We start from the raw sequence: 54,783 nt of genomic DNA on the forward strand, positions 1-54,783 counted from the left end.
CACATCACCGCGATGGAGCGTATCGCGGCCATTGGCCCAGGCCAGTTCCCAGGAGGCAAGTGTCCGCGACTTGATGCCGGAACTGTCTTGCAGCCCTTCTGCGGCCTTGCCGGCAAGGGCTGCACCGATCACCCGGTGTCCCTCGCCCTCCCAGGCAAGACGTGCGGCAGCAAGCAGCGTCGATTTGCCGGCGCCGGCAAGGCCTACAATAGCGGCAATGCCACCATCACCGGTGACATGACGGACAGCATCGACCTGCTCTGCATCGAGCCGGAACGGAGTTTTGGGATCGCCGCTCTCGATGCTCTCCACGCGTTCGATCGCCACCGTCACATTCCGCTCGGAAACACCGAAGCCGCGACGCTCCGACAAAACCCGCGCCGACTGCGCCATGTCGTATTCGATGCGCAGCATCTCCCGCGTCGTAAACACCGCGGGCTCCGACACCTTTCCTGTCTCTGCCTCGATCTCCTTCGGCTTCAGTATGACCAATTGGTCCGACGCCATCAGCCTGGCGCGGATGTTGGCAAAATCGGTGGGATCGTCGACGTAACGGTGCAGCGCCCTGGCGATATCCCTCTCGTCGAAGGTAGAGCGTTCATTGCCGAGCTGCTTCAGCAAAAGCTCCGGCTCTGAAAGCAGCCGATCGGCCATCTCCTGGCGGCGGGCGAGATCGGCCGGCGCGAAGTGGAGCTCCCTGCCCTTCCTCGCCAGCGCCGCCTTCTCCGGCCCGAGATGTTTTTGCGCGATCCCGTCGAGGCCCTGTTCGGCATAGGAGCGACCGTCGAGGCGGATGTCATGTCCGGCCAGCGCCAGATGCCGGTTGGCCGTTTCCGCCCAGGCGATCTTCCACGCTTTCATCGTTTCCTTGTCGCCCGCCCAGACTTTGTAGACGATCTTGCCGTTCGGGCGGTCCGGCGTGACGACACGCAGCGGCTTGCCACCCTCACCAAGCACTGGAACCTTCTTTGCCCCGAACCCCTCCTCCGTCGCCGGCCGGAGCGTCGTCATCAGGTGGATGTGCGGGTTGCCGTCCTTGTCGTGATAGACCCAGTCGGCGATCATTCCTTTCGAGGTGAGATTGTCGCGGACGAATTCGCGCACCAGCGTGATATTCTCGGCCCGCGTCAGCTCCTCCGGCAGCGCGATGATCAGTTCGCGGGCGAGCTGCGCATCTGCCCGCGTCTCGAAGGCGTCAACGGCATTCCAAAACACTTCGCTGGCCTTGCTGACGGACTGACCTGATATCGCCGACCGCAGCCAATCCGGGATCTCATCCGGCAGCGCCAGTTCCTCATACATCAGTTCGCCCGCCCCACCGCGATAGCTGAACGACGTTCCCGCCTGCTCGTCCATCATCCGGGCGCGGTGGCGATAGGCGGCAGCCGAGACGATGCTGCGTCCCGATCCCCTGCTGATCACCTGCGCTCTGACGAACATGATCGCCACTGGCGTCTCCAGACTGGCCCAAGCACGTCGCGACAGCGACGTATATTGCGCCCTCAAACAGATCGGACCGAAGGGCCGATGCCGCTTTTCTGGTTGCACGGTAGCGCATTTTACTGTTTTATTCTAGTTAGTATAATCGCACCTTCGACATCAAAGCAGAAAAGGAACCAGGAATGGCGACAAAATCATCGATTTCCGATCTCGACGCCCAGATCGAAAAGCTGCGCGAACGCAAACGATTGTTGATAGTTAAATCGGCCGAGCGGTTTGCCCGCGCCGCGACCAGAACCGGGCTGGCGGAGATGGAGATCGCCGACGAGGAGGTCGATCGGATCATCGAGGAAATCGCCGCGCGATTTCGGAAGGGGGAAAGGAAAGGCGCCGCTGGCCCCACTCCTCAAACGCGTCGACCAGCAGATAGCGGCGCTGGAGCGCAGGGGCAGGTTCCAAATGACGGCTGAGCGCAAGCGCGACACGCGCGAAAAGATCCTGCTCGGCGGGATCGTCGTCAAAGCCGGGCTATCGAAGGCGGATCGGGCGTTCCTGCTCGGCGGCCTCATAGAAATGGCAAGGCTCGTCCCAGGCTCCATCGAGCATCGGCGGCTGCGCGATATCGGCGAAGAGGCTTTCAAGGCCCCCTCGCTGAGGAACGGTTCATCGCATCTCGAGGAGAAAGTAAGATGGGCCTAAGAGGGAAACCGCATCCGAGCCTGTTACTCGTTTTGGTACCGATCGCCGTCACCACGATCACAATCTACATTGTTGGCTGGCGATGGCCGGGACTCGCCGCCGGCATGTCCGGGAAGATAGAACACTGGTTCCTGCGGGCAGCACCTGTACCGCCTCTACTGTTCGGACCTCTTGCCGGACTTCTGACCGTGTGGGTCTTGCCGCTGCATCGGCGAAGGCCGGTCGCCATGGCAAGTCTTTTGTGTTTTCTCAGCGTTGCCGCCTTCTATGCGCTGCGCGAATTCGGCCGGCTTGCACCTACTGTGCAGGCCCGGGTCGTTCCGTGGGATCGAGCGCTGTCCTATCTTGATATGGCCGCAGTCATTGCTGCCGTCGCCGGCTTCATGGCAGTGGCGGTGTCCGCCCGCATCTCCGTCGTCGTGCCAGATGAAATCAAGCGTGCCCGGCGTGGAATATTTGGAGATGCCGATTGGCTGCCGATGGCGGCAGCAGGAAAGCTGTTCCCGCCGGATGGGGAAATCGTGGTCGGCGAGCGTTATCGGGTCGACAAGGAAATCATCCATGCGCTTCCCTTCGATGTAAACGATCGCAGCACATGGGGACAGGGCGGGAAGGCGCCATTGCTCACCTACAGACAGGACTTCGATTCCACCCATATGCTGTTTTTCGCGGGATCGGGCGGATACAAAACGACCAGCAACGTCGTGCCGACGGCGCTCAGATATACCGGACCCATGATCTGCCTCGATCCTTCCACTGAGGTCGCGCCCATGGTCGTCGAGCACCGCACCAATGCGCTCGGGCGCGAGGTCATGGTGCTCGATCCGACGAACCCGATCATGGGCTTCAACGTGCTCGACGGGATCGAAGCATCCAAGCAAAAGGAAGAGGACATCGTCGGCATTGCCCATATGCTGCTGTCGGAAAGCCTTCGCTTCGAAAGCTCGACGGGATCCTACTTCCAGAACCAGGCGCACAACCTCCTGACCGGTCTGCTCGCCCATGTGATGCTCTCGCCCGAATATGAGGGCCGGCGAAGCTTGCGCAGTCTCCGCCAGATCGTTTCCGAACCGGAGCCCTCGGTGCTCGCTATGCTGCGCGACATTCAGGAGCATTCCGGTTCGGCCTTCATCCGCGAAACGCTCGGCGTCTTCACCAACATGACCGAGCAGACGTTTTCGGGCGTCTATTCCACAGCATCGAAGGATACCCAGTGGCTGTCGCTCGACAGCTATGCCGCGCTCGTCTGCGGCAATGCCTTCAAATCGAGTGATATCGTTTCGGGCAAGAAGGACGTCTTCCTCAACATCTCCGCATCGATCTTGCGCTCCTATCCGGGCATCGCTCGTGTGATCATCGGCTCGCTCATCAACGCCATGGTGCAGGCCGACGGCGCCTTCCAGCGCCGGGCGCTGTTCATGCTCGATGAGGTCGATCTGCTCGGCTACATGAGGGTGCTCGAGGAGGCGCGCGACCGCGGCCGCAAGTACGGCATCTCGATGATGTTGATGTACCAGTCGGTCGGGCAGTTGGAGCGGCATTTCGGGAAGGATGGCGCGACGTCATGGATCGATGGCTGCGCTTTCGCCTCTTACGCAGCGATCAAGGCGCTCGACACGGCGCGCAACCTCTCTGCGCAATGTGGCGAGATGACGGTGGAGGTGAAGGGCAGTTCCCGCAACATCGGCTGGGACACGAAGAACAATGCATCCAGGAGATCCGAGAACGTCAACTTCCAGCGCCGGCCGCTGATCATGCCGCACGAGATCACCCAGTCGATGAGGAAGGACGAGCAGATCATCATCGTCCAGGGGCATAGTCCGATCCGCTGCGGCCGGGCGATCTACTTCCGGCGAAAGGAGATGGATCAGGCAGCGAAGGTCAATCGTTTCGTCAAACCGGTGCTATGATCGTGGTTTTATCAGCGGCCCACCTCGTCCTCGCCGGCATAGGCGTCGACGGCGTTTTCGAGTTCGGCAAAAAGCTCATCGGGCATCGTTTCGATAGTGCCGACGGTGCGTCGGTCTGCCTGCCTGATCAGTTGCTGATAATCTTCGATATTGAGGAGAACCAGCCGGGGTTTGTTCCGCTGGGTGATCGTCACCGGATGACGCAGCGCCTCGGCGATGATGTCGCCGGATTTACGTGAGAGGTCACTGGTTGAATACGTCCCGCTTGGCTTCGGCATTGGGCTTCCTTGCTATCGCTGGAATTTAGAGCATTTACAACATTACTGCGATTGTTGTGAAACTTCGCAGCCGTCCTTCCTCGGCTCACTTGAGGGCCATCGGCAACTGAGAGGCAACCTCGTCTGTCGCCTCTCAGTATGTGAGATGGTGCTGCTACCACCATGACCAAACGACGCGCCCCGCATAGACCGGGATGCGAGTTGCCAACGTGATATCCTTGATGATCGGCGCCAGCGAGCCGAGTTCGTCCGCAATCAGCGCAACGAGCTCAGGATAGTTGATATCGACGCCAGTGTCGTCGGCAGCCCAAGCGCTCATCCAATCGCCGCCGTTGACGCGGAATTCATGCGTGTCGTAATCAATTTCGAGTTCGTCCAGCAGATTGATAGTGAAGCGCCCGAAAATCTCGATCTCGCCCTCCAGCTGATATTCGGCGAATTCATCCTCCCCGATGAGAACACTTCGTTCCAATTCCATGATGACGCTGATCCGATCGATTGCCGCGTCGAGCCCCTCAACCAGGCGATCGTGAAGCTCTCGCGAAAAATCGCTGTCGCAGCCGAAGCGGTTTGCCAGGACGACGAGCCGGAAGCCGGCAAACTTGGTGTAGAGTATAAGGTTCTGATCGGTTGTCATAATGTGATCTCCTTCGTTGATGACGGAGATCGGCCACTCTCTTGCAAAGAGGGGTCAAGGACCGCGGAACGCGGCTCGCAAGCGGGGGAACCGATTTTTCCAGAGCGCAGTGAAACGCAGCAGCGGAAAAATTGGGGGAGACGCGCCGTCCTTGACGCCGGATTTGCTGGAGTAAAATTGGACGTCAGAGAGAGAAGAGACCCGCGGACCCGAAGGGGACGCGACCGTTTCCGGCGTGAGCCGGCAGGAGGTGTCGAGGATAGAACCGCCGCCCTGCGGCTGGGCAATTCGCTCACGTCATTCCGCGAGAGGGGGCGTGACCGGAGGCGGAGACGGTGTTCGGGCTCCGTGAGCGGAGCGAATAGCACCCGGCCGCCGATTGGCCGGCTCGCCCAAATCCATGATCTTCGGCTTCAACGATCATCACAAAAATGAATCGGTGTGGGCCGACCGATTCATAAGTGTCGTTAGACGCAAAAGCTGGAAGAGGCGACTCTCCGTCATGCTCACTCAACCCTATCAGCTCTACATCGAACGCAGGGACGCGACGAAAAACATGGCGCGCTTCTACGCGCTCGCAATCGAACCGACGTTGTTCGGCACACCATGCCTGACGCGGCGATGGGGACGCATCGGAACGATCGGACAAGCCATGGTGCATCACTTCGACAGAGAGGAGGATGCAGTCCGTATGTTCCTCGAACTTCTCCGATCAAAACGGGCGCGCGGCTATAGGCCGAACACAAATGTCGGACGGGAACCCATGGTCCGGGCTGTCCGCGGAAGTCTTCCTGGTCCTTGCCGGTAATTATCGGCGTGAAGCGCAGCTTCGGGTCGACGCGCCGGTCGATCCGGCGTACCGGCCCAGGCGAGGAGGCAAACGCCGCCTCAGAAGGGTGGCGCGGCGTCGATGGCGCCCTCCTGCTCGGCGATCGCTACCCTCAGTTCGGCCCGAGCGATCTCCAGCTCCGCTTCGATCTGGCGGCGCTCAGCCGGATCGGCGTTCCTGAGCTCGGCCCGCAGTTCCTCAACCTGAATTTCGAGTGCAATCGTCATCGTCGTCGTCTCCTGAAATGTGAAAGATGACGCCCGGGGTCGTGAGGATCGGGCCGGGTCAAGGATCGCGTCAGCGACCGGCGGAGCCGGCGAGCGGAGGAACCGATTTTCTGACGGTGCCCTTCAGGGCGCCGGCTGAAAATTGGAGGGGCCGCGAAGTCCTTGAGGCGGCACGAGCCTCACGGCAGACTTCAAGTATCTGAGCAGACAGGGTCCTTGGTCTCGTGTGGCACGACAGGAGGATTGAAGGCGGGCTCGATGCCCGCTTTCAATCCCGCTATTGCGCGCAAAACCTGAGATACGGCGAAGCCGGCCCCGATTGCTCGAGGCCGCTCGCTTTGTTCTTCAGTTCGGGCTGTTCCAGAGGATCACCTTCTTGCTAGGATCGCCGCCGGGTGCCGGTGCGAGATTGCCGAAGATCACACCGATCTCGGGAGCCTCAAGCTTCACTGAGAGGTATTCCTCGCCGGTCTGCCGCGCGATGCGGTTCCAGGCGGCGCCGATCTCGAAGCCCGTCTTGCGGTGAATGACGCGGTAGTCGGGCGCTTCTTCGCTTGCCTTGCTGGCATTTGGGACGATGGCGATCGGGGCGTTGACCCGGATCGTGGCGAAGACGCCTTCGAGGATGCCGTCGGTCTTCTGCGTGAGCGTTGCGATCGTGGTGGCCATGGTTGTTGTCTCCTTCGGTTGCTCGGGACCATTCCCGATGGCGCACGAAGAGACGGCCGACCTGCTGCGGTCAGCTCGCCTGAAAATTTTGCAAAATTCTATTTTCCACCAGGATAAACGAACCGAAATCGAATTTGCAAAAATTTCGGGCGAGTCTTACCCCTTCAGGGGTTGGCCGCCAAAGCAGGCGGTCGTCTATACGAGCGATATAAAACGGGAATGGTTCGGGGCAATCGAAGGAGACAACAAACCATGGCCTCCCGGTCCAAGCACTGGGGGATATTGGCCGCACACTCCACGGACGCTTCGCCCGCATGTCGATCAACATAATACCCTCGCCCGCTCCCGGCTGCGGCAGGCTGTGAGCACCTCGATAACATTTCTGCTGATCGGCGAGGTCGCCGCGGCACCGCATTGCCGTCTGCAGACCGTGCTCCAATCCCGGGTGAAGCTGTTCACGCGGGCGTCGAATGAGTGATCTTCCCCAAACGTGCCCGCTCCCAAGCACCTGAGCCGCCGATGGGTCGCCAGGTACATCGCCATTGGCAAACACGCAACCGGAACGATGTGAGCCGGCTTCATCCGCGGAGCCAAGCTCGGTGAGATCACAAGGCAACAGGATCGGAGCAAGTCACAAACGGAATGCCATAAAGCGCGACATTTTGATCGTCCGAAACCAAATACGCTCCCTCCGCCACGGCTTGCGCCATGAGCAGATGATCGAAAGGATCGCGGTGATGAAGTGGAAGAGCAGCGAGAGCGATAAGATGCGCGTCCGAGATATCCAGCCGGTCGAAACCTTGATCCGGCAAAATCGCAACAATCTCTTCGATATCGGCATCAAGTTTGCCGATGCGCAGCTTCACAGTGATTTCCCAAAGGGAGACAGCACTGACGAGGACATCATTCTCGGGATCGCCAATAAGGCGACGCGCATGGTTCCCTAGCTTCTCGTCGTCGTTCAGCCACCACAGCAAGGCATGTGTATCGAGCAGCAGCCTCACGTCCCGTCTTCCATGGACTTCAGAACATCCGCCGGCAGACCATCGAAGTCATCGGCAACTTTGATCTTTCCGCGCAACGCGCCTGGTTTCCGCATGACGACGCCGGCTGACGGCGGGCCGATTTCGGCGACAACCTTGTGATGCGACGTCAGGACGAACCGCTGGCCGTCTTCGACCTGCTTGAGGAAAGACGTCAGGTTGCCGCGAAATTCCCGCACGCCGACACGGCGGGGAGATGGTATCTGCTGCCGAGATTGGGTCATGGCGAAGCTCCGTTTCAGCGGCAAATGTGTACACAATTTTTGCGAAATGCAAGCATCTCCTTCAGCCGTATGGACAGATGGCGCTTACGCGCCATCTCCCGCCGCTTGCCAAAACGGAGATGCCAAGTCGGCGGGTCTTGTCGGCAAGATTGCCGGTAATGCCGGAGCCGGGGAAGATGACGACGCCAGCCGGCATGACCGAGAGCATGTCGTCATTGCGGCGGAACGGTGCGGCCTTGGCGTGCTTCGTCCATTCGGCTTGAAGGCGATCTGTATCACCTTGCGCGCTTCTGCCCAGCAGGCAGCGATACGTTCGGCGCCCTTCGGCGAGCCGCCGTGCAGCAGCACCATGTCGGGATATTTGGCGAGGGCTTGATCGAGTTTCGCCCAGATTCGTTCGTGATCATTGTAGTCGATGCCGCCGCCGAAGGCGATCTTGGTGCCTGCCGGGATCAGCACTTCGGTCTCGGCGCGCCGGCGGGCGGATGGAAAGTCTCTGGAGTCGATCATCGCCGCGGTCATGTTGGCGTGGCTGACCTTGGAGCCCGTCCGCGGCCGCCATGCCGAGCCGCATTGGCTTCGAAGTGGTCGCCCGCATAGGCGCGCATGAACTCGAAGGCATTGCGGCGCTCAAGCAGCGTGATGCCTTCGGCAACGAGGCGCTCCAACTCGACACTCTTGACCTCCGAGCCGTCCTGCTCGCGCTGACCGTTGCGTTGGCTATCCTCATTACGCTGAAGCTCCCGCTGGATGCGCTCGCCGGCGCGGTGGAAGAGATTGACCGTCGACCACAGGAGGTCTTCGAGATCGGGCTCCAGGCGGGTATCGCCGAGCATTTCGAATAGAGCATCGAACATGGCGGTCAGCGCCGACTGGACGACCGGCTCCTCCGGCAGCGGACGCGGGTCCGGTTCATCCTGGAAGGGGCGATGGCCGTAGATCTGCATCTCGTAGATGAAACGGTCGGTTGGGGACGAGGCGGGGCGGGGCTCGAAGGCGTCGTCGATGGGAAGACATAGGTTCAGATGGTCTCCGTCGGATTTGGGCCGCGCCTCTCGCGGCCTGACGGCGATTGGGCGCGGTAGCTCAATCCCTCGATACGTAGGCGCTGGGGATCCTGCCGCTAGTGCTTGCCCCGGAGTTCGGCGACTTCAACGAGGATCTGCGCCGGCTCAGTCCGGAACGGCTCATCGCTAATCTCAGGGCGCAGCTCGTTCTGAAACGCTCTGGCCTTTCTGCCCGCATGATCGAGCCGGACGGGGAAGGTGAGGGCGTGAGGGCCTACAGGATGGCAGGTCTCTGCCGGTCGCCGCACGGGTAGGCGCCCGCCCGCGGGCCTGCCGAGAGGCGACCCTTACCATGCGGCGGGCGGGCCTTCAGCGGGTCGCTCAGGTTTCTTCCCCTGGCTTGGGCCGCGTGCGGCCCGCCATTCCTGGCACAGCAAGAAACCTCCCTTCCGCCGCCCGGCGCTTCGCCGCGGCGTCAGGCGCCGCGGTTCCGGCCCGTCTGCCGCGTGGACAGGGTGCCGGCCGGCCGCATCGGCGTCAGCTGCGATGTAGAGACGCCGGCAGCCATCGGGCAGTCGGAAGGCGGCAAGGTGATCGGCGGTTCAGTGCCGGCCGGCTCGAAGGGCTGGGTAGCACGCGATTAGAACTCACTTCATGCTGGCGCAGCCTCTACATTTTGACCGGCTGACTTCTAATCAACGCACCGTTGACTTCTAATTATCAAAAGAAGATACGTGCATTCCAGCCTCCAAAAATTAAAATTAACGATCATTCCTGCCTTGGCGTTGAAATCGGCCCCAGCGGCCGTAACATTTACATACTAACTATTTTGCGCTAGTAAAGTCCGCGAAGCTCATGCTACGCCTTCCTTTTACGGCTCGATCAGCCTTTGGCCAGGCAAGGGAGGAACGACGTGCGACAGTTTTTGATCGGCAACCAGGCGTTCGACGACAGTTCTCCAGAGTTTCTGCCGCAGCTCGAACGCGCTTACGAACAGAAGCTCAGGCCACTTTGCCCGTGTCGGCAACCGCCGGTGCCGATGTATATCGCCCGGATGGATGGCCAATTCCTGATCAAACGGATGCCGCTTTCAGGACGAGATCACGATCCCGGCTGCCCATCCTATGAACCGCCATATGAGCTGTCGGGTCTTGGTCCATTGATCGGCAATGCCATCCAGATCGACGCAGCGACGGGCGCGGCTGTGCTGAAACTCGATTTCTCGCTGTCGAAACGAGGGAACCGATCGGCTTCGGCCTCATCTTCGGAGCCGTCGGAAACGGTGCGAAACGATCCGAAAAAGCTGTCGCTCAAGGCCATGCTCCATTATCTCTGGGAGACAGGGGAACTGACTGAATGGACGGCGCTGTGGGCTGGGAGACGCGGCTGGGGTCGCGTCCGCAGCAGCCTGCTGAACGCAGCGCGACAGATGATTGTCCGCGGCGGTCCGCTTAGCGACATCCTGTTCGTGCCGGAAGTGTTTCATCAGGAGGACAAGGAAGGGATCTCCGCCAGGCGCGCAGCGATGTTGGCCGGAGCCCAGTTAACCGGTCCCGGTCCGCGGAAACTGATGATGACCGTCGGAGAGGTAAAGGAATTTTCCTCAGCGCGCGATGGCCAGAAGATGCTGGTGCGCCACCTGCCTTTCCCCTTCATGCTCGATGAGGGTGCGTGGAAACGGTTGAATGCCCGATATGAAACCGAACTGGAACTGTGGCGATCCAACGAGGGGTTTCATCTCATCGGCATCGCCACGTTCGGCATTTCGGGAGCGGGGATAGCTTCGGTCGAGGAAGTGGCGCTGATGGTGGTCAACGAGAACTGGATCCCGTTCGAAACCATCCATGAACAGCGTCTCCTGGAGCGGCTCTCAAGCCTGAAGCGAAGAAGCGTGAAAGGACTCCGGTTCGATCTTTCGCGCGACCAGCCGATTGCCTCCGTGACCTTACCGGAGGCAAAGCCAGCGCCGATCGCCATGTTCATCGTTCCGACGAAGGCCGACGAAGACTATGACGTTGCACTGAATGAGATGATCGCCGCGAGAGCCGAGATGACGCCGTGGATCTGGCGTGTGGCCGACGGCGAAATGCCGCGGCTGCCATGATCCACACCAGCCTCCTTGGTCAGCGACGTAGGCGCCCTAAAAGGAAGCCATCGCCCGGGCGATCTCGAATGCGTGAAGCTATATCCCGGTCAAATCGGCCCAGAGAACTCTCTGCCATTTCTGCATAGCTGCACTGCACAAAAAATGTTTTACCAAGCGGTCAAAATATGAGCATATTGCCTCAAGTTGATGCAGTCGATGGTTTTCCTCCCAGTGCCATCGTATCAGCTGTTCCCCTCTGGAGGTTATTGACCTTCACACCTTAAAGGGCCCTGGTTTTCCAGCGGCCCTATTTTTCTGCATAGTTGGTGAGGCGGCCCCTTTGCATTGCACGATCACATCGGAAGCGGAGCGCTTGCCGTTGGCGGTAACCCACGCTTCAAGTTGGCGGGTCGAGCTCGTTCGCCGCGCGCTCCTATGGCACCCGGAAATCGGAGATGGAAAGCGGAGGATATTTCAGGTATTGCAGTTATGAGCGACTTGCCCTATATACATGGTCAGAGGTGTTCGCCATGACCAGCCATGTTCTTCAATTTACCGAATTGTCGGATCGCGACCGCAAGGCCGTCGCGCCGATCCCAAAGCTGGCGGAGGGCGACCACCTGGAACTGCGGATTCGCCGCGAAGGTGGACAGCTTCAAACCCTTTCTCTTCCAGCCTCGGCTTTCGCACCTGTCGAAGCACTCCTCGATCATCTGTTGCGCGGCAAGCGTGTTGCCGTGCTCACGGAAGATCAGGAATTGAGCCCGACCGACGCCTCCACCATCCTCGGCATCTCACGTCCTCTCGTGGTGCTGCGCATGGATCGCGGCGATCTGCCCTTCCGCTATGTCGGCAAGCACCGCCGAGCCAAGTTGAAGGATGTTCTTGCGCTCAAGGCCAAGCTCGATGCTCGCCAGAAAAGCCTCGACGCGCTGGCCGAGGACACAGAGGATCTGATCGTCAATCATGGCCTCTAAGCCGCCCGTCGCGGTCTACGATGCCTGCGTCCTCTACCCTTTCCATTTACGCAATGTCTTGGTCCAGTGTGCTTTCGACGGTCTCGTCGACGCACGCTGGACCGACGACATCCACGCCGAGTGGATTCGCAATCTGGCCATCGGCTCACCCGAGATACCCTTCTCCCGTCTGGAAGCGACCCGTGATCGGATCAAGGAAGTTTTGCCCGATGCCGATGTCGGTAACCACCAAATCCTCATCCCCAACCTCTCGCTACCGGTCCCGATGATCGTCATGTTTTAGCTGCAGCCATCGCCGGAAAAGCTTCCGTGATTGTCACGTGGAATCTCAAGGATTTCCCTGTCACGGAGCTTCGGCCTCATGGGGTGACCTGCGTATCGCCGGACAATTTCCTCGTGGGCCTCCATCCACCTTTTAGAGCGCATTGATCGACAGCATCAGGCGCGCCCGGTTGAATTTACGCAAGACGGTGCCGGCGGTTCACGAATTCATTGATGCACTGGACCATCAGGGGCTCCGCGCGTTTTCAGTGGTCCTGCGTGAGAAGGCCGCACAATTGGACTGACGGTCGAAACCGACAGAATTGTTAGAGGCCCGGACGCAACCCGTTAAGCTCGATCCGACGAAGAGCGGCCGAGGTCAGTCGCGGCGTCTCGATAGTAGATCTCGCTCACCCGAAACCGGCCGTCGATCCGCTTGCATTGGACGATGATGTCGATCGCGATCGTCAGCATCTCGCGGATGTCGTGCCGTTCGAGGTCCCCACCACCCTCCGACTCCTTGACCAGCAAAGTCAGCTGCTCAAAGGCGAGGCGGGCGGAGTCGGCATGGACCGTGGTGATGGAGCCAGGATGGCCGGAGTTGACATTGCGGATGTAGTAGAATGCCGTCCCGTCACGCAGCTCCTGCAGCAGGATACGGTCGGGCCGCATGCGCAGGCAGGATTCGAGCAGGTCCTTCGCGCCGACCTTGGCGAGACCCTGCCCGCCCTTGGAGTAAAAGAGCCGAACATGGTTGGGCTGCGGGACCACCAGTTCCGGTGTGTCCTCGATGGAAATGATCCGCTCATTTTGCGGGATGTGGCGGATCAGCGCTTTCGACAGCGTCGTCTTTCCCGACCCCGTGGCGCCGGAGATGATGATGTTCTTCCTTGCGAACACCGCCTCCCGCAGAAACGCCTTGTAGGCGCCGATCCGATAGTATTCCAACAGCCTTTGGTCCAATCGTCTCCCGTCGCTTTCGACAGGCGCGACATCGGCGAACAATCCTCCATGATCGAGATCCTCGAGGGTCAGCGACACAGAGGACGGCTTGCGGATGGTGATGCTGACGGTTCCCTTCGTCGTTGCCGGCGGGATGACGATCTGGATCCGCTCATCGTCCGGCAGGGTCGCCGACAGGATCGGCCGCGTCTCGTCGATCGACTGATTGGAGAAGCTCGCGACCGTGCGGGCGAGACGCATCAACCTGTCGAATGAGAGTTCGGGCATCTCATAGGTCTGCCATCCCTCCCTCCCCTCCGTGACGACCTGTCCCGGCCGGTTGACGATGACCTCGTAGAGGGTCTTGTCACGCAGAAAGCGTGATAGCGGCGAAAGCAGTTCGCGCACGACGCCGGAGTCGGCAGCTTCAGTCATTGCCGAACCTATTTCGTCACGAGCTTCGAGGAGGGGCTGAAATCCCCAAGCGCAGCACGGTCGTAGATGCGGTTGCGGGGCTCGGTCACACGAAGCCGGTAGACGGTGGAGAAATCGAGGTCGCGTGCGACGAAGATCGAAACCAGCTCGCCCTGATGTTTCATGAGCGTCGGCGGAATGTTGATCGATTGCTCGACGGCGATCGCCGCCGCCTGCTGACCGGCGCTGGTGGTGTTTTGCGCGTCGACATCGCTGTCCTGCAGCCGGCTGCTGGCATAAGAGCTGGCGTCGCCGACGATCGACAGGAGCATCGCGCTGCCAAAACGCTCCCACCAATGGGTGTCCACATAACCATCGATGCCGGCCCGGCCAAGCGCGTCGGTTGCGGGCGAAGCCAAAGTGATGATCACGCCTTTCGGCGTCTTCGCCCGGTTCCAGAGAACGAACAGGCGCTTTTGTCCACGCCGAATACCGCCGCGATATTCACCGACAATCTGCGTGCCTTTTTCCATCAGCACAACGCGGCCGTTATCTGAAAGAACGTCCCGGTTGATGACGCAGCTCGTGAACCCTGGCTGATCGGAGGAGAGCGCGGTCTCGAGAACGCAAGGAATGGATGTCCCCATTGCGACGATGAAATCACGATTGCCCAACGTGCCGGCACGCGATCCCTGCAATTGCGTCGGTGTCAGCAAGCGGTCGAAGCGCTGGTCATCGTTTTCGCCCTGCGAGGCGAAGCCGCCGGGATTGGCGCCGAGCGGCACGTAATTCGAGGCCTGATCCGACGCCTCGCCCTGATCCTGCCGCCGCGTTGCCGGCGATTTCTCGCCGCCATAGGCGATGACCGGCGCACGGCGGGCAGCATCGAGCAGCTTGTCGCCGTCGGTCGGCGCCTGCTCGGCGGCGACAGGCGTCGGGAGCTGGACCTGCGGCGGTGTCGCCACCGGCTGTGGCTCCTTCGCCGGTTCGAAATCCGATGTCTGCCGGATGACAACGCGCTCCGGCTGGGCACCGTCTGACGGCTTGTCCTGCCCTCGCATCGACCAGAGAGCGAACGCGACAAAGACGACGATCGCCAAGGCGACAGCGCCGCGTTTGAGGATCGGGTTATTGTCGAGCCGGCCGCCGGCCGACGTCTCGGCGCGCTCGCCCGGAATCTGGGTAATCTCTTCCTCGGCCATAACGCCTCCTATTGCGCCGCGCCGGGCGGCACTTTGACGACGCGCTCGACCGATGGTGACGTCGTGTTAGTCTCGGGATTGGTGCCGACGCGATCGTAGGCTTCGTTGAAGACGCAAAGCACGTCGCCGCCACGGCGCAGTATGAACTTGCGGCTGATCGCGTGAACGAGGACGAGATTGCCGTCGACTGACTTCGGAACCAGGCTTTCGCTGCCGTCGGAGTTTTCCATATAGATCGCCGGCATTTCCTGGTTGCCGGCAAAGGCGAAGGTCGTGACCTTGCCGTTGTCATAGACCGCTTGCGGTTCGAGCGCCTGGGACCCTTGCGCCGAATAACGCCAGTTGCGCGGTCCATAGGCTTCGTGAAGGGCAAGCACGCGATCGGCCTCGCCGGCTTGTGCCGCCTGCGCGCGCGCAGATGCTTCCAGCCGGCGCCGCTCCGCTTCATCAGCGGGATAGCGATATTTCACATAGAAATAGGTGTTCTGACCGGCTTCAACACTGCCGTCACGGACGGTGAGTTCCATCTGATAGCTGCGGGTCGAGCCGTCCCGTCGTGTCGTCACGACCGAGATATTCGTCACCGGCTGATTTTCGCGAGGCTTCAGGAACAGGATGTTGCCGGCCGGCGCCACCTCCCAGGCGACGCTGTTGCCGAGGGCGACATGAGCGATTTCCTCGTCGGCGGCGAATTCGATCTGCACGGAAGACCGGAGCGTGCCGACGACTTTTGTGATGTTATAGGGCTGGTAGTCGACGAAACGGATGCGGCTGTCCTGCGTGGCGCCGCGTGGCGTCTCGAGGGCGAGCGCCGCCGAAGAGAAACCGGTAACCAGAATGAGCGGGAGAAGGAAACGCGGTTTCAATTGATCGCCTCCGGATCGGCGCGATATTCGCTGACGACGAAGCCGATCGGGTTGATCAGCCGGTCGGTCGAGGACATCGGGGCATTGGCATAGGAAAAGGTCAGGGTCGCAACCCAGTGCGTCGTGCGCACCTCGTCACCGCGGGTCACCGTCCTCATATAGCGGACGGATGCCACATTGGCGTTGATCAGCGAGATGGAGACAATGTTGATCCGCGACGTGGCACTGCGGCCATAAATGTTCTGCGGGGAGTCTGGATTGCTGCCGCGGTAGACTGCGGCAAATCGAGTCTGCTCCGGCTGCGCCGATAGCAACGCCGCGGTGCGAAAATTCTCCTCGCCCTCGCTCCAGACGTAACCTTCGCGGGCACGGACATATTTGGCCGCGAAATATTTGGTGACGGCCTCGTCGTAGGTGCCGGCGGTCGATGTCAGCGCCGAAACCACATCGACGATGCCGGTGGAATTATCGACCCGCACGACGAAGGGCTCGACGGTTTTCAAAGGCGTGAGGCCGGCAACGGCAAAGACGGAAACGGCAGCAAGCGTACCGGCGCAAGCAGCGATGAACCAAGCGATGCGGGCGGAGCGCTCGACCTGGATCACCCGGTCCTGATCGAATCGGCGGGCCTTGTCGAAGTAACTTTTGAGGTTATCCGTGGTCACCATGTCACTCGCCCTCGCATGGACGGTAGGAGCTCGCGACATCGAAATGCGCGAAAGCGGCCGGTGTGGCTGAAGATGGTTCCGGCACATAGGCGGCGGCGTGACTGGTCGGCTCAGCGGGAACGGCCCGGGTCGCCGGCTGCTCGCCTCCACTGTCCTGCCATTGCCACATGGCGCGGTTCAGCGGCCGGCGGGAATAACCATCACATTTCGGTAGCGGGTGGGAAATCGAACCGCAGCCTACGAGACCGGCGGTCAGCAAAAACGACAAAACGATACGAAGCATCGAAAAAACCTGTTCAATTGTCTGAAGCGTTGGTGACCGTCATTCGGTCCGGCCTGGCGTCAGGCGGCGGCCGACGGAACGCGCGCCGCGGCCGACCGCTCTGACTGTGTGGGATGTCGCCCAGGCGAGCGTGCTTTCGTGCGCATCGCGGGCGGCGCCGTAGCCGTAGGTGAGCGACGCCCCGCCCGCCGCAAGAGCCGAAGCAATGCCGGGCAGTTGGTAGAAGACGTAGAGTGCGGCGACGCAAATGGCGCAGAGCGCGATCGGCCGCATCAGCACGTCGCTATAACCTTCGATCGCCGTAAACGTCGTATCGATGCAGGTGATCAGCAGCGAGCCGATGGCAACGACCAGGACCTGAAGGATGACGAAATTGACGAGCTGGCCGATCCAGGATTCGGTGAACCGGCGGGTCGACTGGAACATGGCGAGCGCGATGAAGATCGGACCTATTGCCAGCACGATGGCAAGCGTCAGCCGGGCATAGAGCGAAACTATATAACCGATCGCCGCGACAAGAAAGCTTCCGCCGATAACCAGTAGGCCGCCCACGCCGGTGACGATATCGATAGGCCAGGAGCCCCGCGACCATATCTCTTTGGCGCATTTCTGGCCCTTATCGAGCAGGCTGTCGAAGGTCGACGCGCTCGGCGCCGTGCCCGAATTCAGCGCCTGCGAGATTTCGCGCGGCAGCGCATCGAAGAAGATATTGGTGACGTAGGTCTGATAGTCGCCGGCGTTCCTCACCAGCATGACGATGATGGCGAGCTTCATCGCCCGGAAGGCGAATTCGAGGATCGGTTCCTGCACGGAGCCGCGCAGGACGAGATAGCCGTAGAGCACGACATAGAGGGTGAGTGCCGCCGTCAGCGGGCCGCTGACCCAGTTGGCGATATTCGAGGTGCCGGAGGAAATGAAGTTTTCCAGCGGTGTCTTGAACTGTCCGTCGACGAAGCTGAAGACCTGATACATCGTCAGCCTCCCAACGATTTGCCCATCCGCTCCAGCCGCAGCTTGCCGTCGGCTGCCTCGGCGTTGCGGCAATTGGGCGTATCGCGGAGTTCTCCGGGATTGTTACGGCATTCGCCGATAATCCTAGCGAGCAGACCATCGTCCGCCATGAGCTCATCGACGGTGTAAATCTTATCCGCCTGTGGGGAGCAGGCCGCCAGTAAAAGCATGGCCGCGCTAGAAAGAAGCCACTTCATTTCAGCGCCGCTCCCATCGTGTCCATTCGCTTGCGCCAGTCCTCAGCCTTGCGTTGGTCATCGACCTGCACCTGAGCCTGCTGGACCATCTGCAGGCCCTGCATGCGCAGGACGTCGGCTTGCAAGAAGGCGGTCTCGGCCTGGAGGCGGGCCTGCAGATCGGCGATGTCCTTGGCGTCGGCAGCACCGGAGATTTTCTGGCGAAGCTCATCGATGCCGCCGATGCGCTTGGTCGCCGCATCGTAGATCTGCCGGCCGAGGCTCATCTGCCCGGCGTTCTGGTTCTGGATGCGCGACAGTTCCTGCGCATAGAAATCGTCGGCATCGGTGCGGTAGGTGGAATTGTCTTGAACGAATTTGGAAGCGGAACTACCGAAGACGCCGCTGCCGGAACCTTTGAACAGCCCCTCGATCGCGTTGAAGTCCTGCGGAAGCGCCTTGCGGATCGACGGATCGTTCAGCAGGTTGGCGACGTCGGCCATGTTGGTGATCTTGTTCAGCGAGCCGTAGAGCTGCTGGGCTTGTTGGAGCTGCTGGTTCAAGGCGTCGAGCTGGGACTTCAGCTGCGCGATGCTCTCGATTTGCTTGGCGATCGATGTCTGATCGATGACGGGGATGCCCTGCGCCGATGCTAGCATCGCCGACGCCAAAAGAGCGGCCGATACAAACAATGGCCGCATCGTTCCTGTTCGGATCATGCTGTCTTCCTCCTCTGATGAAACACGGCAAGCCAGTCCTCCCGTCCCTCGCCGATCTCCAAACGGATAGCATCGGCAAGCTCGACATTGGCGGTCCGGCCGGAGAGGATGGCAAGTTCGTCGTCGAAGCCGTTGAGGTTCAGCTCGGCGACAACGCTGTTGTGCCCCTGCTTGACGATGAACCGGCGGCTCTCGACGGAGAGTTCGCGCGAGACGAGCTCGAATTCGCGCTCCGTCAGCTTGAAGCCGTCGACATAGTCGGCGCGGTCGCCGCGCGGGTTCGGAAGAAAGATCTGTGTCGGGCACTGCTCGATGATCGTGTGGGCGATCGGCGAGACGATGGCATCGCGCGGGCTCTGGGTCGCAAACAGCATGAGACCGTTCTGCTTGCGGATCGTCTTGAGTTTGTTCTGGGCGAGATCACGAAAGCCTTCGTCCTGCAGCGCCTTCCAGAACTCGTCGATGACAATGATGATGCGACGCCCGTCGATCAGCTGCTCGATCCGATAGAACAGGTAGGCCATCAACGGCGTGCGGATCTCCTCATTGTCGAGGAAATCGGTCATGTCGTAGCCGATGAACCTGGCGCCGATGCCGATATCGTCAGCCTCGTTGTCGAATACCCAGCCGAGCGGGCCGCCCTTTTCCCATCGTCGGAGACGTGCGGCAATGCCCTCGGGATCGGTGTTGTTGAGGAAGGTGCGCAGGGCGCCGATGGAGCGACGCTCCACCGGCAGGTCCGCCACCCCGTCGACCGCCGAGGTGATGTCGCGCAACTCGGTGATCGACAATTCGCCAGATCCGGATCGGACCAGCTTGGCGATCCAACCGGTGAGGAATACTTTGTTTTCCGCAGTGAATTCCAGTGCTTTCACCGGCGCGCAGCCGGTGGCGACACCATTCTTCAGCGGCAGATAGGTGCCGCCGGCCGCCCGCACGAAGAGATCGGCGCCACGGTCCTTGTCGAAGAAGACCATATGCGGGTCATGCTTTTCGAGCTGGGACAGCATGAAATTCAAGAGCACCGTCTTGCCGGCACCCGACGGACCGCAGACGAAACTGTTGCCGAGATCGCCGTGATGAAAGTTGAAATAGAAGGGCGAGCCGGACGCGGTCTTGAGCATGGCGACCGCCGGTCCCCACTCGTTGCCGTCCTTCTTGCCCGCCGGATAGGAATGATAGGGAGCAAGGGCTGCGAAGTTGCGCGACGTGATCGCTCCCGAGCGCGCCCGGTAGCGGAAATTGCCCGGCACTTGCGCCCACCAGGCAGCCTCGAGCCCAAGATCCTCGCGGGCGACGACCGCGCCGCCGCTGGTGAGATAGGCCCGCGCTTTCGCCATGTGATCAGTCAGTTCCTTGACCGAGGGCGCGAAGACGGCAAGCGCAAGATGATGTTCCCCGAGAACGAAGCGATTGGATTCGAGATCGTCCATCGCCTCGCCGAGTTCCTCGATCTGTGAGGCCGCCTTGTCGCCGGCGCTGACCATCTGGTTCTGCTTGCGGCCCATGATCGTGCGGGCATCGGCCTTTGAGGTGAAAGCGAAGGACTGCGTCAGGATAAGCTCGAAAGGTGCGGTCAAGATAGCGTCGAGCATGCCGCTGCGCGTCGTCGCCGGATATTCCTTGAAGCCGAACATGCCGGCATAGCGGCTGTCGGCCTCGTGACGGATCTCGACGGTCTCGCGCCCGAAAATGACCCGGTCGGAATAGATTGCCGAGGAAATTCGTCCCTCCGTCAATGGGATCGGCTCCCGCCGGCCGCCGACGATCTGGTGGAGCACTTCGCTCGGCTCGGAGAACAGGATCCCGTCCTGTTCGTGGAGGGTGAGCAGCCGCGGCTCGAAGCGCTTCAGGCCGGCGACGACATCCGCCACGCGGTCACGCAGATGCTTCAGGGCCTGCCCGTCGAGCTCGGTATCGGATCGGCGGGCCTTGCGCAGCCGGGAGAGAAGCTTGGCCGCCTTTTCGGCAGGATCCCGGCCGGGATGCCAGACAAGGGTGAGGTAAAGATCGTTGCGAAACAGATCTTCCCTCACCATGCGCTCGCGGTATCGCGCGTTCAGACCGTCGGAGAAGGGATTGGCGAAGCGTCCCTCGGGATAAGCATTGTCGCGGCGGCGCACCAGATGCGTCCAGAGCGCCAGCCGCTCGTCAGCGATATTGCGATAGAGCGTGTTCAGGCTGCGGTGCAGGTCGTTGAGGTCCCTGACGTCCGAAGTTTCGAAGGAAACGCCGTCGAGAGCGATCATCGTCATCAACGCTCGGGATTCGAGCGCAATGGTCGTCTCGTCGACATGCCTGACATAGGGGATGAAGGTTTCCGGCCCGAGCTCGCGCGACCGGAGCGTCGCAATGTTAGACAAAGCTGAGATCCCTTTCGTCATAACGTCGGGTGAGCGTCAGAGGCGAGAGCGTGGCGCCGCCCCAATAGGCGGCATTGCGGGAGCGGCCACGGGTTTCGATCCACGCAATCAGGATCCGAAACATGTTGTGGTCGTGCTTGACGAGCGCCCGGAACACGACGTGGAAGACGACGCCGATCAGCGCATAGGCGATCGACCCCGCTGTGATGTAGAGAATGGTCGTCAGCATGATGTTGACGCCCATCGCCTCCATCGTCACGCCTGCGATCGTCGCCGGGCGGGTGCAGGCGAGGAACAGGATGTCTTCTTCGAGGCTGGGAGCGTTTGCCATGCCCGTCAGCCTCCGACGATGGTGTTGACCAGCTCGGTGGCGCCAAAAATGCCGCCGATCCCGATAATCCAGAAGCCGGCCCGCCTCAAATCCATGTAGCCAAACATCCAGGCAATGCAGATGATGATGACGGCGATGACCGCCAGCAGACGGGCGATATTGCCGGTCAGCATGTCGACGATGTTCTGCAGCACGGTTTCGATGCCGGCGGCCTGGGCGAAGGCCGGCTCGACCAGGCAGATGACAATGGCGGCCGCCATCAGCGTGGATGCGGCAAAGGGGCGAAGGCTGGCTTTGGAGATCATTCACTTTGCTCCGATCAATCATTCTGGAAAACGAGAACCGTGGATCGCCGCCCTGAGCTGAAAACATCCCAGGATGCGGCCTCAGCGGTTTGGGAGGATTGTTTCGCAAGCGCCGGCGGCGCCTCATCTTGCGTCGGCACGCCAGACCCGGCCTGGTCACCTCGTTCGCCGATGGTGAGCGAGGCAAGCGTCGGCGATAACTGCTTTACTTCCTGGCGTACCTGCTCGTCATATTTGACCATGGCGCCGAGGGATCGATCATCGCGGCCATAATAGGACTGGAGCATCACCCTTTCGGCCTGAGCCGGATCCCCCGCGCGTAATGCGGCGCGGTAGTATCCGTCGAGAAGCGTAGCCGTGGCCTTGAGGTTCATGCAGGGATCGAAGGCGTCGGCGACGGATAGCTTCAATTTTTGAAGCGCCTCTATCGCGATACCGCCGAGCCCGATCTGAATATCCTGGTGATCGGCAATCAGAGACGTCGTGACCTCGATCGCCTCCGCCTTCGATGCGGGTTGAGCAGCGAGTGGTGGGCCGCTGTTGATGCGGATGGCGAAGGGCTGAAACCGGCTCTCAAGGCTGACAATGCCGGCCAGCGTCTCCACCTGAACCATCGGCGCGCAGGTTTGCGCGATTTCGACGAATGCAGCACCCATCGGTCAATACCAAACGCGCTGTTTACCGGCGCCGTCGATGGTGACATCGACATAGTGCGGCTGCGATCGCACATTCGGGCGCGTTGTCGGATAGCCGATGCACTGGCGGTGCCCGTCCACGCGCTGCCAATGTGGCGACAGGACCGAATTGTCGCGGGAAGTATAGTCGTTCCCATCCCAGCAGAGGCTGTTGCTCACCGGCTGCGGCGATGTCGATACGCAGGTTGCTTGCCGACCGCCGCGACCGCTATCAGTCGTGAGCTTGTACCCCGCATCGCAATAATAGGGTTCATAGCCAGGCCGCGAACTCTGAAAACCGACGCCGCTACAGGTCGGGAATGAGTGCCCCTCGGCAAGCTCCCGCCACAGCTTCTGGATCGGCGGCCGGCATTCTGCATATTGCGTCGGCCCGCCGGGATTGGAAAGGCATAGAATAACCTGGCATCCCCAATCCTCGGCCCGCGCTTTACTGCCGAAAATAAGATAGGGTGGCGCAACGAAGCAGACCGTAAGCAGTGAATTCAGGAGAAGGCTTTTCATGAACAGGATCCTTCGAGACGATGGCGCCCTATTGCGTTTCGGGAGACTCAATCTGCCTGCCCGCGTTTATACTGTCGTATATAACATAGTTAAATGACATGACAAGCGCGATTAAAACGCAATGGCACAACCTTGCCTTCTCGGGACTCATTCTCCATGAGATCCTCGACCATCCGCTGGAGGACGAGACCCCGCAGGCGAGGCTGAAGCAGATCGGCATGATGACGATCCTCTATACGATGACTCAGGCCCATCAGAAGCTAACCCTCTCTAATATAATTGAGATTACCGAGCTAACACGCAGCGGTGTGAAGGAGACGGTCGACCTTTTGGTAAAGCGGGGAATGCTGGTGGAGACGATGGGGAAGAACGCCATGGGCCGGGGGACGGCGCGGCAATTCGAGATCTCTCAGGACCTCCTGAGCAAGCTGAGCTCTTTCCGCGCCAGCCAGGAGGCGGGGTTAAACTGACTGATCTTCGGCTTTAATGGAGTGAGATGCGAATCATCCGCCAGCCCGATCGCATGGCTGCCGGTAGTCATCAGGGACGATCAGGCAACCCGTCCGCAGGCGGGTTGCAATCAAACAATGAAGAGTATCGGAGAAATCAGCATAGCGGCGCCGTGAGGCGGATTTCGGGAATTCTCGCCACGCTAAGGGCGGAACAAGGGCAGCCGCAGGAGCCTCAGCATAGCGGCCGTCAAGGGAGGCGGGACCGACTGCCCCCGCCCGTGCGTTCCCTATCTCCGTCGCCGCTCAGCATATGGAGCGCGTTGCGCACCGGCGAACTCGGCTGGAACATGACCTACCGGTGAGGGCGCCGATGGTTGGCTCTCCAGTGTCTATCCGGCATTACGCGCCAAGCGAAAACAGATTTCATGAACGGGTCCAACGCGTTTGGACGGAGAGATCGCTAATCCCAGGCAGGATCTGACGAAACAGGAAAGACGTTGTTTGCAGCTTTTATCCGACGGCGATAGTGACGGTGCTATCCATAGGAGACTGAAACTTATCCATTCAAACCGTCCGCCTCCATCTTTCCAATGCGCGCCAGCGGCTGCAGGCACCCGCTCGTGTTGAGGCCGCGGCCAAAGCTGTCAGCGCAAATTTATCAAAGCAATATTTTTTGCTAGTTCCAAATAGATCATCCGACGACCCGCTGTCATCAACGCTTCTCTCGATGCTACGCACGACGACTCGTTCGCGCGGGACATCGTTCTCGTTCGCCCTCGGCGGACGATGGCTTCCGCCATCGCGATGCTAAGGGAGGATCTGCCGGAGGAGGTTGCAAGCCTGCACAGTCGCGTGATTTTCAGCATCGACGGTCGAGGGGATGCGCTGGTTCTCACCACGGGCCGCATGACGACGCCGTCGGAATACTTCGCGCGTCACTTCAATATGCCGGTGAACACGCCCCACTAGCTGCGCGAGGTCAATGCCTGACGATTTTAGACGCCGGTTCGCGGGATAGGAGCTTGCGGCCGTCGGGTCGCGGCAGTGGGCGGCGTCCGGGTGGCTAAGAAGGAGACGGCTCACGCCGCCTCCTCCTCGTTGAGGTCCGGCTGCAAGTCATGCAGATAGTCGACCGCGCGCTGGGCATGAGCTGCCGCTGAAAAGATGGCACGCTTGTCGCTGCCGAGAACCTTGAGCCAGTCATCGAGATAGCTTGCATGGTCGGGGCGTGGTTCGAGCTCGGGGACGATACCAAGATCGGCGCAGAGAAAGCAGCTGCCGAGTTCGGCAATGAGCTCTTCGCGGGCGCGTTCGCTCCTGTCTTTCGCATAGCGGCTGAGATCCCGATCGAGCCTTCGCGGTGCAGCGGTCCAGTGCGTCATCTCGTGACTGAGAACGGCGACATAGGATGCATCGTCCCGGAAGGCGTCGAAGCACGGCATCTGGATGTAGTCACGGGCAGCAGCATAATAGGCCGCCGATCCTCCATGGCGGATCAGGGCGCCGGTATTGGCAAAGAAGCGGCCGGCAGCACCGATGCGGCTCATCCAATCCTGGTCAGGCGCGATGGAATGGGCAAGGCCATCAAGGCCGGTGATCTGGTCGGTGTTGAACACGGTGTAGGTTTTGAGGAAGGGGATGTCGCGTTCGATTTCGGCGCCTGTCTCCGTCGTCTCGGCGCGGATGAAAGAGCTGGCGAAGACGACGGTCGTGCCGGTTTCGCCCCTGCGGACGGCGCCGCCGAGCTCGATTGCCTGGCGAAACGTCATCCACCTTGGTGATGCAAAGCCGCGGGCGATGGCTTCAGACCAGAGGAGCAGAGCATTGATGCCGGTGTAGGGTTGGCCATTGTGGCGCAGTGGCCGGCTGACCTCGGCTGTCCAGCCTCCCGTCGTCCATGGCTTGGTCCATGGACGGACGCCCTGTTTGAGATCGGCGATGATCTTGGTGGTGATGCGGCTGTAGATATCGGATCGTTGATTGGATTGCTGCCTGTTCATCTCTGAACCTCCGTTCGAGGTCGCGGCCATCGCGACCTGCTACGGCGGTCCAAAAGCCAGGCTGCAAGTGCGGCCAGCACCCGCAGGGCCGCAACGAAGTGAAGGACGGCAAAGCCGTTGCGGGCAGCGCGAGCCTGGCAGGACCAAAAGCCGGGGCAGGACGGGATGCAGCAACACCACGGCGAGACAGGTTTGAAACCCAGGCAGAAATGAAAAATCCAGTCTATTACGCAAGGCGGGAGCGTCCGGGATGAATCGATGGACCCGAAGCGTGGCATCGACCTTGCGCGGCCGTTCCTCGTCGACGCAATGGAGAAGGTTAGCAACGAGAGTGCCATTTCGTCGAGGAAGCCAAGACCGCCGAGACCAAACTCGTAGTCTTCGCGCGCATGCATTCGACCCGTACCTCAGCCCCTACTTCGTCGCCAACCAGGACAAGATGCGGGTAGAGTTCGAGGATCCGTATATCCTCATCCACGAAAAGAAGCTATCGAACCTGCAGTCCTTGCTGCCGGTAAGTTGAGGTCTGATGGAGCATTCCAATCGGCCGACCGCCTTCAGCAAAGTAAGCCTCCGGTGAAGGCCGCAGGTCAGGCCGCTTGAGCGTTGACGGTCGGCGGCGTCCAATTCCACGGAAGCAACTGCTCCAGCCTGGTAATCGACGTATCAGCGATGCTGGCAAGAACGTCGGCCAGCCACACCTGCGGATCGATGTCGTTGAGTTTTGCCGTCATAATCAATGTGGCCATGAAGGCCGCACGATCTGCACCGCGGTCTGATCCGGCGAAGAGCCAGGATTTTCTGCCGAGCGCAAAGCCTCTGAGCGCTCGCTCTGCCGCATTATTCGTCAGGCAAATCCGGCCGTCCTGCAGAAATGATGTGAAGCCATCCCAGCGCTTGAGCATGTAGTCGATCGCCTCCGCCACCGGAGAACTGCGTGAGAGCTTTGCCCGCTCGGTTTGAAGCCAGACCTGCAGATCATCGACGAGTGGCAGACAGTCTCTCCGGCGACGCTCCAGGCGTTGATCGGCCGTAAGCCCGTTGATCTCGCGCTCAATATCGAACAGGCCGTCGATCCGTTTGACGGCTTCGAGCGCCATAGGCGAGATCGGCGCGGCATTCTTTCCACGCTTGGCATTTGCGGCGATGTCGGCGAGCACGAAGAACTTACGCCGCGAGTGTGCCCAACAAAACGCCTGCCTTAGAGGATTTGGATCGCGATCAACCTTGAACAGCGGATTGTAGCCGCCATAGGCGTCCGCCTGCAGAATGCCGTTGAAGGTCTTCAGGTGGCGCTCCGGATGCTCCTGCCGTCGGTCCCGCGAGGCATAGTAAAGGGCCGCCGGCGGAGAGAGCCCTCCGAACGGCCGATCGTCCCGGACATAGGTCCAGATGCGGCCCGTATCGGTCTTTCCCTTGGCCAGGATAGGCACGGTCGTGTCGTCGCCGTGCAGACGTTCGGCAGCAAGGACATGCGCCTCGATCAGGGAGTGAATGGGCTTCAACGCCGCGGCACATGCTCCAACCTGATCGGCCAGCGTCGACAAGCTGAGGTCGACGCCCTCGCGGGCGTAGCGCTCGCTCTGGCGATTGAGCGGCTGGTGCTGGGCGAACTTCTCAAACAGGATCATCGCCAGCAGGTTCGGCCCGGCAAAACCGCGGGGTGTCACATGGAAGGGTGCGGGTGACTGCGTGATCTTCTCACACTCGCGGCAGGTGAACTTCTCCCGCACCGTCTGGATGACCTTCCACTGACGCGGGATGACTTCCAAGGTCTCGGTAATGTCTTCGCCAAGCTTCGACAGTTTAACCGATCCACAACAGGCGCAATTCGTGGGAGCGGCGATTACGACGCGCTCACGCGGCAGGTGTTCGGGAAAGGGCTTGCGTGACGGACGCTTGCGCTCGAAGGCTTTGACGGCTGAAGCTTTGGCTGCGATCTCCGCCGCCAGTTCATCTTCACCGGCGTCCGCTTCCAACTCCTCGAGCTGCAGTTCCATCTGCTCCAGGAGCCGCGCCTTGCGCTCGGACCGGCTGCCGTAGAGTGCACGGCGAACCTTGTCGATCTCCAGCTTCAGCCGCGCGATCAGCGCCTCGGAATGCGATACGAGTGCCTTTGCGCTGGCGGCTTCTGCCTTGGAGGTCGCTGCTTCTGCTTCGGCTGCGACACGTCGAGCGCGTTCCTGGGCCAGCAGTGCAAGCGCACTGGCAAGGTCGTCCGGAAGCTCTTCGGTCGCATTGCTCATGACAGGATGGAATCATATTCGACCCTGTCATTCCAGTGTTTTTGCTTATCCGGCCGACGTCGGCCGCCAGGTCTTTTGCGGCATCCGCCAGTCGATACCTTCCAGCAGATAACCGAGCTGCGCAGGCGTGATCACCACCGTGCCATCGGCCGCTGATGGCCAGATGAAGCGGCCGCGCTCCAGCTTCTTCGTGAACAGGCAAGCGCCCTGGCCGTCATGCCAGATCACCTTGATCAGACCGCCACCGCGGCCGCGGAATACGAACAGGTGTCCACACATCGGGTCGCGCTTCAGCGCCTCCTGCACCATCAACGACAAACCGGGGAAGCCCTTTCGCATATCGGTGTGGCCTGTCGCCAGCCAGACCTTCACGCCACTCGGAACCGGAATCATCGCAGCCCCAGCACGCAATCGAGAATCCGGCCAAGGGCATCCGTATCGATGTCGCTATCCACGCGCACGCGCCGACCCCGTCCAAGCTCGATTGTCACATCGCTACGCTTCCGACGAGGGTGGGATGTGGTGGGCGATTCCGGTTGAACGGGAGAGACTGTCGAAGCGGCCTCGGATACGATCACCGGCACCAAAGTCGCCGTATCAGACCTTGGCTCCTCGATCCGGCAAAGCTCTTTGCGCCAACGGAACAACTGGCTGACATGGATGCCGGCCGCGCGGGCAATCTCGGAGATGACCGCGTCTGGCTCAAAGCATGCAGCGACAAGGCGCTCTTTATCTTCGCGTGACCAGCGCCGACGGCGCTCTACAGACGTGATCACCTCAATTGGATGCTTCGTCATATGACTACTCCTAGTGTTACCACTAGGACTGGCAGTCAGAAGCCCTCTATCGCAAGACGGCCTTCACCGTGGGCTTACTCAGCAAATAGGCAGAACCATTACGAAATCACGGCGCAATCGCTGGCGTTTTTTTCCGCCACCCGTTCAAATGGCCGAAAGTTTCGAGTTGATCGAATTGAAGCTCCCGTGTTCGGGAAGTGGTGGGATCCGGGAACGTTTGGCAAGATTCAACGAACCACTGGCCGCCACGCCCAGAGAGGGTCATAGGGAATACGATGACAAGCGCGGACGCTCAGTCGTTCAGTCAGGTTGCGAGCACGTATCAGCTTGGGATCGGTATGACTCACATAGCGCCTCCAACTGATTTACGGCACTAGCCAAATCGTGAAGTTCCGATTTCAGCGATTGGATGATGTCGAAATGTCCGGAGCCATTCGAATTCGCAGTTGAACTTTTCAAATCCGCAGAACTTCTATTCGGATGGGGAAATGGGATGAGCTTTTGCACGGTTATGCTTTTGACGATATTGACGCAGAATAGTAGATTGTACTGGGCAAGTCTTTGCAATGGCAATCGAAAGCGAAAACACGTCAACGTATGTTTCGTCGCGCAATTCGGTACAGGGCCTGCATATTTCGGAACATCAAAGCACCTGAAGTTTTAAGTAGTTCCTATTGGTCCGCGTTTTATCCAATCGCCCAGAGTAGTTTGGGCTTCCGTTGGATGAGTGCGGTATAAACAGCGCCGCAGGTGGCGTGGATCCTGCGCGCTGTTAGCCGTAGGCTTCACGCGGTTCGGGTCCCAACAGATGCGGGAGGCAAGCGCATGAGTGCCACCCCTTCCTCTGCGGGCATCGGCGTAAGATGGGAATCACCGCGAGAGAACTCGAGCACTGCGTTTGCAGCGAGAAGTTCGGACTTCGGGATGGGCTTGCTATAGTAGAACCCCTGTGCCACAGCGCAGCCGCTTTCAGCCAAGAATTTTTCTTGATCGACCGTCTCCACGCCCTCAGCGACTACATTTTGCCCTAGGCAGCGCGCAATTGAGAGAATTGCCTTGACCAGTTCTCTACTTCGCTTGTCGGATCGATTGATGAATGACCGGTCAATTTTGAGGGTATCAATGGGAAAGTTAGCCAAATAGCTCAGAGATGAGTAGCCGGTGCCGAAATCATCGATCGCTATGGAAATTCCGCTCGCATGCAATTGAGAGAGTGTCGTCGAAACGCCCTCGCAGTTATGGAGCAGGAGACTCTCAGTTATTTCAACCTCGATCCACTCCGCACGACAACCGGTTTCCTGCAATACGTCCGCCACCGTTTGCGACAAACGCGGGCATTGAAACTGCTTAGGAGACAAATTTATCGCAATCTTGTGCGGGGGCAGTCCATCTGCATTCATGACGGCAGCCGTGCAACACGCCTCATGCAGCACCCATCGTCCAAGATCGATGATCAATCCCGTTTCCTCGGCGACACCTATGAATTCTCCCGGAGGGATCATTCCCATCTTCGGATGATGCCATCGTAGCAGTGCTTCTGAACCGATCACCTTTCCGTTGTCCAATAGGACCTTTGGCTGATAATGGAGTTCAAGTTGCTCATGTTTCAAAGCTAGGCGTAGGTCTGATTCTAGCGCTAGGCGCTTTTCAGCCCCAATCGTGAGATCCTTTGAGTAGAAGCGGAAGTTGCTACGCCCCGAGCGCTTCGCCAAATACATCGCAGAATCCGCATATTTCACCAAATCGTCGGGAGCGTCGCCGTCATTTGGAAATACCGATATCCCGATGCTGCAGGATACAAAGATCTCCCTGTCGGAAAGCATGAAGCGTTCGCCGAATGCGGCAAGCATTCTGCTGGCAATTTGAGCCAAATCGTCATTGTCCTGAACATTGGGCAGCAAGACTGCAAATTCATCTCCACCGAGTCTCGCCACGGTGTCGCTGGCACGGACGCCTTTTTTCATGCGTGTCGCCACCTGCCGCAGCAACTCGTCACCGACGGGATGTCCCATAGTGTCATTGATCGCTTTGAAATGGTCCATATCGATCAGCATCACCCCGGCTCGCTGGCCCGCCGAAGCCGCGTCCCCGATCATCTCGCGTAGCCGTTCATTGAAAAGTGTCCGGTTAGGCAGGCCGGTCAGAGAATCGTAGAATGCCATCTGATGGATTTTCTTACGGGACGTGTCCAGTTCGGTGATATCGCGGGCGACGCCGAGGATCCCCATCAGCTTTCCCCCCGTGAATACCGGAACCTTACGAGTCTCCAAAAGCGTTGATCGACCGTCCTCGTGAGCGGTAAACCGTTCCTCATTGATGAGAATACGGCCGGCTTGCATGGCCTCCTCATCCTTGTCACGAAAAAACTGGGCGAGTTCGGGAGTAAACAGGTCATAATCCGTTTTCCCGACGATTTCCGCTTCTGCCTTGCCGACCAATTCTTCGAAGGCATGATTGCACAACAGATATTTGCCTGTTACGTCTTTCAGCCATACCATATCCGGAATGGTCTGCAGGACACTTAGGAGGCGAGCCCGAGCTTCAATAGTCGTGCCCTCGGCGTGCTTTCGTTCGGTAATATCGCGAGATAACACCAGAAAAGTGACGGTTGAGTGATTGCTGCTTGGTCGCCTTGCGACCGACAGTTCAAACCAACGGGATTCGCCGTTTGGTAGGGCTATACGGACACAACGACCGTAGGAGGCGCCGGTTTCATCGGCTTCTTCAAGAGCCAGCATAGCGATGTCGGCCTGATCTGGAGGGAGCACATCGCGGACAAGCTTGCCGAGCAGCACTTCTTTTCGCTGCGCCAGGATCTCCTGATTCCTTGCCCAGACCTGCAGGTAGCGACCGTCGGCATTTACCTCGAACAGAACGTCAGGAATGGCGGCAATAATTCCCTCTGCGAATTCAAGAGCCTCTTTGAGATCATGCTCCGCACGTTTTCGCTCTGTGATGTCCAACATCGCGCCAACCAAGCCGATCCTGTTACCAGCGATATCAGTGATTGCGGTCTTGCTGAGTAAAAGATCAACGACACCACCATTCTCGGTGGTGGCCTTTGCTTCATATTGCTGAACACCGCCATTTGCAAAAAGCGCCTCGTCCAACGCGGCATACGTCTCGGCTATGGGTGCGGGCACCAAATCGAAAACGGTTTTTCCGATAATATCTCCCTTTGAGCGGCCGGAGAAGCTTTCGAAGGCCCTGTTGCAACCAAGGTGTATCCCATCTCTGTTTTTGAAGAAGACGGGTAACGGGATCGCGTCGAGTACGACGGCACTGGACATCTCTTCGGCGTTGAATGGCAAGTCGATGTTTGTCGCAGGATGCCGCGGATTCGCCCGGAAAGCCTTCTCAAACGGTTGCTTCAGACTTGCGACATCTGCGTCGTGACCGTGCGATGGCCGGACAACGGAGGCTTCCGAAAATGGCGGGGCCGTGCCCGTGGCAAGCGGAGGGCTGGCATTGACCGCGTTGCGGAAGGCTCCACGCCCCTGGTCGATTTGAGCATCAGTCGGCATCTGCACTTCCACAGGCTGTTCGGGGCGGGATGTGCGTTCCGATTGACGTACGTGTTTCATGTGCCTGTCCTGCTTTGTCACGTGGCTGAGCAATCATGCGTCAAGCCAGCATTTTGTTAGGACCGCACAAGTCATTTGGCGGAGTACCATGCCGCTACCCCACCGGGATATCGCTCTCATTCAGAATCATCAAAGACGTGTATTTGCATGTGGTCGGCGACGCCGCCCATATCATTTAGAACGCTTGCCAATCATCATTCGAAGGCGCGAGCACCAGGTTACCACGGCGCATCGGATAGTCTCCGCGGTCAACCATTGTCTGACCGGGCGGGAAGCTCTTCCCAAGTTCGCCCGTGACCTTCTGTGGCTTCCCGCTCTCGTCTTTGAAGTGGAAATGTTTCAACAGTGCGGCTAGGCTTTGGCTCTCTTGAGCGAGGTGCGATCCTGCAGTATTCATCTCCGCGACCATGCTCGCATTTTCTTGAGTGGCATGGTCCATATGGTTAACCGCGCCGTTGATCTCGCGCAGGCCCGACGATTGTTCCTGGGAGGCCGTTGCGATTGCGTCCATATGAAGATTTACATCCTGCACAAGCTCTTCAATCGTTCTCAGGCCCGATCCGGTTTCACTCACGAGCCTTACGCCTTCGTCGACGGCAAGAGCTGAATTGCCGATGAGATCCTTGATTTCTTTTGCCGCTGTCGCTGAGCGCTGTGCAAGCTCCCTGACCTCCTGGGCAACAACCGCAAAGCCTTTTCCCGCGTCGCCAGCACGCGCTGCTTCGACGCCGGCGTTCAGCGCCAGGAGGTTCGTTTGGAAGGCGATCGCGTCGATGACGCTGATGATCTGGGAAATCTGCTTGGAGGAGTTTTCAATGCGATTCATGGCGCCGATAGCATCGCGTACAACCCGACCGGACATTTCCGCATGATCTCGCATCTGTTGGACGGCTCCGCGCGCCTCAGCCGTCCTCTTCGTGGTCGATGCAACGTTGACGGTTATCTCCTCCAACGCCGCTGCAGTTTCCTCGAGCGAAGCCGCCTGCTGCTCCGTGCGTCTTGAAAGATTTTCAGATGCGGCCGAGACGCCCGAGCTGCCATTCGTGACCGTTTCGACTGAATGGCCGACGGTAACAAGCACGTCCCGGAGCTGACGAATGGAAGCGTTGAAATCCCTGCGCAAACTTTCAAACTGTGGCGCTAACGGCTCCTCAATTTCATAAATCAAGTCTCCATCCGCCATCCGCTTCAACCCGGTTGCCAATGCCGTCGTCGCTCGGATGAGGCGCTCTTCTGCTTCTTTTTCCGCCCTTACCTGAATATCCAGCTTCTCTTGGTCAGAACGAATGCGCTCAGCTTCCGCGGATGTCTCCAGGTTACTTTTCTGTATGGCCGCGCCGCGGAAAAACTCAAGGCAACGCGCCATGTCCCCGATCTCGTCGCGTCGGATCGTCAAGGGCACCGGCGCCGACGTATCGCCTTCTGCGAGTGCCTTCATTCGGCTTGTCAGAGTCCGAATGGAGCTTGAAATTCTCCGAACGACCGAAATGCACAAAATGAGTACCGTAGACATGATCAGAAGCGTGGCGCCGGAGTAGCCGATAAAGGCATTGCGAAGATCGGCGTAACGCTGAAATGCCATCTCGTCCAACTCGTCGCCGGTGCGCATAATGAGTGCGGTCAACAAAGCAGCCCGCTGTTGGGTGATTTCATTCCATCGATCCAACGTCTCGGGGGGGAAGGAAACGCCCGGCTGGTTTGCATACATCTGATCGCGAACGCCCGCGATGAACTTGCCTGCGGCGCTGGCCTCGAAGTCGTCATAAGATTTGACGAGATCGGCGGGGAGAAATTCCTGCATCGCAGGCACATAAAGCTGCTTTAGATTTTTTGACTGTAAGAGGGACGAAAATAGATCGACGGACATGGCTGAATTTTTGACGTAGGCTCGGCCGGGCCTGATCTCCAGCAAACTAGCTTCCGTGATCTGCATGAGCGCGTGAAAACCGGTAATTTGGCGTGCTAAATCCAAATCATTGACAGTCGCCCCAGTGCGACGGACGAGCTCCAAGCCCGCAAGGGCAGCTGGGCGCAAAGCAACAGCTCCCTCCGCCTCGCTAGCCGTTCCGTCATCGACGCGCCGGCGGAAGCTATCGATATTGTCCCGCCTTTCACGAATGATCTGTACCGCCCGTTCTATGGCCGGATCGTCGAATGCCTTTTTCCAAGAGTCGTAAGCGGAAAAGACCGCTGTAAAAGCCCTGTCCGATGCAGCTTGCTTTGCCCGACGCACGTCGGCGCCTGCAAACGCTTCCGCCGCTATAGCTTGGGCGAGGAATCCGCCTTCCCGCCCAAGTCGCTGCGTTGTTTGTGCGCTGCGGAAGGTAGAGTATTCTCGGTAATATCCCAGTGATGTTGATACTCCGATGATTACGAACGCCGTCAACGGGATAATTGCCAAAATCATTAAAAGTAGAGATAGCGGCAGTCTCGACATATGTTCCTCATAGACGACTATAAATTACACCGGCTTCCATTAGCGACGCGGTCCAGAACATTGCGACATTGACCGCTATGTGTGAGATGACCTCGGCATAATTACTATAAGATTAACCCCTGTAGTGGTCTTGAACTGCGTTGCGCAGATCGGAACATCGTCGCGTTCAGGGGATCATCTGCAAGACAGATCTTGGGCCGAGGCAGTCGGCTTTTCTGGAGAGTGCTGTTGCTGCAAGCCTTGAGGACGGTCGAGCGTGCCGGCTGATCGTAGCTCGGTCGGCGCAATCTGCTTATGATATACGCAATGTTTCCGAGGGAAGTACCCCATAGCGCTTGCGATAGTCCGCAGAAAATCTGCCTCTATGCACGAAGCCCCATTTCAGAGCGACCTGCGTGACCGAGAGGCCAGGTTCGCCTGTCATCAGTTCCTGATGCACTAATTCCAACCGTAGGTGCTGCAGGAATGCCAGAGGGGTCGTATTCCGAAAGTTGCGAAAACCGCTTTGAAGAGTGCGTCGGCTTACGCCACAAGCCGTTGCGATTTCCTCAAGAGATAGCGGCCGAGTAATATTGGCACGCATATAGTCGACCGCCCGCTTAACGGCCTTGGGTAAGGGTGATTCAGCAACGCGGCATAACTCAGATGAGTAGCGATGCTGCGCAGCTTCGATCAAAAGCTCCATCGTCGTTTCAGTGAGGTGATGAAGTGCTATCGGTGATTGAAGGAGGGTTCCGTCTCGTAATCCAGCATACAGCACTGGTACCAGTTGAACCAAAAGGGAGCCGAACCCGACCGATAGGTCGATTTCTGGCGAAAAATCGAGGCTGCCTCTTATTGGCGTATTGAGCCGACATCCCAAACGGCGCGTCAGCTCATCATGGGCGATCCTAAGCCCCAAATGTTTCCTGGGCCCAATGAATTGGGTCGTACTCGCCGACATACTGTTCACGAAAACGCCCCGCGTTCCCTCTGACGGGATTTGTCTGCCGTCAACGGTAACGACCGATCGCCCATGTAGTGGAAGCATGATGATGTTTGCCTCCGCCGGTCCCCGGTGCTGGACGGTTAGGTCGCCCTCGTAGTGCGCGGCAATAACTGCAATCGGACCATTGGTAATCGCATGTACATCGTAGGCGATCGTCTTATCGCCATGTACATGCGCTTCAGATTGCGGGGAAAGCCTCGAAAGCGCTGCCGCGAGTTCCTCGCTGCAGGTACCTTTGAGCGAGAAATGGTCAATCTTAGAGGGGGACACTCTCAACTCTCCACATCATCACTTCCTTCCCGAAACGGTATTCAAGCATGAGGCCCGCCTATCGCTAACGACAGGCGGACAGGGCAATTGACTTGTCGCGGCCAGTCCTCGCCGTGAATTCGACGCAGTCGAAGTCGCCTAAGTTGATAGTGCGAAGATCAATCATTGTTATATATGGAACTCCGACAGAATTGTTACCTGCTGCCAACCATCGCTTCGCAACCGATTCCCAAATGTCTGGCCTTTGATGGTCTCCATTCACGGCCCAGCAGACTCGGGCGTGCTCGCGCTAGCGACTAAACCTCATCCTTTAAGGTTTCTTTTTGCGTGATCAAACGTGCGGAGTGATGGCCGGAAACAAAGATCCATAGCCAGCTTAGTCCCACTGCCAATCTGCTCCTCGTACCTATCAGGAAGTAGATATGGGCAAGCCCCCAAATCCACCATGCAATTCCGCCCTTGAGCCGGATCTTCCCAAAGTCGATAACAGCCGAATTCGGCCCGATGGTAGCCAGGTTTCCCAGATGCCTATATCTGAACGCACTTGGAGTGGGTGTACCCAGACGTCGTGCTTCAATTACCGAAGCGACATATTTGCCTTGCTGTTTGGCGGCGGGAGCCACTCCGGGGACGGGTGTTCCATCAGCGGCCTTCACGGAGGCAGTATCTCCAATAATAAAAATCTCGGGCTTACCGCCAACAGTCAGATCTGGCTGCACGACCGCCCTACCCGCCCTGTCCTTTTCAGCACCGACCCAGGCGGCGGCGTTCGACGCTTGCACCCCCGCAGCCCAGATGACGGTCCGGCTTGAAACGAACTCATCTCCGATCGCGATGCCGTTCTCGTTGCATGCCGTCACGGGAATGCCTGTTCTCACTTCGACGCCCATCTTGATTAGCGACTGCTCGGCATATCTCGAAAGTGCTTCCGGGAACACGGGTAGGACACGTGGACCTGCCTCGATGAGAAGGATGCGCGCCGATCTGGTGTCGATGCTACGGAACTCCTCAACAAGGGTTCGTTGGGCCAGTTGCGCTATAATCCCAGCCATCTCCACGCCTGTCGGGCCTGCTCCGATTATGCTGAACGTGAGCATTGCCTTCCGCCGTTCGGGATCAGCCTCCAATTCGGCCTTCTCAAACGCGAGAAGAAGCCGCCGCCGGATGGTCGTCGCGTCTTCGAGTGCCTTTAGCCCGGGCGCAAACGGCTCCCACTCGTCCCGGCCAAAATAGGCGTGCCTTGCACCTGTCGCGAGAACGAGCGTGTCATAGGGAATAGCATTCCCATCCTTGAGCGATACTACGCGTGCCTCGGTATCAACGCCAACAACCTCGCCCAGCAGCGTCGATACATCCTTTCGTCCTCTGAACAATGCTCTGATGGGCCAGGCTATCTCCGAGGTTGCCAATACAGTCGTGGCAACTTGGTAGAGGAGCGGTTGAAAGAGGTGATGGTTGCGCCTGTCGACGATCGTTATGGAAGTGTCGGGACACTTGAGGTCCTTCGCTAACTGGAGTCCGGCAAAGCCACCGCCGACTACGACAACTCGATGCGTATCCATTTCGTCTCCCTCAAACCTGCGCGCTCGGGGCGCGCGCCTCGTAGAAATGGCCATTGCGCCCGATCAGTCGCTGATACGGGTATTTACATTAATCGACGGTGGACTCACCAACAGTGGAAGAAGAGGCTCCAGCACCCGCTTGACATTAGGATGTTCGCCATGGCCAACGACAGCCGCCTCATTCTGCCAGCCGTCTAAGATGATGAAAGTGTTCGGATCGTCCGACCGCTGGTAGAGGTCGTAGTAGAGACAACCAGACTCTTCGCGGGCGGGTCCAATGAATTCCTGAAGGAGTTCTTTTACGCGATTTCGATTTTGGGACGTGGTTTTGAATTCAACGACAAGGTGCTGTTCCTCTGACTTCTTCGATGTCATTTGCGCTGGCTCCTAATTGAAAACGACGACCGGCTTGATCACTCGCCCGGCTTCGGCGTCCGCGATCGCTTCGTTGATCTTCTCGAAGGGATACTTGGTGATCAATTTTTGGAAGGGGAAAAGCCCAGCCTGATTAAGATCCATCATCTGCGGAATGAACAGCTGTGGAATCTGATCACCAAGGATCGCACCCTGGATCTTGCGATTGAACACCATTAGATCGAGGGGGATGGGAATGTCGTTCCCGAGCGCGTCGAGGCCGAGCAAGACAACGTGCCCGCCGGCACGGGTGCACTTGATCGAGTTCAGAATAACCGGAATGATGCCAACTGCGTCGATCGCGAAGTCGGCACCGCCGCCCGTCAGCGCATGGATCTGGTTGACTACGTCGGGATCTTTGCCGTTGATCGCATGTGTGGCACCAAGCCCCATGGCCATGTCTAGCCTCTGCTGATTCAGATCTATGATGATAATCTTGCTGCACCGACGAACTTTGGCGGCCATCACGGCGGCCATGCCGACAGCACCTGCGCCGAAAACGGCTATCGTCGACCCTATTTCCGGCTTCATCGCGTTTATCACTGTTCCTGCACCCGTTGCCATGCCGCACCCGAGTGGCGCAGCGTCGGTAAGGTCGAGGTCTGTTTTCGGCAAAAGCGCTGCATTGTTTTCAGTCGCAAGGATATGCGTCGCAAAGGACGACTGGCCCACGAAATTGCTGCCAATGCCAACTTCATCGCAGAGCAATGCCTTCTTACCATTCGGACGAAGCCCCGTAAGATTGTACTGGGTATAGTTTTGGCAGTTCATTGGGTGAGAACGGCGGCAGTCGGCGCAGAATCCGCATGAGCTCTGGCTCAGTGCGACGTGATCACCCACTTTGAGGCTCTGAACTTCTGGTCCGACCGCCTCGACGACGCCGACGCCTTCGTGCCCCGGGATCACCGGTGCCGGCGGGCCAAAAATACCGTCGCGAAGCAGCAAGTCCGTGTGGCAGATCCCGCTCGCAACCGTGCGAACCAGGATCTCGTTGCCTTCGGGGTCAGCCAGTTCGAGTTCACGGAATTCCAGCGGGCTCTTTGGCTTCACGGCGACAGCCGCAGTGATTTTCACCATTATATTCTCCTGCGTTCTCCCGCAATTGCTACGGGAATGACTTGATCGGCCCGACGGACTAGACGCGACCCGCGCGCGCACCGTAGATGATTGCGGCAAATGCAATGATCACGCCCTGGACGATAAGCTTGCCCGGCTCCTGGATGCCGAAGACGGTCAGCATCGCGAACAGGAAGCTGAAGGCAACGACGGCAACGAACGGCCCGGCGACGCCGCCCCGGTCGACGCCGAACGTCACACCGCCGAGGATCGTGGCGGCGAGAGCATTCATGAAGGTGTCGAAGCCTGGCTTGATGGTGCCGACCGCCAACGCGGATACCTGGACCAGGGCCGCGATGCCTGTCAGGGCGCCCGCGAGCGTGTGCGAGACAAAAATCGTACGTGCCAACGGAATTCCTGTAGTTTCCGCCGCCCTCGGATTGTCGCCGACGGCCCTGAAGTAACGCCCGACGATGAGAAAGCGAAATGCGATAGAAATCAGGGCGGCGATGACGATCCACAGGACCACGGAATAGGAAAGGCCGTGGATATTGCCGCTCGTAAGTATTCGAAGCCAGCTTGGCGTTGAACCGGGCGCGCGGCCGGCGCTCATGTATTGGACGATCCCAATCAGAATGGCCGAAACACTTAGTGTGGAGATAACGGCAGAAGCGCGCACGTATGCTACGAGTATTCCGTTTACACCCCCCACAGCTAGCCCAATCACAACAGGCATGAGGACGGTCATTAGCGGTGGATAGTTGTTGAGCTGGCCCGAGCTGGCCAGATAAATCGCGAACGCGAAAATACCGCTGACAGAGAGATCGATGGATCGCACCCGCATGACAAGCGACTGGGCGAGCACCGCGATCCCGAGCGGCGCTGACTGCTTGAGGATTACAAACCAGTAGTTGGGATTTATGAGCGTGGCGCTCACTGCTGGAGCAACCGCAACCAGGATTGCGAGCACATAGTATGCGGGCGGTAGCCCGAGTATCCACGAAATGGCGCTCTTACCCCTCAATGAGCGAGATGGTGCTTCAGTTTTCGAGTCTGATGTGGTCATCGAGAAGTCCATTTCTTTCAAAGTCCGATTGTTTTGCGTCGCTGCGAAACGACGAGTACGAGAAGCAACACACCCTTGACGACCGACTGAAGAAATGCAGAGACGTTGGCCAGATTCATCACATTATTCACTGTCCCGAGGATCGCCGCGCCAACGACGGTTCCCACAATGCTTCCGATGCCCCCGGCGAGGTGGACCCCACCCAATGCTGCAGCCGTTACAGACTCAATCCCGAATGAAGCGCCGCCCTTAGGATCACCCGATGCAAGGCGACCTGCAAGAAACATCCCCGCAGCGCATGCGAATAGAGCAGAAAGAACATACGCTTTGATGATGGTGCGCTCGACGGGAACACCGTTCATCCGTGCGTTGAAGTCATTGCCGCCGGAAGCGAAGAGGTAGAGGCCGAAGGGACGACGATAGAGAATCCAGGATGCGAAGAGCGATGCCGTGATCAACCAAAACAATGAGTTAGGTACGGGGCCGATGGATCCGGCTACCGAGCCGGAAAGCCACTCCGGCACGCGCCCGCCTGGGATTGGCAAAATGATCAACGCGATACCTTGGCCGATGCCCATTGTTGTCAGCGTCATGATGATTGGATGTACATTGAGGCGCGCGACACCGTAACCGTTCGCTACTCCGAACCCCATCGCCACCGCGATGCAGATAAGCACGCGGGTTATCTCAGGAAGATCAAGCGTCATGATCGTCGTCGTTAGACTGATGACGGACCCAACCGACACGTCGAGGCCGCCAGTGAGAATGACGAACGTCTGACCGAGAGCCGAGATGACGAGCACCGTCGATTGCGCCAGGAGATTAGACAAATTCTCCGGATCCATGAAGTCCGGCAATAATATTACCGAGGCGACAACCATCACCAGGAGCGTTCCAATGGAAAGCCCGATCGCTCCCGCGCGATAAGGGAGCTTCAGGCGACTGGCAAATGAATTCATAAGTTATCCTCCTCAATGCACCGCAGCACGGGGATCCGGTGACGCACTCGCCCCCAGCGCAGTCTCGAGGATTCTTTCCTCGGTCGCCCCCTCTGCGGACATCTGCCCGACGATCTTCCTGTCATGAACGACCAAAATGCTGTCGCAGAGCCCTATAAGCTCAGCGTGCTCGCGCGACGAAACCACGACCGCACCGCCACGATCACTGAAGTCCCGCAGCAATCTGTAAATCTCTGCCTTTGCACCGACGTCGACGCCGCGCGTGGGCTCCTCAATAACGAGGATGTCCACTCCGGAGAGCAACCAGCGGCCCAGCAGCACCTTCTGCTGATTCCCGCCCGAGAGTTTACCTACGGGCGCATTGGGATCGGCGGCCGCAACTCGTAACGACTTGATCACCTCGCGGACCCTCGACACCGATCGCCACGCAACGCTTGCCATATTCCGATTGAGCTGTTTTCCCAGCGCGATGTTGTCGTAGATAGGCAGGCGCAGGAACAGCCCTTCCTGCTTCCTGTCCTCAGGGATAAAACCGATTCCTGATGCGACCGCGCGAGCGAACCCTGACCCTACATTCACCACGTGCATGCTGTTGTCGGGGCCGGCACGCCACACGGCGATGGCCTTTGGCGATTCAACGCCCACAATGGCACGCATTATCTCTCGCTGGCCCTGTCCTTCGAGCCCTGCCAGCCCGATGATTTCACCTTTTCTGACAACGAAAGTGACTGTCGAGCTGCTGTCGTCGAGGCGCAAGTCCGAAACCTCCAGCATTGCCGCTCCGGTGGCCTGCGAGCGCGGCGGAAAGAAGTTCTGAAGTTCGCGACCAACCATTGTCGCTACCAGCGTTTGCAAGTTGAAGTCCTGCGCTCTTGCAGTCCTTACCCAAGCGCCATCTTTCATGACGGTGATGGTGTCGCATAGTTCGAAGACTTCATTCATGCGATGAGAGATGTAGACGACAGCCTTATGTTGAGCCTTAAGGTCGCGGATAACCTTGAAAAGATGCGCGACATCGGTCGAGTTCAACGCCGCCGTTGGCTCGTCGAAGATGAATACGTCCGCGTTCGACGTAAGTCCCTTCGCGATCTCTACTGCCTGCTGCTGCGCGACAGTCAGTGTCTCGACGATCGCGGTTGCGTCGAGCTGTGGAAATACGTCAGCCAGCAAAGCGCGAGCGCGTTTCACTACCTCGACGCTATCGATCGAACCGTCAATGCGACGAGGTTCGTGGCCCAGGAACATGTTCTCAGCAACGGTGAGATTGGGGATCAGGGTAAACTCCTGAAACACCGTCGACACTCCCGCCAACCGTGCCTCCTTAGGGGAACGGAAATTGACTTCCTCCCCGCGGAGCCGAACACTTCCTGCGCCCGGCTGATATACCCCCGCCAGAATACGCATCAGGGTGGACTTCCCCGCGCCGTTTTCCCCCATCAGAGCGTGCACGGAGCCACGTTCCAGGGAAAAGCGAACGTCCGAAAGGACTTTCGTGAAACCAAACGATTTGTTGATGCCGACCATCTCGACAAGCGTGCTCATGGGAATTTCCATCTTCGACAGGGATACGGGCACGAGTGATCGTGCCCGTAGTTCATCAAGCCTTGAAATAATCAAGGAGCTTTTCGTTCGGCATTTCGGTCGGCGCCCAGTACGCATCAGTGAGATCTGCGCGATAGAACTGGGAGAGCGTCTCGTCGGTGATCGGCTTGGGGCGGTTCGTCCAGTTACGCTGAATCGGCTTCCCATCCAGCAAGGCGAAGGCGGCCCGTAGCGCGGCAGTAGACAGAGCGGGTGGGCAAATCGGACCGATCGAGGAAAGTTTTTCGTCATTCCAACGACGCATCCAGCCGTTAAGTGCTTCGCCCGTGATTGGCGGGATCGTTGAGGCGCCAGCCTCCTGCAAGGCATCCAAAACGCCAAGAGACATGTTGGCTCCATCGGTCCAGATGCCCGCGACATCTGGGTCGGAGAGATACAAGCTTTCGGCGATCTTCTTTGAGTCCTCATAAGACCAGCTTCCGTGCTGGGTCGACGTGATCTGAAGTCCAGACTTGCTGAAGACTTCCATGGCGCCTGCATAACGATCTGCATCGATGGGATGCCCGGCGACGCCACGCAGAACCCATACCTTGCCCTTGTTGCCAAGCTTGTCGACGAGGAACTGAGCCATCACGCGCCCGAAATAGAAGTCGTCGCCCTGGACCTGAACCGTAAACTCCTCGGTGTCGACGCGTCCGAGATAGACTACGGTTGGAATGCCAGCAGCCTTTGCCTTCTTGATGCCCTCGACGGCGGAACCGGTGGTTAGCGGTGCGATGATGATCGCATCGACCTTCTGGGCGATCAGATCCTCGATATCGGCAACTTGTTTGGAGGCATTGAGATCAGCGCTCCGGAACTGGTAATCAGCGATCCGATCCTTGTTCTTTTTTATTTCATATTCGGCTTCAAACGCCGTCTGGTAGGTATGCGTTGAACCAGCGAGGCCGTAGTGGCTGTGTCCGATCTTCCACGGGCCTGACTTCTTGAACTTACCCGCGTCGACAATTGGGTTGGCGCCTTCGGAGGGCCAAGTGTCAGGTAGGAGACTGATCGCGTCGTCGGCGCGAAGAATCCCCGGCATTCCGAACGTGCCGGCTACAGCAATTGCCCCGCTCGCTTGTAGAAATGTACGTCTCTTCATGAAAATTCCTCCTCCGGCCGCTCTGGGCGGCATTGTCTGTTAAGGCGAGAGCCTTGCCTTCCCAAGCCGTGCCGGACTCTCCTCAATACGGCGGAGTGCATTGGTATGAGCTATCAGACAATCTGTCAATAAATATAAACTTCGACGTTTGTTTTTTCGACATCGTTTTGTTTTCACTTGCACATAGTCGCACTTGACGGATTGTCCGATAGTGCGACAATATTCGTGTTCGCTAAATCGATGGGAGGGTTATGAATGTCCACTCTGGTGATTGTCCGGCATGGCCAAAGCGAAGGGAACGCGCGCGGGGAGTTCACGGGTACGAGCGACGTGCCGCTCACACAGGAGGGCTGGTCTGAGAGCAGGCGAGCCGGCTCACTGCTCGCGAACCTCGGCATCTCGTTCGATATTGCGTTTAGCTCTGCCCTCTTGCGCACAGTCGACACTTGCAGAGCGATTTTGAACGAAACCAACGGCGATCTGCTGGAGCCAATCAGGAGAACCGAGTTGAACGAACGCGACTACGGACAGCTCACCGGCATCAACAAGAACGTGGCACGTGAGCGGTGGGGCCAGGATGTTGTCCAGGTTTGGCGCCGCTCGTACAGCACTCCACCACCTGGGGGAGAAAGCATACGGGACATAAGCGCGAGGGTTCTGCCCTTTTTGATAAGCGAAGCGTTCCCCCCCTTGTTGAGAGGGAAATCGGTTCTTGTGGTGGCCCACGGGAATACGATCAGGTCACTAAAGCAGGGCATCGAACGCCTCACGATCCAGGATACGCTCGCTATTGAGTCACCGACCGCCGCGCCAACTGTATACCGGATTGCGTCGGACCTCTCGATCATCGAGAAGACTAACGTCCTGGTTGGTACTGTCTGTTAAGCCTGGCTGGCAGTAGCATCGTTTGTAGTCGGTTGAACTTGGCAATACCGGTGTCTCGAAGCTGTCGATAGCCTTCAGAACCGGCTCGACGTCGGCAAGCGACGCCATCCGGCTCGCCTCACACGTTGCTACTAAATTTTCGTCTGCCGATCTTTCAGCCCAAAGCGGGACAAGACGCATGCTCCCTTTCGAACATGCATCGGAACCCTTTGATCACTTCAAATCAGCGTTCACTCGTGACTTTGCAAAAATGCAGCCCTGCTCCGGTTGAACTGATCTAATTTAATAGAGTAATTATTGACTGATTGTCTGACGATGAGTACGTTCGCGCGAATTGCGTTGTGAGCCTTGGAGGAACAGTTACATGAAGCAGGCATATGCGGCGGTCTCGCGCGAAAAGGCGAAGCCCTTGATCTTGGAGTGCATAGGGATTGAGGAACCTCGTGCAGACGAGATTTTGGTCCGCATCGTCGCATCGGGGGTATGTCATACCGACCTGGTGGTCAGGGACCAGGGATATGACGTACCTCAACCTGTTGTGTTGGGACACGAAGGCTCTGGCGTCGTCGAGGCCGTCGGGAGCGCAGTTAAAGATCTTGTGCCCGGTGATCACGTTGCTTTGAGCTACGCCTATTGCGGCAAGTGCGAAAAGTGCCTTTCCGGTACACCTTTCTACTGCGAGGACTTCTTCGGTCGCAATTTCCGCGGCACTCGTCCGGATGGCACCTGCCCGATCCATGATTCTCACGGGAAACAGATTAGTGGCTGCTTCTTCGAGCAGTCGTCATTTGCAACCTACGCCATCGCCAGCGAACGAAACGCCGTGAAGGTTGCAAAGGATGTTCCACTCGAGTTGATCGGACCGCTCGGGTGCGGGCTTCAGACCGGTGCTGGCGCGGTACTGAATTGCCTCAAGCCGAAGCCCGGCTCGTCAATAGCAGTGTTCGGTGCTGGTGCGGTTGGCATGGCGGCTACGATGGCCGCGAAAATCGCCGGATGCGCGACCATCATCGTGATCGACTTGAACGATGAACGGCTGGAACTTTCGCGCGAACTCGGGGCGACGCACACGATAAATGCCCGCAAATTGGACAGCGTTGCCGCGATCAGGAAGATCGTCCCCGCAGGCGTTGATTTCAGCTTGGAATGCACGAGTTCGCCGCGAGTTTTCCGTCAGGCAGTCGACTGCCTTGGTACGCCGGGAACATGCGGTCTCGTTGGCTCGTCCGCTCTCGGCACTGAAGGCACGATCGATATCGGGAACTTCCTTTTCGGCCGCACATTGATCGGCGTTGTCGAAGGACAAAGCGTTCCGTCCGAGTTCGTCCCGCAGTTGATCGAGTATTGGCAGCAGGGACTTTTCCCGTTCGACAAACTGGTTCAGTTCTATGACCTCGACCAGATCAACGAGGCGATGGCTGATTCCGAGAGCGGCAAAGTCATTAAGCCGATCCTTCGCATGAAGCATTAGTTTTGCGAGACTTTTCGAAAGACAAGACGGACCGCGATTAAATGCGATCCGTCGGAACAGCCGTGCTCAAGACGAGATATGGTCGAACGCTGCTTTCGATGCAATCGCGGGCCACATCACTCCGATAGGCCTGCACGAATGATGTGCTGGCAGGGCCCACGCAAAAGCTCTAGGACTCTGCCGGTCAAAGGCGGCCCCCTACAATCACCGGCAGGTAAGTGGCGAGGGCGGCTCCGTTAACCCAGGGGTCCAGAGAACACCTGCGCGCCAAACACTGAAAAGACGTTGCTCCGGCCGACGTGTTCAGCTGACGTGTCCTGGTCCAACAGGTGGCCAAACCGATCGCGCTTTGTCTTAAAATAAGTGATGTTGGACGCGCTAGATGCGGCGATCAGACTCTGGCGAGACGACACGATGACGCCTGACGTTCGCAGCGCCTCTATTTTTGTAGGATTGTTGGTCAGAAGCCGAACGCTGCCGATACCGAGGTCGCGGATGATATCCGCCGCTGCGTTATATTCGCGGGAATCAGATGCGAAGCCGAGTTCCCGATTTGCCTCAAGAGTATCACGACCATGATCCTGCAGGCTGTAAGCCGCAATTTTGTTTCCTAAGCCAATGCCACGCCCCTCTTGCCCACGCATGTAGATCACGCAACCAGCGCCCGCTAACTGGACCGCCCGAAGAGCCATTTCGAGCTGTTGACCGCAGTCGCATCGCATGGACCGGAACGCCTCACCTGTCAGACATTCAGAATGCACCCGTACCAGAACGTCTTCCTTCTCGCACAACTCGCCAAGTGTCAAAGCTAAGTGTTCCGTTCCCGTCAAACTATCGCGATAAGCAATTGCCTTGAAATCCCCAAACCGCGTTGGCATAAAGGACTGCGCGTAACGCTTTACCCTCGTATCACGACTCCTGCAGTACTCAATCAAAGCGTCGATCGTTACTATGTGCAGGCCATGTTCGATTGCGAACTTCTCGAGATCTGGCAGTCGAGACATGGTTCCGTCGTCATTGGCGATCTCGCAGATTACGCCAGCCGGCGCCAGGCCGGCAAGTCGTGCAAGATCCACGGCAGCTTCGGTGTGGCCAGGACGGCCCAGGACACCGAGACGATTTGCACGCAAAGGAAAAATGTGACCCGGTCGCGATAGGTCTTCCGGCCGCGTCTGCGGATCGATGAGCGACTTGACGGTTGCTGCTCGATCTTCGGCTGAAATCCCTGTCGTTGTGCCGTGTTTGCAATCGACGGAAACGGTAAATGCCGTCTGCAGTGAGTCCGAATTACGTGTGACCATCAGGGGGATCTCGAGTTTGTCGAGACGTTCGGCTGGAAGTGGCACGCAGATAAGGCCTCTCGCATATTTCATCATGAAAGCGATGTGCTCAGCTGTTATTTTTTCGGCAGCAACGACTAGGTCGCCTTCATTCTCCCGGTTTTCGTCGTCGACCACGATAACCATCTCGCCCGCTTCGATCGCCTCGATCGCCTCATCTATGCTCGAAAAAGACATGGAATCCTCCTCCTTATTATGGGCTGACGGCGCGACGCGCGGCATCGAGCTCTCTGTCGACAAGCGCGCGCAGGTTCTCAGAAAGAGCATCGTTCTGAAAATCTTCATCGAGAGCGAAAATGAAACGGCTATGTATTTGCGCTTCGAAAAAGTCGAATAAGGCTTCCATCGAGGCTTCGACGAGCGGCTTGTGACTCGATGCTTTACCGGTTGCAAAAGGGATCACATAGCGGCCCTTAAGCGCTTTCATGTCGACAAGGTCGAATAAATGCTTCAGCAACCCAGTGTAAGATGCTTTGTAGACCGGACTACCAACAACTAGCACGTCACTAGCCAAAATATCGTTGAGTGCCGCTTTAACAATCTCAGCGGCGCTGGAGGGCAACACTGTTGCCCCAAGGTGCGGATGAAGGTCGACAAGGTCCCAGCAGCTTGCTTCGTTGCCGGACGCGCGCACCCGATCCACCATGAAGTCTGCTACGGCCCGGGTTTTCGAGGGGCGCGATAAATTCCCCGTTATTACAACAACTTTCATGTCACAGGACTCCCAACATTCTCGCATAAGACAATCTTACAATTTTCACTCACACCGCAATGGAGGTCGTTGAGGACCCGTGGGGGCAAAAATAGTCCTGCGGTGTCCTGAGCCCTCACAACCCGTAATTTCCCAACCTCGAAGGCTGGATTGCTTCGCAGAAGTCTTCTGTCTCGTACGACTTTATTCTCTCAATGGGTGGGCTCGCCGTGCAAGCGCACCTACTGTCTGCAATCCCTGCCGCTTTTACCGACCCAGCACGTTTGCGTTAGAACCTCCTGGACACGGAATGAGGCGTTGCCGCTTGATATACGGTCGCCGTGGCTCCACCTCAGTTACGACAGGTAGTATCCCGGTCACTTACGGGAACTCTGGTGAGCTTGCCTTCGATGGATCATGGGCGAGCCAAGGTTCCGCATGCGATACCCATACGTTTGACATCGGCACACTTCCAGGATCGGTATCGAACGTGCCGGCTCTAACGACTTTGAGCTCCGGGCTGGCCGGCCGCTCCGCATAAACGTGCGAGCCACATACCGAACAAAACCACCGCAGCTTTCCAGGCGTCGATTCGAAGCTATGAAGCGTATCTTGGCCTGTAAGGATCTTGAAGTGCTCGCTTTTCACCTTCGCAGCGGTATTGTGATCAGCGGCGTGTGACTTCCGGCATGTTTGACAGAAGCAATTCCACATGGGTCCATCAATTTCCTGAACCTGGTACGTTACCGCTTTGCATTGGCATGATCCGAAGATTGGCATCGGGTATCCTTTCACTGATTCATTACGTTGATTTCAAATTTCTCGTCGCCGCTAAGCCAGCGTTTGATGTTGCGCGCAGCCTGGCGGATGCGGTGTTCGTTCTCGACGAGCGCCAGACGGACGTAGTCGTCGCCCATTTCGCCGAAGCCGATACCCGGTGCAACGGCGACGTCGGCCTTCTCGACCAGCAGCTTGGAAAACTCCAGCGAACCGAGATGACGGAACTTTTCCGGGATCTTTGCCCAGGCGAACATGGTGGCAGCCGGCGGCGGCACGTCGAAGCCGGCCTTCCCGAAGCTTTCGACCATGACGTCGCGGCGACGCTTGTAGACGTTGCGAACCTCCGCAATGTCGGAACCGTCGCCGTTCAGCGCATGGGTCGCGGCCACCTGGATCGGCGTGAAGGCGCCGTAGTCGAGATAGGACTTGACGCGGGTGAGCGCCGCGATCAGCCGCTCGTTGCCGACGGCAAAGCCCATGCGCCAGCCGGGCATGGAAAAGGTCTTCGACATCGAGGTGAATTCGACGGTCACATCCATTGCACCCGGCACTTCGAGAACCGATGGCGGCGGAGCGCCGTCGAAGTAGATCTCGGAATAGGCAAGGTCGGAAAGCACGATGATGTCATGCTTCTTGGCGAAGGCGACGACGTCCTTATAGAAATCGAGCGTCGCGACGAGGGCCGTCGGGTTCGACGGATAGTTGAGGATCAGCGCCAACGGCTTCGGGATCGAATGCCGGACCGCCCGCTCCAGCGGCGGGAAAAAGCTCTCATCCGGCTCAACCGACATCGAGCGGATCACGCCGCCCGCCATCAGGAAACCGAAGGCGTGGATCGGATAGGTCGGGTTCGGGCAGAGGATCACGTCGCCGGGCGCGGTGATCGCCTGCGCCATGTTGGCGAAGCCTTCCTTGGAGCCCAAGGTGGCGACCACCTGGGTATCCGGGTTGAGCTTGACACCGAAACGGCGGGCATAATAGGCGGCCTGGGCACGGCGCAGCCCCGGAATGCCCTTGGAGGAGGAATAGCGGTGGGTGCGCGGATCCTGCACGACCTCGCACAGCTTGTCGACGATCGACTGAGGAGTGGGAAGGTCGGGGTTTCCCATGCCGAGATCAATGATATCGGCGCCGCCCGCTCGCGCGCTTGCTTTCAAACGGTTGACCTGTTCGAAAACATAAGGCGGCAAACGTTGAATTCTGTGAAAGTCCAGCACACTATTTCCAATCAAATCGCAGATACCTCCCGCGCCGATTATAGAAACCGACGCGGGAGGCTGGGAGGTCTCCTTCCGGAGAACATTCATTACTTCTTCGGCCGCCAAGCTAACGGATCTTCAGGACGTTCGAAGTAGTTTGCAGCGACGTCTGCAGGCCACCAGCCGTTGTTCTTCGGCTCGATCCAATCCGTGGAATTGGGATCGCAATCTTCCTTCAGCACTTCCTTCACGTCATCAATGGTGTAAGGAAGCGCAGGACGAAGAATCGACTGGATCTTTGGTCCCTGGCCTTCGAGCGTTCGCATCATGACGTCCCACACAAGGCGGGCATCAGACCGCGGCGGCCAGAAATGGAAGCTCTTGCTTATGAAATCAGGGTTCTTACGCCAGTAGCAGGCTGCCGAAGCCTCACCCCCGAGCACGATAGGCATCATGTCGCGGCCGGATTGCTGTACTGCGTTCACGACACCGTTTTCTGAAGCGGACTGAACGAGAATGCCATTAACCTCAGCAAGATTGGTGGCAAGAAACTTCTGAACCTCAACCTGGGCGACCTGGTCGGTCCATTTGCCAGCTATCGTGCCTACAATTTTGATACCGGGGAATTTATCGAACGCGTTCTTCGCGCCGATGTCGAAGCTGTCCGATGATGCGAAACCGGGGATGCCCGATACCATCAGGACGTTGCCTTTTTCACCGATTTCCTTGGCAAGCCATTCAGCAGCCTTGTAGCCACCGTCGGTGTTATTCTCTGTGGCATTGATTGCGTAGGGTGATGTGACATAGCCCGAGACTGAGAAGACTGGCACGCCTTTCGAATGAGCATACTCTATGGTCTTGTTAAGTGCGGTAATGTTCGAGCAGCAAATGACGATCGCATCAACACCGTCGTCAACCATCTGCCGCATCTGCTGGATTTGGACAGCGTCTTTGAGGTCAGACTGCGTGACGATTAGATCGGAGACTAGGCCTGCTTCCTTATATCTCGGAAGCAATACGTTGGTGAATTCGTCCAGGATGTTCGCGCGCCAGGTATTACCGGCATATGTGGATGCATAACCAATTTTCCACGGCGGTGGACGTTTTGGAACAAAATCTTTGTACACCGTCCCCCCGAGCGGAATGGCGGGATCGATATTCTCGTAAAGCGCCTTTTGGTCCGGCGGCAACGAATCGAGGCCGTCAGCCTTCGCCACGCCGTTCATGTGATAAAGGCTCGACAGCGTAAAAAGCGCTGCAACGATTTTCTTCAGCATTCAGGGCCTCCTCCCCTTGTGGTTCCGCTCAACCGCCGGCCCCTTTGGCCGCCAGCCGCGAAAATCCTGCCAGAATCTGGCAGAGTTCGTGTCGGGACGGCAATCGCCGTCCCGAGGACTGGTTCAGTTGCGCAGACCGGCTTGCTTGAGCAGCGGCATGACACGGTCGTTAAAGAAGGGAAGTTCCTCGTTGTAATCGACCATTGTCAGCAAGGCGCCGTTGACGCCTGTATTGCTGAGATCCACGAGCTTGTCGGCGACTTGTTCTGGATTGCCGACGATCGGGTATCCACCCCAGCCAGCGACGAAGCGTTCCTTGAATTTTTGATACATTTCGGCAGAATGGTTTTGAGATTGCACCTGCAGAACTTCACAGATGTTCTCGCATGCCTCCCAGTCACCCTTCTGGTTGACGTAGTAGTCGTAGTATTCCTTTGCTTCCTTCTCCGTTTCGCGAACGATAACGGGGCAAGCTGTGAATGTGCCAAGATCACGGTTATATTCAGTACGCGCCAGGTCCTTCACCTTTTTGACCCAGGCAGCGCCGGATTCCATGTCTTGCATGAAGCCGAAGTTGAAGTCGCAGAACTTGGCGGTGAAATGCAGTCCCTTGCCCGAGGCGCCGGCGCAGATCAGGAGCGGGCGACCCGCCTTGTTGTAGGGTTTGGGTTCACTGAAGGCGTCTTTGACTTTGAGGAACTCGCCTTCGAAGGTAACGCCATTGCGTTTCCAGAGCGTCTCGACGATATCCATCCATTCAGTGGCGTATTCATAGCGGGTGTCGTGCTCCATCATAGGAACTCCGAACATTTCCATTTCGGGAGTGAACCAGCCGGTAACGAGATTGAGGCCGTATCGACCCTTCGAGATGTGATCGATTGTTGTCGCCATCTTGGTTGCAACAATCGGGTTTAGCGTCGGAATGTGAGTCGTTGAGAAGAACTGGAGCTTCGTGGTGACCGCCGCGAGAGCGGCCGCCCAGGTGAACGTATCCATGTTCACGCCATTGAAGTTTGAAGGACCGCCAAAACCACGCCAGCGTGCAATCGGCACCATGCATTCCCAACCGGCTGCCTCAAGCTTCTTTGCAATCTCGACGTTGTGGTCGAAGGTAGGTTCGAACGTTGTCTCAGCGAGCGTAATCGCGCATGCATTCGAGCAATTCGTGCCAAATACGCCGAGCTTGAGCTTGTTATCATTGAACATTGGGTTTCCGGCAGCGCGGAAATCGTCTTGTGCGGTCACTGTAGTCCCTCCTCGGGCTGGCAACGGATGATGCTCAGCCCACTCAAATGCGTTGAATAACTAGATGCCCATCTCGTCGAAAACTTCCGCTGCCACGCGGAAGCTGTCGATGGCCGCAGGAACACCGCAGTAAATCGAAACCTGGAGGAAAACCTCCCGAATTTCCTCTTTGGTAAGACCGTTGTTGATTGCTCCGCGAACATGCAGTTTCAGCTCATGCGGACGATTGAGGGCCGAAATCATCCCGAGATTGAGGATGCTGCGCTGCTTGCGCTCCAGGCCCGGCCGATTCCAAATCGCGTCCCAGCAGTATTCTGTGACGAGGGTTTGCATCGGCCAATTGAAGTCGGTGGCTTTGCTGACCGACGCATCAACATAGCCCCCCCCCAAGACTTCGCGCCGGGTCTTTAGTCCGCGCTCAAAGCGCTCTGTGACTTCACGTCCATGAATTTCTCTTGCGGGTGCCATATTGCTCACGCTTTTCTCCTTGCCGCCCTTGGGCTTTCGATGAGTGATGTGATTGGTGGTTAAAGCCACCTACTATGCGGCCGATCCACTGATGGACGACGACCTGACGAGTTGACCGTTTTCGTAGAGAAGCGGCGCGATTGACTCGATGAACCGTGCTTCGAGCACTTCTCCGAGCACAACATCATGCGTTCCAACGTGAACGACATCTTTTAGCTTGCAGACAAACGCCGCCTGCGCATCGGACAGGACCGGCATGCCGTCGAGAGACAGCCACTCGCCGTAATGAAAGCGCTCTTCACCCTTCAATTGCCCACTGAACAGCGGCACAAGATCGGCATGTGAAAGATGCAGCATGTTCACGGCGAACTTCCCGGAGATCTTCAAAGGCTGATTCACCGAAGCCGATTGGTTGATGCAGACAAGAACAGTTGGTGGGTCCGCGGTAACCGACTGGACCGCGGTGGCGGCCATGCCATGACGGACCCCGTTGAGTTCGGTCGTGATCAAGCAGATGGTTGATGTGAACCGACGCATAGCTGCCTTAAAAGTCAACTGCGCCTCAGTGCTGGTATCGGCCATATTGTCCTCCCACGGCCAAATTCGATCGAGCCTAGATAAACAGATCAGCAGACAATCTGTCAACTGGATTTTCACAATTGACAGATTGTCTGCTAAAATGTCTTCTAAGGCACCCAAAAATGAGGAGATGGTCGATGGATTTGAATCAAAGAGTTTGTATCGTCACAGGGGGCGGCAGCGGCATTGGTCGTGCGACAGCCGAGCTTTTCGCAAAGAACGGCGCCTATGTGGTTGTTGCTGATGTCAATGAAGACGCCGCGGTTCGTGTGGCGAACGAGATCGGCTCGAAGGCTTTCGGTGTTCGCGTCGACGTCTCGTCCGCCAAGGACGCGGAAAGCATGGTTGAGAAGACGACCGCAAAGTGGGGCCGGGTCGACGTGCTCGTCAATAATGCCGGGTTCGGAACGACGGGGAATGTGGTGACCATTCCTGAAGAAACTTGGGACCGGATTATGTCCGTAAACGTCAAAGGGATCTTCCTTTGCTCAAAGTACGTCATTCCTGTTATGCGACGGAACGGCGGAGGTTCGATCATCAATACGACTTCCTACACCGCAACCTCAGCAATCGCGGACAGGACTGCCTACGTAGCATCGAAAGGAGCAATATCTTCGCTGACGCGCGCGATGGCCATGGATCATGCGAAAGAGGGAATTCGTGTCAACGCGGTCGCTCCAGGGACAATCGACTCTCCTTACTTCACGAAAATCTTCGCCGAAGCGAAGGACCCCGCGAAGCTTCGCAGCGATTTCAACGCCCGTGCCGTCATGGATCGGATGGGGACAGCTGAAGAGATTGCTGAAGCAATGCTTTTTCTTGCGTCCGATCGTTCGAGGTTCGCGACCGGTAGCATTCTGACGGTCGATGGCGGCTCCTCGATCGGAAACCACCTGGTCAAGTGAAGGAAAGGGCGGCACTCGTCATGCCCTTACATTTGAGGCAGGAACACCGGGTATAAGGCTCCAGCCTCGTTGATCATTGACGTGTTCCTAACCCGTCAATGACAGCACAGAGCTGTTGGCCTAGGCGCAGCTCTTGTCGGACTTGCGGCACGCTCCAGCAAATATGATAGAGAAGGAGAAGGACTGCCGGCGACAACTAGATCTAACAGCGGAAACTGGATCAAGGACATTTCGCAATTTTTGTCGAATAACCCCACGATGTCGGTCAGATGACGTCATGCGAGTGCCGACCTTCCGGAATAGCCGCATGCTGGTTCCGAATGCCCTCTATCGCAACGCTGTCGGCATAAGTTTAGTCCGGAATACAAGGTGATACGATCGTGTCCCGGGAGGTGGTGTAGGTCGCGGCTGATGGCCGTGCTTTCCCGACATGGGTCGGAAGGGGATATCAGCGTGCCACAGCGGGGCAGGCTGATTTGGGGCTCATCTCATTTGGGCCATGGTCTCAAGCGTCATATACTTGGCGCGTTGAACGGCCCATTCGTCATTCTGTTCGAGCAGCAGTGCGCCGACGAGACGGACGATGGCTTCGTCGTTCGGAAAGATGCCGACGACCTCGGTGCGTCGCTTGATTTCGCCGTTGAGACGCTCAATTGGATTCGT

56 protein-coding genes and 3 pseudogenes (1 of these 59 cut by a window edge) are annotated in these 54,783 nt (G+C 58.2%); 15 read left to right on the top strand and 44 right to left on the bottom strand.

Annotation, left to right across the window (positions count from 1 at the left end; translation table 11 throughout):
* Nucleotides 1-1,449, bottom strand: partial view of a Ti-type conjugative transfer relaxase TraA gene (gene traA / locus EV130_RS27915; protein ID WP_018247162.1) — the 5' portion only. Its footprint begins 3,210 nt before the window's first position; 1,449 of the gene's 4,659 nt are visible here — the first part of the coding sequence; the start codon lies at nt 1,447-1,449; its stop codon lies beyond the left edge, outside the window.
* 173 nt (nt 1,450-1,622) lie between these two features.
* Here traA and EV130_RS27920 point away from each other — a divergent pair, with 173 nt between their 5' ends.
* Genes EV130_RS27920 through traG form a run of 3 tightly spaced genes read left to right on the top strand, consistent with a single transcriptional unit; the run spans nt 1,623 to nt 4,049 of the window.
* On the top strand, nt 1,623-1,910 hold the full coding sequence (locus EV130_RS27920) for a TraC family protein (protein WP_004676102.1): 288 nt from the start codon (nt 1,623-1,625) through the stop codon (nt 1,908-1,910).
* Nucleotides 1,900-2,139 (top strand): conjugal transfer protein TraD, encoded by a 240-nt coding sequence (locus EV130_RS27925; RefSeq protein WP_004676101.1) that lies wholly within the window; start codon nt 1,900-1,902, stop codon nt 2,137-2,139. The genes EV130_RS27920 and EV130_RS27925 overlap by 11 nt, the downstream gene beginning before the upstream one ends.
* A complete protein-coding gene (gene traG, locus EV130_RS27930) occupies nt 2,130-4,049 on the top strand; it encodes a Ti-type conjugative transfer system protein TraG (RefSeq protein WP_004676100.1) in 1,920 nt (639 codons plus the stop codon). The genes EV130_RS27925 and traG overlap by 10 nt, the downstream gene beginning before the upstream one ends.
* 11 nt (nt 4,050-4,060) lie before the next feature.
* Here traG and EV130_RS27935 read toward each other — a convergent pair whose 3' ends face one another.
* Nucleotides 4,061-4,327, bottom strand: coding sequence for a type II toxin-antitoxin system prevent-host-death family antitoxin (locus EV130_RS27935; RefSeq protein WP_004676099.1), 267 nt, complete (start codon nt 4,325-4,327; stop codon nt 4,061-4,063).
* A 154-nt stretch (nt 4,328-4,481) separates the two neighbouring features.
* Nucleotides 4,482-4,964 (bottom strand): hypothetical protein, encoded by a 483-nt coding sequence (locus tag EV130_RS27940; protein ID WP_004676098.1) that lies wholly within the window; start codon nt 4,962-4,964, stop codon nt 4,482-4,484.
* Nucleotides 4,965-5,466: 502 nt separating this feature from the next.
* On the opposite strand from EV130_RS27940, the gene EV130_RS27950 reads away from it, so the two are divergent.
* Nucleotides 5,467-5,772 (top strand): WGR domain-containing protein, encoded by a 306-nt coding sequence (locus EV130_RS27950; protein ID WP_004676097.1) that lies wholly within the window; start codon nt 5,467-5,469, stop codon nt 5,770-5,772.
* 80 nt (nt 5,773-5,852) lie between these two features.
* On the opposite strand, the gene EV130_RS32745 is transcribed toward EV130_RS27950, so the two are convergent.
* Together EV130_RS32745 and EV130_RS27955 are read right to left on the bottom strand one after the other, a co-directional pair.
* A complete protein-coding gene (locus EV130_RS32745; protein ID WP_004676096.1) occupies nt 5,853-6,020 on the bottom strand; it encodes a hypothetical protein in 168 nt (55 codons plus the stop codon).
* 345 nt (nt 6,021-6,365) lie between these two features.
* Entirely contained in the window at nt 6,366-6,689 is a 324-nt protein-coding gene (locus EV130_RS27955; protein WP_004676095.1) for a DUF736 domain-containing protein, read from the bottom strand.
* Nucleotides 6,690-6,726: 37 nt separating this feature from the next.
* Between EV130_RS27955 and EV130_RS27960 the strand changes: the two genes are divergently transcribed.
* A complete protein-coding gene (locus tag EV130_RS27960; RefSeq protein ID WP_004676094.1) occupies nt 6,727-7,167 on the top strand; it encodes a hypothetical protein in 441 nt (146 codons plus the stop codon).
* 127 nt (nt 7,168-7,294) lie between these two features.
* Here EV130_RS27960 and EV130_RS27965 read toward each other — a convergent pair whose 3' ends face one another.
* The 3 genes and pseudogenes from EV130_RS27965 to EV130_RS27975 form a co-directional block, all read right to left on the bottom strand.
* Entirely contained in the window at nt 7,295-7,693 is a 399-nt protein-coding gene (locus EV130_RS27965) for a type II toxin-antitoxin system VapC family toxin (protein ID WP_008536014.1), read from the bottom strand.
* Nucleotides 7,690-7,956, bottom strand: a complete 267-nt coding sequence (locus tag EV130_RS27970; RefSeq protein ID WP_004676093.1) for a type II toxin-antitoxin system Phd/YefM family antitoxin — start codon at nt 7,954-7,956, stop codon at nt 7,690-7,692. Before EV130_RS27970 ends, EV130_RS27965 begins: the two co-directional genes overlap by 4 nt.
* A gap of 84 nt (nt 7,957-8,040) precedes the next feature.
* Nucleotides 8,041-8,981 (bottom strand): annotated as a pseudogene (locus tag EV130_RS27975) (DUF2493 domain-containing protein).
* A gap of 101 nt (nt 8,982-9,082) precedes the next feature.
* On the opposite strand from EV130_RS27975, the gene EV130_RS32750 reads away from it, so the two are divergent.
* From EV130_RS32750 to EV130_RS33600, 4 genes are all read left to right on the top strand, one after another.
* Nucleotides 9,083-9,277, top strand: coding sequence for a hypothetical protein (locus EV130_RS32750; protein WP_010011691.1), 195 nt, complete (start codon nt 9,083-9,085; stop codon nt 9,275-9,277).
* Between the two features lie 599 nt (nt 9,278-9,876).
* Complete coding sequence (locus EV130_RS27980) at nt 9,877-11,067, top strand: DUF1173 domain-containing protein (RefSeq protein WP_026188839.1); 1,191 nt, start codon at nt 9,877-9,879, stop codon at nt 11,065-11,067.
* Nucleotides 11,068-11,504: 437 nt separating this feature from the next.
* Nucleotides 11,505-12,026, top strand: coding sequence for a MerR family transcriptional regulator (locus EV130_RS27985; RefSeq protein WP_018247157.1), 522 nt, complete (start codon nt 11,505-11,507; stop codon nt 12,024-12,026).
* Complete coding sequence (locus EV130_RS33600) at nt 12,016-12,309, top strand: hypothetical protein (protein WP_004673430.1); 294 nt, start codon at nt 12,016-12,018, stop codon at nt 12,307-12,309. The genes EV130_RS27985 and EV130_RS33600 overlap by 11 nt, the downstream gene beginning before the upstream one ends.
* A gap of 326 nt (nt 12,310-12,635) precedes the next feature.
* Here EV130_RS33600 and virB11 read toward each other — a convergent pair whose 3' ends face one another.
* Genes virB11 through EV130_RS28055 form a run of 13 tightly spaced genes read right to left on the bottom strand, consistent with a single transcriptional unit; the run spans nt 12,636 to nt 22,763 of the window.
* Nucleotides 12,636-13,664 carry a P-type DNA transfer ATPase VirB11 gene (virB11, locus tag EV130_RS27995; RefSeq protein WP_004673428.1) on the bottom strand — a complete coding sequence of 343 codons (1,029 nt, stop codon included), beginning with the start codon at nt 13,662-13,664 and terminating at the stop codon, nt 12,636-12,638.
* An 8-nt stretch (nt 13,665-13,672) separates the two neighbouring features.
* A complete protein-coding gene (virB10, locus tag EV130_RS28000) occupies nt 13,673-14,845 on the bottom strand; it encodes a type IV secretion system protein VirB10 (protein WP_004673426.1) in 1,173 nt (390 codons plus the stop codon).
* 8 nt (nt 14,846-14,853) lie between these two features.
* Complete coding sequence (virB9, locus tag EV130_RS28005; RefSeq protein ID WP_004673424.1) at nt 14,854-15,711, bottom strand: P-type conjugative transfer protein VirB9; 858 nt, start codon at nt 15,709-15,711, stop codon at nt 14,854-14,856.
* Entirely contained in the window at nt 15,708-16,379 is a 672-nt protein-coding gene (locus tag EV130_RS28010; RefSeq protein WP_004673422.1) for a VirB8 family type IV secretion system protein, read from the bottom strand. The genes virB9 and EV130_RS28010 overlap by 4 nt, the downstream gene beginning before the upstream one ends.
* Before the next feature lies 1 nt (nt 16,380).
* On the bottom strand, nt 16,381-16,662 hold the full coding sequence (locus EV130_RS28015) for a hypothetical protein (RefSeq protein ID WP_004673420.1): 282 nt from the start codon (nt 16,660-16,662) through the stop codon (nt 16,381-16,383).
* Nucleotides 16,663-16,701: 39 nt separating this feature from the next.
* Nucleotides 16,702-17,634 (bottom strand): TrbL/VirB6 family protein, encoded by a 933-nt coding sequence (locus EV130_RS28020; RefSeq protein ID WP_004673418.1) that lies wholly within the window; start codon nt 17,632-17,634, stop codon nt 16,702-16,704.
* A 2-nt stretch (nt 17,635-17,636) separates the two neighbouring features.
* Nucleotides 17,637-17,870 (bottom strand): EexN family lipoprotein, encoded by a 234-nt coding sequence (locus tag EV130_RS28025; protein WP_004673415.1) that lies wholly within the window; start codon nt 17,868-17,870, stop codon nt 17,637-17,639.
* Nucleotides 17,867-18,568, bottom strand: coding sequence for a P-type DNA transfer protein VirB5 (gene virB5 / locus EV130_RS28030; protein ID WP_004673414.1), 702 nt, complete (start codon nt 18,566-18,568; stop codon nt 17,867-17,869). Before virB5 ends, EV130_RS28025 begins: the two co-directional genes overlap by 4 nt.
* A complete protein-coding gene (locus EV130_RS28035; RefSeq protein WP_004673411.1) occupies nt 18,565-20,931 on the bottom strand; it encodes a VirB4 family type IV secretion/conjugal transfer ATPase in 2,367 nt (788 codons plus the stop codon). Before EV130_RS28035 ends, virB5 begins: the two co-directional genes overlap by 4 nt.
* On the bottom strand, nt 20,924-21,262 hold the full coding sequence (locus tag EV130_RS28040) for a VirB3 family type IV secretion system protein (RefSeq protein WP_018247156.1): 339 nt from the start codon (nt 21,260-21,262) through the stop codon (nt 20,924-20,926). Before EV130_RS28040 ends, EV130_RS28035 begins: the two co-directional genes overlap by 8 nt.
* A gap of 5 nt (nt 21,263-21,267) precedes the next feature.
* Nucleotides 21,268-21,567: a TrbC/VirB2 family protein gene (locus EV130_RS28045; protein ID WP_004673407.1), complete on the bottom strand. Its 300-nt coding sequence runs from the start codon at nt 21,565-21,567 to the stop codon at nt 21,268-21,270.
* A gap of 14 nt (nt 21,568-21,581) precedes the next feature.
* Nucleotides 21,582-22,223 (bottom strand): lysozyme family protein, encoded by a 642-nt coding sequence (locus EV130_RS28050; RefSeq protein WP_004673406.1) that lies wholly within the window; start codon nt 22,221-22,223, stop codon nt 21,582-21,584.
* Between the two features lie 3 nt (nt 22,224-22,226).
* The gene (locus EV130_RS28055) at nt 22,227-22,763 is read right to left on the bottom strand and encodes a hypothetical protein (protein WP_018446357.1); all 537 of its coding nucleotides are present in this window, start codon (nt 22,761-22,763) and stop codon (nt 22,227-22,229) included.
* 98 nt (nt 22,764-22,861) lie between these two features.
* Between EV130_RS28055 and EV130_RS28060 the strand changes: the two genes are divergently transcribed.
* A complete protein-coding gene (locus tag EV130_RS28060) occupies nt 22,862-23,233 on the top strand; it encodes a hypothetical protein (RefSeq protein WP_004673403.1) in 372 nt (123 codons plus the stop codon).
* Nucleotides 23,234-24,001: 768 nt separating this feature from the next.
* A complete protein-coding gene (locus EV130_RS28065) occupies nt 24,002-24,184 on the top strand; it encodes a hypothetical protein (protein ID WP_016737443.1) in 183 nt (60 codons plus the stop codon).
* Nucleotides 24,185-24,294: 110 nt separating this feature from the next.
* Here EV130_RS28065 and EV130_RS28070 read toward each other — a convergent pair whose 3' ends face one another.
* Nucleotides 24,295-25,215 (bottom strand): ArdC family protein, encoded by a 921-nt coding sequence (locus EV130_RS28070; protein WP_004673402.1) that lies wholly within the window; start codon nt 25,213-25,215, stop codon nt 24,295-24,297.
* Between the two features lie 294 nt (nt 25,216-25,509).
* On the opposite strand from EV130_RS28070, the pseudogene groEL reads away from it, so the two are divergent.
* A pseudogene (gene groEL / locus EV130_RS33605) lies at nt 25,510-25,732 on the top strand (chaperonin GroEL); the annotation flags it as partial.
* Nucleotides 25,733-25,805: 73 nt separating this feature from the next.
* On the opposite strand, the gene tnpC reads toward groEL, so the two are convergent.
* The 13 genes from tnpC to EV130_RS28145 form a co-directional block, all read right to left on the bottom strand.
* Entirely contained in the window at nt 25,806-27,461 is a 1,656-nt protein-coding gene (gene tnpC / locus EV130_RS28080; RefSeq protein ID WP_018247155.1) for an IS66 family transposase, read from the bottom strand.
* 45 nt (nt 27,462-27,506) lie between these two features.
* Nucleotides 27,507-27,833: an IS66 family insertion sequence element accessory protein TnpB gene (gene tnpB, locus EV130_RS28085; protein ID WP_010030703.1), complete on the bottom strand. Its 327-nt coding sequence runs from the start codon at nt 27,831-27,833 to the stop codon at nt 27,507-27,509.
* A 17-nt stretch (nt 27,834-27,850) separates the two neighbouring features.
* Nucleotides 27,851-28,258, bottom strand: a complete 408-nt coding sequence (gene tnpA, locus EV130_RS28090; RefSeq protein ID WP_004675073.1) for an IS66-like element accessory protein TnpA — start codon at nt 28,256-28,258, stop codon at nt 27,851-27,853.
* Nucleotides 28,259-29,043: 785 nt separating this feature from the next.
* Nucleotides 29,044-31,842 carry a sensor domain-containing protein gene (locus EV130_RS28100; protein ID WP_004671498.1) on the bottom strand — a complete coding sequence of 933 codons (2,799 nt, stop codon included), beginning with the start codon at nt 31,840-31,842 and terminating at the stop codon, nt 29,044-29,046.
* Nucleotides 31,843-32,017: 175 nt separating this feature from the next.
* Nucleotides 32,018-34,279, bottom strand: a complete 2,262-nt coding sequence (locus tag EV130_RS28105; RefSeq protein WP_008534399.1) for a methyl-accepting chemotaxis protein — start codon at nt 34,277-34,279, stop codon at nt 32,018-32,020.
* A gap of 292 nt (nt 34,280-34,571) precedes the next feature.
* Nucleotides 34,572-35,537, bottom strand: coding sequence for a helix-turn-helix transcriptional regulator (locus EV130_RS28110; RefSeq protein WP_008534397.1), 966 nt, complete (start codon nt 35,535-35,537; stop codon nt 34,572-34,574).
* A 296-nt stretch (nt 35,538-35,833) separates the two neighbouring features.
* Nucleotides 35,834-37,099: an NAD(P)/FAD-dependent oxidoreductase gene (locus tag EV130_RS28115; protein ID WP_004671504.1), complete on the bottom strand. Its 1,266-nt coding sequence runs from the start codon at nt 37,097-37,099 to the stop codon at nt 35,834-35,836.
* Between the two features lie 63 nt (nt 37,100-37,162).
* Nucleotides 37,163-37,474 (bottom strand): putative quinol monooxygenase, encoded by a 312-nt coding sequence (locus EV130_RS28120; RefSeq protein WP_004671505.1) that lies wholly within the window; start codon nt 37,472-37,474, stop codon nt 37,163-37,165.
* 12 nt (nt 37,475-37,486) lie between these two features.
* Nucleotides 37,487-38,590: an NAD(P)-dependent alcohol dehydrogenase gene (locus EV130_RS28125; protein ID WP_004671507.1), complete on the bottom strand. Its 1,104-nt coding sequence runs from the start codon at nt 38,588-38,590 to the stop codon at nt 37,487-37,489.
* Between the two features lie 58 nt (nt 38,591-38,648).
* Nucleotides 38,649-39,647, bottom strand: coding sequence for an ABC transporter permease (locus EV130_RS28130; RefSeq protein ID WP_026188838.1), 999 nt, complete (start codon nt 39,645-39,647; stop codon nt 38,649-38,651).
* Nucleotides 39,648-39,652: 5 nt separating this feature from the next.
* The gene (locus tag EV130_RS28135; RefSeq protein WP_004671512.1) at nt 39,653-40,594 is read right to left on the bottom strand and encodes an ABC transporter permease; all 942 of its coding nucleotides are present in this window, start codon (nt 40,592-40,594) and stop codon (nt 39,653-39,655) included.
* A 12-nt stretch (nt 40,595-40,606) separates the two neighbouring features.
* Nucleotides 40,607-42,136 (bottom strand): sugar ABC transporter ATP-binding protein, encoded by a 1,530-nt coding sequence (locus tag EV130_RS28140; RefSeq protein WP_004671513.1) that lies wholly within the window; start codon nt 42,134-42,136, stop codon nt 40,607-40,609.
* A 55-nt stretch (nt 42,137-42,191) separates the two neighbouring features.
* The gene (locus tag EV130_RS28145; protein ID WP_004671515.1) at nt 42,192-43,280 is read right to left on the bottom strand and encodes a substrate-binding domain-containing protein; all 1,089 of its coding nucleotides are present in this window, start codon (nt 43,278-43,280) and stop codon (nt 42,192-42,194) included.
* Nucleotides 43,281-43,535: 255 nt separating this feature from the next.
* On the opposite strand from EV130_RS28145, the gene EV130_RS28150 reads away from it, so the two are divergent.
* A complete protein-coding gene (locus EV130_RS28150; protein WP_004671516.1) occupies nt 43,536-44,165 on the top strand; it encodes a 2,3-bisphosphoglycerate-dependent phosphoglycerate mutase in 630 nt (209 codons plus the stop codon).
* A 364-nt stretch (nt 44,166-44,529) separates the two neighbouring features.
* A complete protein-coding gene (locus EV130_RS28155) occupies nt 44,530-45,636 on the top strand; it encodes an NAD(P)-dependent alcohol dehydrogenase (RefSeq protein WP_004671520.1) in 1,107 nt (368 codons plus the stop codon).
* Nucleotides 45,637-45,872: 236 nt separating this feature from the next.
* Here EV130_RS28155 and EV130_RS28160 read toward each other — a convergent pair whose 3' ends face one another.
* The 8 genes from EV130_RS28160 to EV130_RS28195 all read right to left on the bottom strand — a co-directional run bounded on the left by EV130_RS28160 (nt 45,873) and on the right by EV130_RS28195 (nt 53,218).
* Nucleotides 45,873-47,153 carry a bifunctional 3,4-dihydroxy-2-butanone-4-phosphate synthase/GTP cyclohydrolase II gene (locus EV130_RS28160; protein WP_004671523.1) on the bottom strand — a complete coding sequence of 427 codons (1,281 nt, stop codon included), beginning with the start codon at nt 47,151-47,153 and terminating at the stop codon, nt 45,873-45,875.
* A gap of 16 nt (nt 47,154-47,169) precedes the next feature.
* A complete protein-coding gene (locus EV130_RS28165) occupies nt 47,170-47,688 on the bottom strand; it encodes an NAD(P)H-dependent oxidoreductase (protein WP_004671524.1) in 519 nt (172 codons plus the stop codon).
* A 360-nt stretch (nt 47,689-48,048) separates the two neighbouring features.
* Nucleotides 48,049-48,447 carry a GFA family protein gene (locus EV130_RS28170; RefSeq protein ID WP_010029274.1) on the bottom strand — a complete coding sequence of 133 codons (399 nt, stop codon included), beginning with the start codon at nt 48,445-48,447 and terminating at the stop codon, nt 48,049-48,051.
* A gap of 11 nt (nt 48,448-48,458) precedes the next feature.
* Nucleotides 48,459-49,754: an LL-diaminopimelate aminotransferase gene (locus EV130_RS28175; protein WP_011053357.1), complete on the bottom strand. Its 1,296-nt coding sequence runs from the start codon at nt 49,752-49,754 to the stop codon at nt 48,459-48,461.
* The gene (locus EV130_RS28180; protein WP_004671529.1) at nt 49,754-50,923 is read right to left on the bottom strand and encodes an ABC transporter substrate-binding protein; all 1,170 of its coding nucleotides are present in this window, start codon (nt 50,921-50,923) and stop codon (nt 49,754-49,756) included. Before EV130_RS28180 ends, EV130_RS28175 begins: the two co-directional genes overlap by 1 nt.
* Nucleotides 50,924-51,046: 123 nt before the next feature.
* A complete protein-coding gene (locus EV130_RS28185; RefSeq protein WP_011053356.1) occupies nt 51,047-52,168 on the bottom strand; it encodes an LLM class flavin-dependent oxidoreductase in 1,122 nt (373 codons plus the stop codon).
* Between the two features lie 60 nt (nt 52,169-52,228).
* Complete coding sequence (locus tag EV130_RS28190; protein WP_004671531.1) at nt 52,229-52,636, bottom strand: carboxymuconolactone decarboxylase family protein; 408 nt, start codon at nt 52,634-52,636, stop codon at nt 52,229-52,231.
* A 72-nt stretch (nt 52,637-52,708) separates the two neighbouring features.
* Nucleotides 52,709-53,218: a flavin reductase family protein gene (locus EV130_RS28195; RefSeq protein ID WP_004671533.1), complete on the bottom strand. Its 510-nt coding sequence runs from the start codon at nt 53,216-53,218 to the stop codon at nt 52,709-52,711.
* Between the two features lie 134 nt (nt 53,219-53,352).
* Between EV130_RS28195 and EV130_RS28200 the strand changes: the two genes are divergently transcribed.
* Nucleotides 53,353-54,120, top strand: a complete 768-nt coding sequence (locus EV130_RS28200) for an SDR family oxidoreductase (protein ID WP_004671535.1) — start codon at nt 53,353-53,355, stop codon at nt 54,118-54,120.
* A 464-nt stretch (nt 54,121-54,584) separates the two neighbouring features.
* On the opposite strand, the pseudogene EV130_RS28205 reads toward EV130_RS28200, so the two are convergent.
* Nucleotides 54,585-54,783, bottom strand: a pseudogene (locus tag EV130_RS28205) (transposase); the annotation flags it as partial.

The sequence above is a fragment of the Rhizobium azibense genome (assembly GCF_004342325.1).
Lineage (GTDB): Bacteria > Pseudomonadota > Alphaproteobacteria > Rhizobiales > Rhizobiaceae > Rhizobium > Rhizobium etli_B.

Coding starts and splice junctions, on each gene's coding strand:
- EV130_RS28130 (WP_026188838.1), bottom strand. CDS start 39,647: ATGGACTTCTCGATGACCACATCAGACTCGAAAACTGAAGCACCATCT.
- EV130_RS28180 (WP_004671529.1), bottom strand. CDS start 50,923: ATGCTGAAGAAAATCGTTGCAGCGCTTTTTACGCTGTCGAGCCTTTAT.
- EV130_RS28115 (WP_004671504.1), bottom strand. CDS start 37,099: ATGGATACGCATCGAGTTGTCGTAGTCGGCGGTGGCTTTGCCGGACTC.
- virB10 (WP_004673426.1), bottom strand. CDS start 14,845: ATGGCCGAGGAAGAGATTACCCAGATTCCGGGCGAGCGCGCCGAGACG.
- EV130_RS28065 (WP_016737443.1), top strand. CDS start 24,002: ATGGCTTCCGCCATCGCGATGCTAAGGGAGGATCTGCCGGAGGAGGTT.
- EV130_RS28160 (WP_004671523.1), bottom strand. CDS start 47,153: ATGTCTTTTTCGAGCATAGATGAGGCGATCGAGGCGATCGAAGCGGGC.
- EV130_RS28015 (WP_004673420.1), bottom strand. CDS start 16,662: ATGCTTCGTATCGTTTTGTCGTTTTTGCTGACCGCCGGTCTCGTAGGC.
- EV130_RS27955 (WP_004676095.1), bottom strand. CDS start 6,689: ATGGCCACCACGATCGCAACGCTCACGCAGAAGACCGACGGCATCCTC.
- EV130_RS28040 (WP_018247156.1), bottom strand. CDS start 21,262: ATGGCAAACGCTCCCAGCCTCGAAGAAGACATCCTGTTCCTCGCCTGC.
- EV130_RS28100 (WP_004671498.1), bottom strand. CDS start 31,842: ATGAAACACGTACGTCAATCGGAACGCACATCCCGCCCCGAACAGCCT.
- tnpA (WP_004675073.1), bottom strand. CDS start 28,258: ATGACGAAGCATCCAATTGAGGTGATCACGTCTGTAGAGCGCCGTCGG.
- EV130_RS32745 (WP_004676096.1), bottom strand. CDS start 6,020: ATGACGATTGCACTCGAAATTCAGGTTGAGGAACTGCGGGCCGAGCTC.
- EV130_RS28010 (WP_004673422.1), bottom strand. CDS start 16,379: ATGGTGACCACGGATAACCTCAAAAGTTACTTCGACAAGGCCCGCCGA.
- EV130_RS27970 (WP_004676093.1), bottom strand. CDS start 7,956: ATGACCCAATCTCGGCAGCAGATACCATCTCCCCGCCGTGTCGGCGTG.
- EV130_RS28170 (WP_010029274.1), bottom strand. CDS start 48,447: ATGCCAATCTTCGGATCATGCCAATGCAAAGCGGTAACGTACCAGGTT.
- EV130_RS27985 (WP_018247157.1), top strand. CDS start 11,505: ATGGAAAGCGGAGGATATTTCAGGTATTGCAGTTATGAGCGACTTGCC.
- EV130_RS27920 (WP_004676102.1), top strand. CDS start 1,623: ATGGCGACAAAATCATCGATTTCCGATCTCGACGCCCAGATCGAAAAG.
- virB11 (WP_004673428.1), bottom strand. CDS start 13,664: ATGACTGAAGCTGCCGACTCCGGCGTCGTGCGCGAACTGCTTTCGCCG.
- EV130_RS28195 (WP_004671533.1), bottom strand. CDS start 53,218: ATGGCCGATACCAGCACTGAGGCGCAGTTGACTTTTAAGGCAGCTATG.
- EV130_RS28155 (WP_004671520.1), top strand. CDS start 44,530: ATGAAGCAGGCATATGCGGCGGTCTCGCGCGAAAAGGCGAAGCCCTTG.
- EV130_RS27950 (WP_004676097.1), top strand. CDS start 5,467: ATGCTCACTCAACCCTATCAGCTCTACATCGAACGCAGGGACGCGACG.
- EV130_RS28025 (WP_004673415.1), bottom strand. CDS start 17,870: ATGAAGTGGCTTCTTTCTAGCGCGGCCATGCTTTTACTGGCGGCCTGC.
- EV130_RS28125 (WP_004671507.1), bottom strand. CDS start 38,590: ATGGTGAAAATCACTGCGGCTGTCGCCGTGAAGCCAAAGAGCCCGCTG.
- EV130_RS28105 (WP_008534399.1), bottom strand. CDS start 34,279: ATGTCGAGACTGCCGCTATCTCTACTTTTAATGATTTTGGCAATTATC.
- EV130_RS28200 (WP_004671535.1), top strand. CDS start 53,353: ATGGATTTGAATCAAAGAGTTTGTATCGTCACAGGGGGCGGCAGCGGC.
- traG (WP_004676100.1), top strand. CDS start 2,130: ATGGGCCTAAGAGGGAAACCGCATCCGAGCCTGTTACTCGTTTTGGTA.
- EV130_RS28055 (WP_018446357.1), bottom strand. CDS start 22,763: ATGAAAAGCCTTCTCCTGAATTCACTGCTTACGGTCTGCTTCGTTGCG.
- EV130_RS28165 (WP_004671524.1), bottom strand. CDS start 47,688: ATGAAAGTTGTTGTAATAACGGGGAATTTATCGCGCCCCTCGAAAACC.
- EV130_RS28120 (WP_004671505.1), bottom strand. CDS start 37,474: ATGACATCGAAGAAGTCAGAGGAACAGCACCTTGTCGTTGAATTCAAA.
- EV130_RS28175 (WP_011053357.1), bottom strand. CDS start 49,754: ATGAATGTTCTCCGGAAGGAGACCTCCCAGCCTCCCGCGTCGGTTTCT.
- virB5 (WP_004673414.1), bottom strand. CDS start 18,568: ATGATCCGAACAGGAACGATGCGGCCATTGTTTGTATCGGCCGCTCTT.
- EV130_RS27940 (WP_004676098.1), bottom strand. CDS start 4,964: ATGACAACCGATCAGAACCTTATACTCTACACCAAGTTTGCCGGCTTC.
- EV130_RS28150 (WP_004671516.1), top strand. CDS start 43,536: ATGTCCACTCTGGTGATTGTCCGGCATGGCCAAAGCGAAGGGAACGCG.
- EV130_RS33600 (WP_004673430.1), top strand. CDS start 12,016: ATGGCCTCTAAGCCGCCCGTCGCGGTCTACGATGCCTGCGTCCTCTAC.
- EV130_RS28145 (WP_004671515.1), bottom strand. CDS start 43,280: ATGAAGAGACGTACATTTCTACAAGCGAGCGGGGCAATTGCTGTAGCC.
- EV130_RS28140 (WP_004671513.1), bottom strand. CDS start 42,136: ATGAGCACGCTTGTCGAGATGGTCGGCATCAACAAATCGTTTGGTTTC.
- EV130_RS27935 (WP_004676099.1), bottom strand. CDS start 4,327: ATGCCGAAGCCAAGCGGGACGTATTCAACCAGTGACCTCTCACGTAAA.
- EV130_RS27960 (WP_004676094.1), top strand. CDS start 6,727: ATGGCGCACGAAGAGACGGCCGACCTGCTGCGGTCAGCTCGCCTGAAA.
- tnpC (WP_018247155.1), bottom strand. CDS start 27,461: ATGAGCAATGCGACCGAAGAGCTTCCGGACGACCTTGCCAGTGCGCTT.
- EV130_RS28070 (WP_004673402.1), bottom strand. CDS start 25,215: ATGAACAGGCAGCAATCCAATCAACGATCCGATATCTACAGCCGCATC.
- EV130_RS28045 (WP_004673407.1), bottom strand. CDS start 21,567: ATGATCTCCAAAGCCAGCCTTCGCCCCTTTGCCGCATCCACGCTGATG.
- EV130_RS28060 (WP_004673403.1), top strand. CDS start 22,862: ATGACAAGCGCGATTAAAACGCAATGGCACAACCTTGCCTTCTCGGGA.
- EV130_RS28020 (WP_004673418.1), bottom strand. CDS start 17,634: ATGTATCAGGTCTTCAGCTTCGTCGACGGACAGTTCAAGACACCGCTG.
- EV130_RS28135 (WP_004671512.1), bottom strand. CDS start 40,594: ATGAATTCATTTGCCAGTCGCCTGAAGCTCCCTTATCGCGCGGGAGCG.
- EV130_RS27925 (WP_004676101.1), top strand. CDS start 1,900: ATGACGGCTGAGCGCAAGCGCGACACGCGCGAAAAGATCCTGCTCGGC.
- EV130_RS28050 (WP_004673406.1), bottom strand. CDS start 22,223: ATGGGTGCTGCATTCGTCGAAATCGCGCAAACCTGCGCGCCGATGGTT.
- EV130_RS28190 (WP_004671531.1), bottom strand. CDS start 52,636: ATGGCACCCGCAAGAGAAATTCATGGACGTGAAGTCACAGAGCGCTTT.